The sequence below is a fragment of the Alcanivorax sp. IL2 genome (genome assembly GCF_047495475.1).
In the GTDB taxonomy this organism is placed as follows: Bacteria; Pseudomonadota; Gammaproteobacteria; order Pseudomonadales; family Alcanivoracaceae; genus Alcanivorax.
In genome coordinates this window covers 1,027,491-1,084,075 of the sequence record NZ_CP179932.1, presented here as the reverse complement: position 1 = coordinate 1,084,075, position 56,585 = coordinate 1,027,491, and the positions used below count along the sequence as shown (strand labels likewise).

Annotated in this window: 53 protein-coding genes, 1 tRNA gene and 1 pseudogene (2 of these 55 cut by a window edge); 26 read left to right on the top strand and 29 right to left on the bottom strand. The window is 59.1% G+C overall.

Annotation, left to right across the window (positions count from 1 at the left end; all coding sequences use genetic code 11):
- On the bottom strand, window positions 1–175 hold the 5' portion of the coding sequence (locus ACMG4N_RS05105; protein ID WP_297769581.1) for a DUF2007 domain-containing protein. It extends 146 nt beyond the left edge of the window; 175 of the gene's 321 nt are visible here — the first part of the coding sequence; it begins with the start codon at window positions 173–175; the stop codon falls past the left edge of the window.
- Between the two features lie 19 nt (window positions 176–194).
- Window positions 195–521 (bottom strand): DUF4377 domain-containing protein, encoded by a 327-nt coding sequence (locus tag ACMG4N_RS05100; RefSeq protein ID WP_297769578.1) that lies wholly within the window; start codon window positions 519–521, stop codon window positions 195–197.
- A 197-nt stretch (window positions 522–718) separates the two neighbouring features.
- On the opposite strand from ACMG4N_RS05100, the gene trmL reads away from it, so the two are divergent.
- Window positions 719–1,192: a tRNA (uridine(34)/cytosine(34)/5-carboxymethylaminomethyluridine(34)-2'-O)-methyltransferase TrmL gene (gene trmL / locus ACMG4N_RS05095; protein ID WP_414433030.1), complete on the top strand. Its 474-nt coding sequence runs from the start codon at window positions 719–721 to the stop codon at window positions 1,190–1,192.
- Between the two features lie 150 nt (window positions 1,193–1,342).
- Here the strand turns inward: trmL and secB are convergent, their stop codons facing one another.
- The 3 genes from secB to ACMG4N_RS05080 are packed head-to-tail and all read right to left on the bottom strand — an operon-like array spanning window position 1,343 to window position 2,538.
- Entirely contained in the window at window positions 1,343–1,816 is a 474-nt protein-coding gene (secB, locus tag ACMG4N_RS05090) for a protein-export chaperone SecB (protein WP_035245181.1), read from the bottom strand.
- A gap of 13 nt (window positions 1,817–1,829) precedes the next feature.
- Complete coding sequence (gene grxC, locus ACMG4N_RS05085) at window positions 1,830–2,108, bottom strand: glutaredoxin 3 (protein ID WP_297769572.1); 279 nt, start codon at window positions 2,106–2,108, stop codon at window positions 1,830–1,832.
- Between the two features lie 13 nt (window positions 2,109–2,121).
- The gene (locus tag ACMG4N_RS05080; RefSeq protein ID WP_035245184.1) at window positions 2,122–2,538 is read right to left on the bottom strand and encodes a rhodanese-like domain-containing protein; all 417 of its coding nucleotides are present in this window, start codon (window positions 2,536–2,538) and stop codon (window positions 2,122–2,124) included.
- Window positions 2,539–2,650: 112 nt separating this feature from the next.
- Here ACMG4N_RS05080 and ACMG4N_RS05075 point away from each other — a divergent pair, with 112 nt between their 5' ends.
- From ACMG4N_RS05075 to ACMG4N_RS05065, 3 genes are read left to right on the top strand one after another with little or no spacing between them, the layout of a single operon-like run.
- Window positions 2,651–3,811: a murein hydrolase activator EnvC family protein gene (locus ACMG4N_RS05075; protein WP_414433029.1), complete on the top strand. Its 1,161-nt coding sequence runs from the start codon at window positions 2,651–2,653 to the stop codon at window positions 3,809–3,811.
- 40 nt (window positions 3,812–3,851) lie between these two features.
- Window positions 3,852–5,153 carry a S41 family peptidase gene (locus ACMG4N_RS05070; RefSeq protein ID WP_297769566.1) on the top strand — a complete coding sequence of 434 codons (1,302 nt, stop codon included), beginning with the start codon at window positions 3,852–3,854 and terminating at the stop codon, window positions 5,151–5,153.
- Window positions 5,153–5,917 (top strand): divergent polysaccharide deacetylase family protein, encoded by a 765-nt coding sequence (locus tag ACMG4N_RS05065; RefSeq protein ID WP_297769564.1) that lies wholly within the window; start codon window positions 5,153–5,155, stop codon window positions 5,915–5,917. The genes ACMG4N_RS05070 and ACMG4N_RS05065 overlap by 1 nt, the downstream gene beginning before the upstream one ends.
- Before the next feature lie 6 nt (window positions 5,918–5,923).
- Here ACMG4N_RS05065 and ACMG4N_RS05060 read toward each other — a convergent pair whose 3' ends face one another.
- From ACMG4N_RS05060 to hisB, 5 genes are all read right to left on the bottom strand, one after another.
- Window positions 5,924–6,814 carry a bile acid:sodium symporter family protein gene (locus ACMG4N_RS05060; protein ID WP_297769561.1) on the bottom strand — a complete coding sequence of 297 codons (891 nt, stop codon included), beginning with the start codon at window positions 6,812–6,814 and terminating at the stop codon, window positions 5,924–5,926.
- 208 nt (window positions 6,815–7,022) lie between these two features.
- Window positions 7,023–7,799 (bottom strand): imidazole glycerol phosphate synthase subunit HisF, encoded by a 777-nt coding sequence (gene hisF / locus ACMG4N_RS05055; RefSeq protein ID WP_414433028.1) that lies wholly within the window; start codon window positions 7,797–7,799, stop codon window positions 7,023–7,025.
- Between the two features lie 12 nt (window positions 7,800–7,811).
- Entirely contained in the window at window positions 7,812–8,552 is a 741-nt protein-coding gene (gene hisA / locus ACMG4N_RS05050) for a 1-(5-phosphoribosyl)-5-[(5-phosphoribosylamino)methylideneamino]imidazole-4-carboxamide isomerase (RefSeq protein WP_035245193.1), read from the bottom strand.
- 95 nt (window positions 8,553–8,647) lie between these two features.
- Window positions 8,648–9,289, bottom strand: a complete 642-nt coding sequence (hisH, locus tag ACMG4N_RS05045; RefSeq protein WP_414433027.1) for an imidazole glycerol phosphate synthase subunit HisH — start codon at window positions 9,287–9,289, stop codon at window positions 8,648–8,650.
- 9 nt (window positions 9,290–9,298) lie between these two features.
- Window positions 9,299–9,904 (bottom strand): imidazoleglycerol-phosphate dehydratase HisB, encoded by a 606-nt coding sequence (gene hisB, locus ACMG4N_RS05040; RefSeq protein WP_035245197.1) that lies wholly within the window; start codon window positions 9,902–9,904, stop codon window positions 9,299–9,301.
- 80 nt (window positions 9,905–9,984) lie between these two features.
- Between hisB and ACMG4N_RS05035 the strand changes: the two genes are divergently transcribed.
- Window positions 9,985–10,302 (top strand): acetyl-CoA sensor PanZ family protein, encoded by a 318-nt coding sequence (locus ACMG4N_RS05035; RefSeq protein WP_297769548.1) that lies wholly within the window; start codon window positions 9,985–9,987, stop codon window positions 10,300–10,302.
- A gap of 23 nt (window positions 10,303–10,325) precedes the next feature.
- On the opposite strand, the gene ACMG4N_RS05030 is transcribed toward ACMG4N_RS05035, so the two are convergent.
- Window positions 10,326–12,242 (bottom strand): sensor histidine kinase, encoded by a 1,917-nt coding sequence (locus tag ACMG4N_RS05030; protein ID WP_297769545.1) that lies wholly within the window; start codon window positions 12,240–12,242, stop codon window positions 10,326–10,328.
- A 128-nt stretch (window positions 12,243–12,370) separates the two neighbouring features.
- On the opposite strand from ACMG4N_RS05030, the gene ACMG4N_RS05025 reads away from it, so the two are divergent.
- From ACMG4N_RS05025 to ACMG4N_RS05005, 5 genes are all read left to right on the top strand, one after another.
- Entirely contained in the window at window positions 12,371–14,581 is a 2,211-nt protein-coding gene (locus ACMG4N_RS05025) for an AsmA family protein (protein ID WP_414433026.1), read from the top strand.
- 105 nt (window positions 14,582–14,686) lie between these two features.
- Window positions 14,687–15,766 carry an A/G-specific adenine glycosylase gene (mutY, locus tag ACMG4N_RS05020; protein WP_297769539.1) on the top strand — a complete coding sequence of 360 codons (1,080 nt, stop codon included), beginning with the start codon at window positions 14,687–14,689 and terminating at the stop codon, window positions 15,764–15,766.
- Between the two features lie 34 nt (window positions 15,767–15,800).
- Window positions 15,801–16,085, top strand: coding sequence for an oxidative damage protection protein (locus ACMG4N_RS05015; RefSeq protein WP_035245207.1), 285 nt, complete (start codon window positions 15,801–15,803; stop codon window positions 16,083–16,085).
- Between the two features lie 53 nt (window positions 16,086–16,138).
- Window positions 16,139–16,214 (top strand) — tRNA-Phe (locus ACMG4N_RS05010).
- 125 nt (window positions 16,215–16,339) lie between these two features.
- Window positions 16,340–17,134 (top strand): M48 family metallopeptidase, encoded by a 795-nt coding sequence (locus ACMG4N_RS05005; protein WP_297769534.1) that lies wholly within the window; start codon window positions 16,340–16,342, stop codon window positions 17,132–17,134.
- Window positions 17,135–17,437: 303 nt separating this feature from the next.
- Here the strand turns inward: ACMG4N_RS05005 and ACMG4N_RS05000 are convergent, their stop codons facing one another.
- Complete coding sequence (locus ACMG4N_RS05000; RefSeq protein ID WP_297769532.1) at window positions 17,438–18,967, bottom strand: flavin-containing monooxygenase; 1,530 nt, start codon at window positions 18,965–18,967, stop codon at window positions 17,438–17,440.
- A gap of 123 nt (window positions 18,968–19,090) precedes the next feature.
- Here ACMG4N_RS05000 and ACMG4N_RS04995 point away from each other — a divergent pair, with 123 nt between their 5' ends.
- A complete protein-coding gene (locus ACMG4N_RS04995; RefSeq protein ID WP_297769530.1) occupies window positions 19,091–20,107 on the top strand; it encodes an AraC family transcriptional regulator in 1,017 nt (338 codons plus the stop codon).
- A gap of 154 nt (window positions 20,108–20,261) precedes the next feature.
- Here ACMG4N_RS04995 and hldE read toward each other — a convergent pair whose 3' ends face one another.
- A complete protein-coding gene (gene hldE, locus ACMG4N_RS04990) occupies window positions 20,262–21,683 on the bottom strand; it encodes a bifunctional D-glycero-beta-D-manno-heptose-7-phosphate kinase/D-glycero-beta-D-manno-heptose 1-phosphate adenylyltransferase HldE (RefSeq protein WP_297769527.1) in 1,422 nt (473 codons plus the stop codon).
- A gap of 244 nt (window positions 21,684–21,927) precedes the next feature.
- Here hldE and ACMG4N_RS04985 point away from each other — a divergent pair, with 244 nt between their 5' ends.
- Genes ACMG4N_RS04985 through ACMG4N_RS04970 form a run of 4 tightly spaced genes read left to right on the top strand, consistent with a single transcriptional unit; the run spans window position 21,928 to window position 25,960 of the window.
- Entirely contained in the window at window positions 21,928–23,094 is a 1,167-nt protein-coding gene (locus ACMG4N_RS04985; protein WP_297769524.1) for a hypothetical protein, read from the top strand.
- An 18-nt stretch (window positions 23,095–23,112) separates the two neighbouring features.
- Window positions 23,113–24,027 (top strand): LpxL/LpxP family Kdo(2)-lipid IV(A) lauroyl/palmitoleoyl acyltransferase, encoded by a 915-nt coding sequence (gene lpxL / locus ACMG4N_RS04980; RefSeq protein WP_297769521.1) that lies wholly within the window; start codon window positions 23,113–23,115, stop codon window positions 24,025–24,027.
- Window positions 24,027–25,193 carry an O-antigen ligase family protein gene (locus ACMG4N_RS04975; protein WP_297769517.1) on the top strand — a complete coding sequence of 389 codons (1,167 nt, stop codon included), beginning with the start codon at window positions 24,027–24,029 and terminating at the stop codon, window positions 25,191–25,193. Before lpxL ends, ACMG4N_RS04975 begins: the two co-directional genes overlap by 1 nt.
- Complete coding sequence (locus ACMG4N_RS04970; RefSeq protein ID WP_297769514.1) at window positions 25,193–25,960, top strand: glycosyltransferase family 25 protein; 768 nt, start codon at window positions 25,193–25,195, stop codon at window positions 25,958–25,960. Before ACMG4N_RS04975 ends, ACMG4N_RS04970 begins: the two co-directional genes overlap by 1 nt.
- Here the strand turns inward: ACMG4N_RS04970 and ACMG4N_RS04965 are convergent.
- The 11 genes from ACMG4N_RS04965 to ACMG4N_RS04915 form a co-directional block, all read right to left on the bottom strand.
- Window positions 25,957–26,481, bottom strand: a complete 525-nt coding sequence (locus ACMG4N_RS04965; RefSeq protein ID WP_414433025.1) for an acyltransferase — start codon at window positions 26,479–26,481, stop codon at window positions 25,957–25,959. The two genes, ACMG4N_RS04970 and ACMG4N_RS04965, sit on opposite strands and share 4 nt — an antisense overlap.
- A gap of 2 nt (window positions 26,482–26,483) precedes the next feature.
- On the bottom strand, window positions 26,484–27,260 hold the full coding sequence (locus ACMG4N_RS04960) for a sulfotransferase family protein (protein ID WP_297769512.1): 777 nt from the start codon (window positions 27,258–27,260) through the stop codon (window positions 26,484–26,486).
- A complete protein-coding gene (locus tag ACMG4N_RS04955) occupies window positions 27,257–28,210 on the bottom strand; it encodes a glycosyltransferase (protein WP_297769509.1) in 954 nt (317 codons plus the stop codon). The genes ACMG4N_RS04960 and ACMG4N_RS04955 overlap by 4 nt, the downstream gene beginning before the upstream one ends.
- Window positions 28,207–29,631: a lipopolysaccharide kinase InaA family protein gene (locus ACMG4N_RS04950; protein WP_297769505.1), complete on the bottom strand. Its 1,425-nt coding sequence runs from the start codon at window positions 29,629–29,631 to the stop codon at window positions 28,207–28,209. The genes ACMG4N_RS04955 and ACMG4N_RS04950 overlap by 4 nt, the downstream gene beginning before the upstream one ends.
- Window positions 29,632–29,635: 4 nt before the next feature.
- Complete coding sequence (rfaP, locus tag ACMG4N_RS04945) at window positions 29,636–30,484, bottom strand: lipopolysaccharide core heptose(I) kinase RfaP (protein ID WP_297769502.1); 849 nt, start codon at window positions 30,482–30,484, stop codon at window positions 29,636–29,638.
- Window positions 30,481–31,575: a glycosyltransferase family 4 protein gene (locus ACMG4N_RS04940; protein WP_297769500.1), complete on the bottom strand. Its 1,095-nt coding sequence runs from the start codon at window positions 31,573–31,575 to the stop codon at window positions 30,481–30,483. Before ACMG4N_RS04940 ends, rfaP begins: the two co-directional genes overlap by 4 nt.
- On the bottom strand, window positions 31,572–32,597 hold the full coding sequence (gene waaC, locus ACMG4N_RS04935) for a lipopolysaccharide heptosyltransferase I (protein WP_297769498.1): 1,026 nt from the start codon (window positions 32,595–32,597) through the stop codon (window positions 31,572–31,574). Before waaC ends, ACMG4N_RS04940 begins: the two co-directional genes overlap by 4 nt.
- A gap of 24 nt (window positions 32,598–32,621) precedes the next feature.
- The gene (gene waaF / locus ACMG4N_RS04930; protein ID WP_297769495.1) at window positions 32,622–33,680 is read right to left on the bottom strand and encodes a lipopolysaccharide heptosyltransferase II; all 1,059 of its coding nucleotides are present in this window, start codon (window positions 33,678–33,680) and stop codon (window positions 32,622–32,624) included.
- Between the two features lie 8 nt (window positions 33,681–33,688).
- A complete protein-coding gene (locus ACMG4N_RS04925; RefSeq protein WP_272962728.1) occupies window positions 33,689–34,615 on the bottom strand; it encodes a branched-chain amino acid transaminase in 927 nt (308 codons plus the stop codon).
- 36 nt (window positions 34,616–34,651) lie between these two features.
- Window positions 34,652–37,522, bottom strand: coding sequence for a bifunctional [glutamate--ammonia ligase]-adenylyl-L-tyrosine phosphorylase/[glutamate--ammonia-ligase] adenylyltransferase (glnE, locus tag ACMG4N_RS04920; RefSeq protein WP_297769491.1), 2,871 nt, complete (start codon window positions 37,520–37,522; stop codon window positions 34,652–34,654).
- A gap of 208 nt (window positions 37,523–37,730) precedes the next feature.
- Window positions 37,731–39,467 carry a GspE/PulE family protein gene (locus tag ACMG4N_RS04915; protein ID WP_297770809.1) on the bottom strand — a complete coding sequence of 579 codons (1,737 nt, stop codon included), beginning with the start codon at window positions 39,465–39,467 and terminating at the stop codon, window positions 37,731–37,733.
- A gap of 323 nt (window positions 39,468–39,790) precedes the next feature.
- On the opposite strand from ACMG4N_RS04915, the gene ACMG4N_RS04910 reads away from it, so the two are divergent.
- The 3 genes from ACMG4N_RS04910 to argA all read left to right on the top strand — a co-directional run bounded on the left by ACMG4N_RS04910 (window position 39,791) and on the right by argA (window position 43,218).
- Complete coding sequence (locus ACMG4N_RS04910; RefSeq protein ID WP_272975561.1) at window positions 39,791–40,471, top strand: TIGR00153 family protein; 681 nt, start codon at window positions 39,791–39,793, stop codon at window positions 40,469–40,471.
- 10 nt (window positions 40,472–40,481) lie between these two features.
- Window positions 40,482–41,750, top strand: coding sequence for an inorganic phosphate transporter (locus ACMG4N_RS04905; RefSeq protein ID WP_272975560.1), 1,269 nt, complete (start codon window positions 40,482–40,484; stop codon window positions 41,748–41,750).
- Window positions 41,751–41,898: 148 nt separating this feature from the next.
- Window positions 41,899–43,218 carry an amino-acid N-acetyltransferase gene (argA, locus tag ACMG4N_RS04900; protein WP_297769486.1) on the top strand — a complete coding sequence of 440 codons (1,320 nt, stop codon included), beginning with the start codon at window positions 41,899–41,901 and terminating at the stop codon, window positions 43,216–43,218.
- 128 nt (window positions 43,219–43,346) lie between these two features.
- Here the strand turns inward: argA and ACMG4N_RS04895 are convergent, their stop codons facing one another.
- The 3 genes from ACMG4N_RS04895 to ACMG4N_RS04885 form a co-directional block, all read right to left on the bottom strand.
- Entirely contained in the window at window positions 43,347–43,871 is a 525-nt protein-coding gene (locus ACMG4N_RS04895; RefSeq protein ID WP_414433302.1) for a DUF6988 family protein, read from the bottom strand.
- A gap of 165 nt (window positions 43,872–44,036) precedes the next feature.
- A complete protein-coding gene (locus ACMG4N_RS04890) occupies window positions 44,037–44,411 on the bottom strand; it encodes a hypothetical protein (RefSeq protein ID WP_158672431.1) in 375 nt (124 codons plus the stop codon).
- Between the two features lie 82 nt (window positions 44,412–44,493).
- Complete coding sequence (locus tag ACMG4N_RS04885; protein ID WP_297769476.1) at window positions 44,494–45,855, bottom strand: P-loop NTPase fold protein; 1,362 nt, start codon at window positions 45,853–45,855, stop codon at window positions 44,494–44,496.
- Window positions 45,856–46,369: 514 nt separating this feature from the next.
- On the opposite strand from ACMG4N_RS04885, the gene ilvD reads away from it, so the two are divergent.
- From ilvD to ACMG4N_RS04845, 8 genes and pseudogenes are all read left to right on the top strand, one after another.
- The gene (ilvD, locus tag ACMG4N_RS04880) at window positions 46,370–48,217 is read left to right on the top strand and encodes a dihydroxy-acid dehydratase (RefSeq protein WP_414433024.1); all 1,848 of its coding nucleotides are present in this window, start codon (window positions 46,370–46,372) and stop codon (window positions 48,215–48,217) included.
- 205 nt (window positions 48,218–48,422) lie between these two features.
- Entirely contained in the window at window positions 48,423–49,739 is a 1,317-nt protein-coding gene (locus ACMG4N_RS04875) for a 2-hydroxychromene-2-carboxylate isomerase (RefSeq protein ID WP_414433023.1), read from the top strand.
- 128 nt (window positions 49,740–49,867) lie between these two features.
- Complete coding sequence (locus ACMG4N_RS04870; protein WP_297765209.1) at window positions 49,868–50,254, top strand: MAPEG family protein; 387 nt, start codon at window positions 49,868–49,870, stop codon at window positions 50,252–50,254.
- 126 nt (window positions 50,255–50,380) lie between these two features.
- Window positions 50,381–50,557 (top strand): annotated as a pseudogene (locus ACMG4N_RS04865) (2Fe-2S iron-sulfur cluster-binding protein); the annotation flags it as partial.
- 81 nt (window positions 50,558–50,638) lie between these two features.
- Window positions 50,639–51,376, top strand: coding sequence for an NAD(P)H-flavin reductase (locus ACMG4N_RS04860; RefSeq protein ID WP_414433301.1), 738 nt, complete (start codon window positions 50,639–50,641; stop codon window positions 51,374–51,376).
- 209 nt (window positions 51,377–51,585) lie between these two features.
- The gene (locus ACMG4N_RS04855) at window positions 51,586–52,872 is read left to right on the top strand and encodes a paraquat-inducible protein A (protein ID WP_297765206.1); all 1,287 of its coding nucleotides are present in this window, start codon (window positions 51,586–51,588) and stop codon (window positions 52,870–52,872) included.
- On the top strand, window positions 52,869–54,485 hold the full coding sequence (pqiB, locus tag ACMG4N_RS04850; RefSeq protein ID WP_414433022.1) for an intermembrane transport protein PqiB: 1,617 nt from the start codon (window positions 52,869–52,871) through the stop codon (window positions 54,483–54,485). Before ACMG4N_RS04855 ends, pqiB begins: the two co-directional genes overlap by 4 nt.
- The gene (locus tag ACMG4N_RS04845) at window positions 54,482–55,009 is read left to right on the top strand and encodes a membrane integrity-associated transporter subunit PqiC (protein WP_414433021.1); all 528 of its coding nucleotides are present in this window, start codon (window positions 54,482–54,484) and stop codon (window positions 55,007–55,009) included. The genes pqiB and ACMG4N_RS04845 overlap by 4 nt, the downstream gene beginning before the upstream one ends.
- A 160-nt stretch (window positions 55,010–55,169) precedes the next feature.
- Here ACMG4N_RS04845 and ACMG4N_RS04840 read toward each other — a convergent pair whose 3' ends face one another.
- On the bottom strand, window positions 55,170–56,399 hold the full coding sequence (locus tag ACMG4N_RS04840; RefSeq protein WP_414433020.1) for a heme biosynthesis protein HemY: 1,230 nt from the start codon (window positions 56,397–56,399) through the stop codon (window positions 55,170–55,172).
- A protein-coding gene (locus ACMG4N_RS04835) for a uroporphyrinogen-III C-methyltransferase (protein ID WP_297765195.1) crosses the window boundary here: on the bottom strand, window positions 56,396–56,585 show its 3' end. Its footprint extends 776 nt past the window's final position; only the last 190 of its 966 coding nucleotides appear in the window; its start codon lies off the right edge, out of view; it ends in the stop codon at window positions 56,396–56,398. Before ACMG4N_RS04835 ends, ACMG4N_RS04840 begins: the two co-directional genes overlap by 4 nt.

Here is a 56,585-nt window from a genome sequence, read left to right as displayed (position 1 = left end):
CTCGCGACTCATCGCTTTCCGCCACCCACACTGACGCCAGGCCCGCCGCAGGCAGTTCTCCTACGGCCCCCTGCAGCATGTCACCCTGAACCTGCGCCATGATACCCACCTGCTCCAGCAGGTCCGCCAGCATATGCGCCTCAATACCGTCGCGGGCACGGAAAACACATTTCACAGCAGCGCCCTCTCATTCATCAGGGGTTGACCGCTTCCTTGCTCACCACCTCAAGCAGGGTGTAACGCAAGCTGCTGCCATCCGCTGGCGGTGATGCCACTTCTTCTATTTTCACCCGCAACGTGTAACGGTGACCTGGCTCGAAATCGAAACCGTCAATGTGATTATAGAAAAGCTGGAAGTTGGCCTCGTCATCACTGCGCACCCGCAGACAATCCATAGGCCCCGCACCGATGCAGGCAGAGGTGTAGGGAGCAACATGCAGAATATCGCCGGGCTTGTCTTCTTTTTCACCACAAGCAACCAGTAAAAACAGCGCCGCAAACAGCGTGTGTTTCAGTATCATGGTACCAGCCTTGTTATTTTTCCCTCACAGGTGACAAGCAGTACCATGCGCGGCCCACCAAGGCAAAACATAAGAGCAGTGCTTCGCCGCAACACGAACGGGCGATTACCCTTGTTAAGGTAGAATGACTACACTGCGCAGTCGCAATAAGAGCCCGGCGACAGAATTCGCTGCGCCCAGACTTGAAACAGGTTCCCATGCTCCATATCGCACTGTTCGAACCAGAAATCCCGCCCAATACCGGCAATATCATTCGCCTGGCCGCCAACACCGGAGCTCACCTGCACCTGATCGAGCCGTTGGGCTTTTCCCTGGAAGAAAAGAAACTGCGCCGGGCCGGACTGGACTACAACGAACTGGCCCACCTCACCGTGCATGCGGATTTTTCTGCATTCCTTGAAGCGATGGCGGGCCGGCGCCTGTTTGCCCTGACCACCCGGGCCAGCCAGCCACACAGTGATGCGGTTTTCGCGGACGAGGATGTGTTGCTATTCGGCCCGGAAACCCGCGGCCTGCCCACCGACATTCTCGACAGCCTGCCACCCACACAAAAACTGCGCCTGCCCATGGTGGCGAACAGCCGCAGCCTTAATCTTGCCAATGCAGTGTCGGTGACGCTGTATGAGGCATGGCGACAGCTGGACTACATAGGGGCAGGTAACAGTGAATAGTTAACAGTGAACAGCGTCGCGATACGGTTTTATCTGTTCCTGAACGCAAGAGGCCGCGCCCAAAGGTTGGACGCGGCCTCTTGCGTTAAAGACCGGCAACAGTGCCAGTCCGCGAACTGTTAATTATTCACTATTAACTGCTCACTGAATTTACTGAACCGTCTCACCCTCAGCTTCCGCCTGCGCTTTTGCCTGCTGCTGGCGTTGCTGCTGGTACAGGGCGTCGAAGTTGATCGGCTGCAGTACCATCTGCGGGAAGGAGCCCTTGGCGACCAGGTCCGAGACCACTTCGCGAACGTAGGGGAACAGCAGGTTCGGGCAGTAGGCGCCGAGCAACTGGGCGCGCTCTTCGCCCTCCACACCTTTCACGGTGAAGATACCGGCCTGCTTCACTTCCGCCAGATAGAAGGTTTTCTCTTCCTTCTCGTCCTTGGCCGTCACTGTGACGGTCAGTTCCACTTCAAATTCATCGGTCTCGCCAATGCGGCGGGCGCCGTTATTGAGCTGCACATTGACCTTGGGTTTCCACTCTTCCAGAAACACTTCCGGGGCTCCCGGGCACTCGAAAGACGCATCCTTCAGATAAATACGCTGCAGCTGGAAAACCTGTTGTTGTTCGGCCATCGTTTTTCTCCTGTTACCTTGTTCCCGACTCCCCCGAATTGGCGCCGAGCAGCGAATCCAGCTCCCCTGCGCGCTCCAGAGCATAAAGTTCATCACAACCGCCGATGGGGCGGTCATCAATAAAGATCTGTGGCACCGTACGAGCCCCGCCGCGCTGCATCATCACCGCACGTTGATCAGGCTCTCGGTCCACATCCGTGTCCTGGTAAGAAATGTTTTTGCTGTTCAGCAACTGCTTGGCGCGAACGCAAAAAGGGCACCAACCTGTGGTATAAAGCTCCACCTTGGCCATATTCACCTCCCGCCTAGTCTTTAACCACAGGCAGGGAAGCCCCGCGCCAGGCGTTAAGTCCGCCCTGGATGCGATACAGCTCGTCAAAGCCCTTACCACGCAGCTGACGACCGAGATGTGAGGCCTTGGCGCCCATATCACAAGTCAGAATAATGGGTTTGTCCTTGTATTTTTCCAGTTCTGCAATACGCTCAAGGGCTTGGCTGGCAGGGATATTGATGCTGCCGGCAATATGCCCGGCACGAAACTCATCGCTATCGCGCAGATCAACAATCACCGCATCCTTCTGGTTGACCAGATTGGTGGCCAGCTGAGGACTCAGAGCCTTGCCGCCACGGCGGGACTCAAGCACAAAGAAAACGGCCCACAGCAGAAAAAAGGCGGACACCAGAAGGTAATGGTTACTGGCAAATTCAAGCAATTGGCTCATTGGAACCCCGAATCAGTGGCAATGGCCGACACTGTGCAGATAATTGGACAGCCCCGCGCCGATGGAAAATCGGCGCCAAGTATACACACCCGCAAGGGGGTAAGGTAAAACCATGCGCCCCGGAATACTGCTGCTATTACTTCTGCCCGCCCTGGCCTGGGGCGAGAATACCCCCTCAAAGGCCCAGCTGGAGCAGCTCAAGGACCGCATCAGCGAGCTCAGTGCCGCCCAGAACCGGGAACTGCGCAAGCGCGATTCGGTTCAGGCGGATTTGCGCGAAGCCGAGCTGCGCATCAGCCGCCTGTCCCGGGAGCAACGCAATCTGGAACAACAGGCCGGCGAGGCACGCCGACGATTGGCCAAACTGGAAAAGGAACAGGCTCAACTGGCCCGGGAAAAACAGACCCAGCTCAATTGGCTGGCCAAAACCGTACGCGCCAGTTATCAGGCCGGCCGCCAGGAACGCATCAAACTGCTGCTGAACCAGGAGCAACCGGACCAGATTGCCCGCCTGCTGCGCTACCAGGAATACTACCAGCGTGCTCGCAGTGATCGCTTGCAACAGGTGAATGGTGAGCTTGATGAACTGATGGCTGTCAGCCTGCGCGTGGAGCAGGCACGCCAGGCCCTGCTCGACAAGCGCAGCGACGTACAGCGCCATGCCGATAAATTGCAGGGGGCCCAGAAAAGCCGCCAGCAGACCCTGGCCAGCCTGAACCGCTCCCTGGATGACCGCAGCTCCAGCCTCAACCAGCTCAAGCAAGACCAACAGCAGCTGGAAAAATTGCTGGCAGACATGCAGCGCAGTCTCGACGATATCCCCGCCGACCTGGGAGGCAAACCCTTCGGCAAGCTGGCCGGCAAACTGCCATGGCCTCTGGATGGAAATATCGGCACCAGCTACAACAGTGCCCGCGAAGGGGCGCTACGCTGGCAGGGAGTCATCCTGAATGCGTCTGCCGGCACACCGGTGCGGTCGGTGTACGCCGGCCGCGTCGTGTTTGCCGACTGGCTGCGCGGCTACGGCCTGCTCACCATTGTCGATCACGGCAACGGCTACCTGACCCTGTATGGTTATAACCAGAGCCTGTTGCGGGAAGTGGGCGAGTGGGTATCAGCCGGTGACAGCCTGGCGCTGGCTGGCAATTCCGGCGGCAATCGTGCCAGTGGTCTGTACTTCGAGATACGCCATCGCGGCAAGGCAGTGAACCCCACACGCTGGTGTAATCGCCGTGTTACACTGCCGCCACTGGCCCAAAACACAAATGATTAAAGCGCGCGCATTGATGTCGCGTGCCTGCCGGGGATACTGAATGCCAACGCCAACCTTGTCCTTTCTGCGCACCGCTGTGGTGACGGCACTGCTATCAGCCGTCCCCCTCGCCAGCCTTCATGCCGAAGACCCGGCACTGGATCAACAGGCCCGCCAGCAAGGCGTGCCCGTGGATGAACTGCGTGCCTTTGCCGAAGTCATGGAACGCATCCGCAGCGCCTATATCGATGAGGTTGATGACCGCGAACTGCTGGAATCCGCCATTCGCGGCATGCTCTACGAACTGGACCCCCACTCCAGCTACCTGACCCCGGACCAGTTTGACGACCTGCAAGTCACCACCACCGGTGAGTTCGGCGGCCTGGGCATCGAAGTCACCATGGAAGACGGCTTCGTCAAGGTGGTTACCCCGGTGGACGGCTCCCCGGCCAGCAAGGCCGGCATCCAGGCCGGCGACCTGATCCTGAAAATAGACCAGACCTTTGTGAAAGGGCTGACCCTGAGCGAGGCCGTGGAACTGATGCGCGGCGAGATCGGCTCGGAAATCGAACTGATGGTGCTTAGCGAAGGGGATGAAAAACCCCACCAGGTCACCCTCGAGCGCGACAAGATCCAGCTGCACAGCGTCAAATCCCGCATTCTGGAGCCCGGGCTGGGCTATCTGCGCATTTCCCAATTTCAGAACAATACCGGCAACGATGCCCGCAAGGCCCTGGACAAGCTGGCCAAGGAAGACAGCTTGCGCGGCCTGGTGCTGGACCTGCGCAACAACCCCGGCGGCGTACTGGGTGGCGCCGTGGAAGTGGCCGACCTGTTCATGGACAACGGCCTGATTGTCTATACCCAGGGCCGCGAGAAAAGCAGCCGCAGCGACTTCAATGCCAAACCCGGCGACCGCCTGAATGGCATGCCCATGGTGGTGCTGGTCAATGGCGGCAGCGCGTCCGCCTCGGAAATCGTCGCCGGCGCCCTGCAGGATCAGGGCCGCGCCATCGTGGTGGGCAATCGCACCTTCGGCAAGGGCTCGGTACAGACCGTGCTGCCGCTGAGCAAGGACAAGGCCCTGAAGCTGACCACCGCCCGTTACTACACACCCGATGGTCGCTCCATTCAGGCCGAAGGCATTGAACCGGACATCGCCGTGGACGTGGTCACCAAGCTCGAAGTCCGTGAAGACATGCAGGTACGAGAAGCAGACTTGCCCCGTCACCTGAACAACGAAAACGGAGAAAGTCGCGACGACGGCAAGCGCCTGTCCCTTGCCCAGGAAGATTACGCCCTGGCTCAGGCCCTGTCCGTGCTGAAAGGCGTGGTACTGGCCCGCAATCACGAAAGCCACTGATGCGCCGTCTCGCCATGGGTCTGGTGCTGTTGCTGGCCACAGCCACTGCCACAGCCCAGCCGCGCATTGCCATCATCATTGATGATCTGGGCTATCACCGCCAGAACGGCCAGGCCATTGCCGATCTACCCGCGCCGGTGACCTGCGCGGTGATCCCCTATTCCCCGCACGGGCGCAAACTGGCCGAGCGCGCCAGCCGGGCCGGCAAGGAAGTGCTGGTCCATCTGCCCATGGCCGCCGGTGAGCATATTCGCCTGGATCGCGGCGGACTCCAGCAGGGAATCAGCGAAAACGAACTACTCGATACCGTACGCCAGGCACTCAGCCAGATCCCCCAGGCACGGGGCCTCAACAACCACATGGGTAGTGCACTCACCGAACAGGACGAACCCATGGGCTGGCTGATGGCAGAACTGAAAGCCCATCAACTATTCTTCGTGGATAGCCGCACCAGTGGCCGCTCAGTGGCCCAGCGGGTGGCACGGCAACAGGGGCTGGCCAACGCCGGACGCGATATCTTCCTGGATAACGAGCGTGATCTGGCCAAGATCAATGCCCAGTTCAACAAACTGATCCGCCTGGCCCGCCAGCGCGGCCAGGCGATTGCCATCGGTCACCCTTATCCGGAAACCGTCCATTATCTGCAGCAGGTACTGCCATTGATGGACGATGCCGGCATTCAAGTGGTGCCGGTTTCTTCGCTACTGGACACCCCGGCGCTGGACACTGCCACTACGGGAAATAGCACCCACGCCGGGTCCTGAGTCCGGCTATTCGGAAACCGGCTCTGCCCGGCCCCGGCCGATACCGGTGAGCCTGGCATAGCCGATCATCAGGAAACCGAAGACAAACATCAGCACCCCGTACACCGCAGACGGCACCGACATGGCTTCGGAGTGCAACAGGGTCAGGGTCACCATCAGCCCCAGGGTGCCATTTTTGATACCCAGCTCGATGGCGACGGTAAAGGCCTGGTCCCGGCTCAAGCCGATCAGACGTCCACCCACCAGCCCCAGTACCAGTCCGGCAATGTTCAGAATCACCGCCGACAACCCTGCCTTGCGGAACAGCTCCAGCGCTTCTTCACCCAGCTCTACCATCAGCAACGCAATCACCGCCACTAGCACCAGCAAACCCAGCAAACCTACCGCCTTCTCGCCCTTTTGCGCCCAGTCCTGGCGGAAATGGCGAATCGTCATGCCCACGGCCACCGGCAGCAGAATGATCACAAACAGGGTAATGATGGTGCGCAGCACCGGCAGCTCCAGCACTTTGTCCGCATCCTGAAAGCGCTCCAGCGCCCAACCGGTAAAGGCCGGCAGGGTAACAATGGTGATCAGGCTGGCCAGTACCGTCAGCACAATGGACAGGGCCACATCACCGCGGCCCAGGTAGACGAAAAGATTGGACGTTGTGCCACCGGGACAGGCGGCAATCACGATCAATCCCACCGCCAATGCCGGTGACAACTCCAGCGCCAGGGCCACACCCAGGGCGATGAGAGGTAACAGAAGAATCTGGGCCAGCAGGCCGAAGAAGGTGCCGCGCGGGGCGATGGCGACTTCGCGGAAGTCCTTGGGAGTCAGGGTCATGCCCATCCCCACCATGATCAGAAACAGCGATACCGGCAGGCCGATATCGATTAGCGCATTGGAACCCATTGCCACTCTCCCGAGGTTTTATTCTTGGTAAAGCCTCGAGAGTAAAACAGGATTTCACTGACAGCCAGTACAAAGCGGCTGCCTTGCTACATATGCGACCCCGGTCTGATATACCTGTTGGAGCTTTGCTCGCAAAGCGAAGGGTAAAGGCAACCGAAAGATTCGCGTTGCGAGCAAAGCGCCAACGGGTCGACGGAGTAGCGCGCCGCTAGTCCAGCCGCATCTCAACGCCGGCGGCCTGCATAAACTGCTTGGCCTCCTGCACGGAGTATTCACCGAAGTGGAAAATGGAGGCGGCCAGCACCGCATCGGCACCGCCCTGGACCACGCCGTCTACCAGGTGATGCAGGTTGCCGACCCCGCCGGACGCGATCACCGGCACCGGCACTGCATCGGCAATGGCCCGGGTCAGGGCAATATCAAAGCCGTTCTTGGTGCCATCCCGGTCCATGCTGGTGAGCAGGATTTCACCGGCACCGTAGTCGGTCATCTGCTTTGCCCAGGCTACCGCATCCAGCCCGGTGGGCTTGCGGCCACCATGGGTGAAGATTTCCCAGCGATTGGTCTCACTCTCGGCACTGACTTTCTTGGCATCAATGGCCACCACGATGCACTGGGAGCCAAAACGCTCCGCCGCCTCGCGGACAAATTCCGGATTGTGCACCGCCGCCGAATTGATACCGACCTTGTCAGCACCGGCATTGAGCAGATTACGGATATCTTCCAGAGTCCGTACGCCGCCGCCCACGGTGAGCGGAATAAACACCTGGCTGGCGATCCGCTCCACGATGTGCAGGGTGGTGTCACGCTCCTGATGGCTGGCAGTGATATCCAGAAAGGTAATTTCGTCAGCGCCGGCGTCGTTGTAGCGCTTGGCAATTTCCACCGGGTCACCGGCATCGCGGATGTCCACGAACTGCACGCCCTTTACCACCCGGCCGGCGTCCACATCGAGACACGGAATAATGCGTTTGGCTAAGCCCATAATGCGTCCCCGTCAGGCGCCGATCAGTTCGTCGGACAGTGCCTGGCCTTCGCCGAAGTCCAGGGTGTTCTCGTAGATGGCGCGGCCGGTAATGGCACCACTGATGCCCTGATCCGCCACTGCACACAGGTTACGCACGTCATCCAGATTGGTGATACCACCGGAAGCAATCACCGGGATGGACATGGACTGGGCCAGGCGCACGGTGGCGTCCACATTGACGCCCTGCAGCATGCCGTCACGGCTGATATCGGTATAGACGATGGCGGATACACCATCGTTCTCGAACTGTTTGGCCAGATCGATTACATCCACATCAGTGACATTGGCCCAGCCATCGGTGGCGACCTTGCCATCCTTGGCATCCAGACCAACGATGATGTGGCCGGGGAACTGCTGGCACATTTCCTTGACGAACTGCGGCTCGTTGACCGCCTTGGTGCCGATAATCACCCATTGCACCCCGGCATCCAGATAGGCCTGGATGATTTCCGGGCTGCGAATACCGCCGCCAATCTGGATCGGTAGATCCGGATGCGCCTTGGCAATTGCCTTGACGATATCACCATTCACCGGCTCCCCGGCAAAGGCACCGTTCAGGTCCACCAGGTGCAGACGACGGGCGCCGCGCTCCACCCAGTGGCTGGCCACAGCCACCGGGTCATCGGAAAACACCGTATCGTCTTCCATACGCCCCTGCTTCAGGCGTACACATTTACCGTCTTTCAGGTCGATGGCGGGAATCAAAAGCATGTCAAAATCTCAAAAGCTGGGTTTGCGCTTGCGCGGTGAATGACGACGTTAGTGATGATGTTGCTGTCAGCGATCCACTGAAACACTCAGTGAAATCATGGCTGCCAGCGCAGGAAATTTTCCAGCAGCGTCAGGCCGGCATCTGCGCTCTTCTCAGGGTGAAACTGCACCGCAAAGACATTTTTTCGGGTAGCCGCAGCGGCAAAGGTCAGACCGTAATCACAACGACCCGCCACTTCCTCATCCACCAACCCGGTGACGCAGTAGCTGTGCACGAAGTAGAACCGGGTGTTATCGGCAATGCCTGCCCACATTGGGTGCGCCATACCCTGTCGCACCTGGTTCCAGCCCATGTGCGGCACCTTCAGGCGGCCACCGGTATCATTCTGCAACTCGCCGAAGAAAGTGACCTGACCGTCAAACACGCCCAGGCAATCGACGCCGTTGTTCTCCTCACTACGCGCCATCAGGGCCTGCATGCCCACACAGATGCCCAACACCGGCTTGCCGGCGGCAATCACATCCAGAATGGCCCGGTCCAGGCCGGTGTCGCGCAGTACCGCGATACAGTCACGGATGGCGCCAACACCGGGGAACACCACCCGATCTGCCGCCCGTACCTGATCCGGGTCACCGGTGATGACGATCTGCTGGCCACTGGCTACCTTTTCCAGCGCCTTGCCGGCGGAGTGCAGATTGCCCATGCCGTAATCAATGACGGCTACTACTTCACTCATAAGCTGTGATTACTCGCTTTCGCTCAGGGTGCCCTTGGTGGACGGGGTAATGCCGCTCATGCGCGGGTCCGGCTCCACCGCCATGCGCAGGGCACGACCGAAAGCCTTGAACACAGTCTCTGCCTGATGGTGGGCGTTCTTGCCACGCAGGTTATCGATGTGCAGGGTGATCATGGCGTGGTTCACCAGGCCCTGGAAGAATTCGTAGAACAGGTCCACGTCGAAGCCGCCGATGCTGCCCCGGGTAAAGTCCACGAACATTTCCAGGCCGGGACGGCCAGACAGGTCCAGCACCACGCGGGACAGGGCCTCATCCAGTGGCACATAAGCATGACCGTAACGGCGCACCCCTTTCTTGTCGCCAATCGCCTTGGTAAAAGCCTGGCCCAGGGTAATGCCGATGTCCTCCACCGTGTGGTGGGCATCGATGTGCAAATCCCCCTTGGCCTTTATCTCGATATCCACCAGACCATGGCGGGCCACCTGGTCCAGCATGTGCTCCAGGAACGGCAGGCCGGTATCCAGTTTGCACTGGCCGGTGCCATCCAGATTGATGGAGACCTGGATCTGGGTTTCCAGGGTGTTGCGCTCAACAGTGGCGCTGCGCTTGCTCATCTATATCTCCAGGGGTTACCCAGGGCAGTGGGCCGGTTATTATACGCACCCTGACAGAGCCTAACCAGCGGAGCAATTTCATGCCGATCAGTGCTGAATCCCACCCTTTATCGTCGGAACAGGCCGCCACCTTCGATCAGGTGCTGCGCGATGACCCGCAATACCGGGAAAAACTGGACGCGGCGGTGGCTGCCGGCGGCAAACGCCTGTTTGCCGCCCATTTCAACGGCAAACGGGTGGCAGTGGCGCTGGTAGAAGAAGATCGGTCCGAGCTGGACTGGGTGGTGGTACACCCGGCCACCCGGGGCCGGGGAGTGGGCAAGGACTTCCTGCGTCTGATCGGCCAGCAACTGGGGGCAATCCTGGCCCTGCCCCGCAAATGCGACCCAACACGCTGATCTGTGCCCCCGCGCGGTAACGGTTATGCCCGCGGTGCCTGCATGTCCGAGAGCGGCAGGCGAATATGCAGGGTAAAGCCGCGCCCGGGCCCCGGGCTTTCCGCCCATAGCTGGCCATCCACCTGTTCGATCATCACCCGGGCCATGGCCAGTGACAGACCGAAACCTTCCTCGTGGTGGCGCGAGCCCATCACGAAGAAGGGCTCAAGAATATGCTCAAGCTGCTCCGCCGTGGCGCCCTTGCCCTCATCCCGGATGCGAATCTCCGCGTAACCGCCGGACACATCCACTTCACTGGAAATGTCCACGCTGCCGCCTTCAGCACTGAAACGCAGGGCATTGTCCAGGCCAATGGACAACACTTCCTGCAGCTCCCCTTCACTGGCGTTGACCCGCAGGTTCGGTGATACACGGTTACGCACGGCGATGCCGCTCTGCTCAATCCGCCCGGCTTGCTCACGCAAAATCCCATCCAGCACCCACATGGGCTGACAGTTACCCACCGGTGGCGGCTGATTGCGGTCTGACAAATCGAAATAACGCAGCGAGGTGCTGACGATACCGGTCAGCCGCCGCTGGCCCTTGCGCACCATGGCCCAGACATCCACATCCTGGTCACCCTGTGAATCCTGGCCCAGGGAGTCAGCCGCACCGATCCAGTTAATCGGCGTATTCAGCTCGTGACTGATGTACTGCAGGAACATGGATTTGTCCTGGTTCATCTGCTCGATATCTGCCAGATGCCGCTCCAGATTCTGTTGCGCCTCAAGGGCCAGCTGTTTGCGCTCGGTCTCCAGAAAGCGAATCCGGTCGCCCAGCGCCAGCGACAGCATGACTACCACCCACAGGGCGCCAAAATGCGGCAGATAAGGCACGAACACGCTATAGGGCATCAACCCAAGATTGCCCAGGGCGAACAGGAAGATAGTCAGCAGAAACACCGACCAGGCCAGCACATAGAGCCGCGCAACTCGAAACCCTTGCCGCCAGACCATCCAGCCCAGCCAGCTGAACAGCACGATGGTCATCAGCGCAATGACCGTGGAAAGGTGATAGGTCCAGGGGGGCTCCATGAGCCACTGCAGCAAAAAGGCACCACCAACCATCATCAGATAATGCTTTATCAGACGATCATAGCGGGGGAAACGCTGCGCCAGTTGCAGAAATTGGCGTGAATAAAGGGCCAGAGCCAATGTAATCACATAGGTGCTAAGCCAGAAGTATTCGTTGATCTTGGGCGTTTGTGGCCACAAGTATTGCAACCCAAAGCCGCTGACATTGATGTTGAAAAAAATTATCCCGCCCAGGAACATCACGAAGTGCAGATGCACATTGTCGCGCAGGGACAGGTAGAGCAGCAGGTTGTAGACCAGCATGATCACCAGGGAGCCGTAAAACAGACCCTGCATCAATTGCTCAAGGTATGTGAACTCCACCAGCCCCTTGGCACTGTAGAGCGCCGGCATCATGTTGAGGGCGCCCTTGCCGCGTACCTTGAGGTAATACTCCTTAACCCCGGGATCGTCGGTTTCCAGGCCAAACACAAAGGCCCGGTGCTTCATGGGTCGCTGGTCAAAGTCCCGAGTGTCCCCCACTTCCAAAGCGCGGTAATTGCCATCCCCGTCTGGAGCATAAAGAGTCAGCTCATCAAGGATCGGATGGCGCTCCACCAGAAACCAGCTTCCGTCCACACCGGTGGCATCCACGGCAATGCGCAACCAGAAAGTGCTGCGGGTGAAACCGAAGTTCAGGGCACTGCTTTCGCTGTTGCGAAAACGACTGGCAAACTGGTCACGCACCTGATCCAGAGTCCAGTCGCCTTCCGGATCTTCCAGGATCTGCATGTATTCGCCCAGCAGCACTTTCTCCTTGGCATCAGCCAGTGCCACCGTCCTGCCCTGAGCGGCCGTCGTCAGGCCGCACCACACAAGCAGAAGCATCAACACTGAAAATTGGAACTTTTGCAAAGGTCCTTCCCCTAAACTCACACGATCAATGCTAAGTTATCAGTCAGTCATTTCCGACTGGTATAATCCGGGTCCATCGTCCAACACGCAAGGAGAGCTCCATGGGACGCTTGATAAAAATTTTGCTGATCACAATTTTTGCCATCATTCTGCTATTGGCTATTGCGGTTTTTGTGATCACACAGGTGATTGATCCCAACGAGTTCAAACCGGAAATTGAAAAACAGGCCAGGGAGCAGGCCAATCTGACTCTGGATATCCAGGGTGACCTGGCATGGCAATTCTGGCCATCGCTGGGCGTCAGCCTGGGCCGCACCGAGGCCCGCATCGCGGATGAGGAAGAGCTGTTTGCCGCGCTCGACGCGGCCAGCGTCAGCGTTGCAGTGCTTCCCCTGCTGTACGGCCAGGTCGAGATGGACGGCATCACGCTGGCAGGCCTGGATGTGAACCTGATCGATGGCCCGGATGGCGCCAACTGGGAGCAGATCGGCCCGCAAACTGCAGCGCCAGAAACGCCGGAAGAGGCAACTACCACCGCTGACGAGGAAGGCAGCAGCAGTCTGGATATTCCCCTGACCATTCCCAGCGTGGCCGTCACCGACGGCAAGGTGCGCTATCGCAATACCAGCGACGGCACCGACATCGTGGTAGAGCATTTCAACCTGAACGCCCAGGATGTCAATCTGGATGAAGCGTTCCCGCTGCAAATGTCACTGCGTTATCAGGACCAAAGCGACATGCGCGTGGACCTGAATCTGGATACCACTCTCACCACCGACCTGGATGCCAATCATTTCATCCTCGACCCGATGATCCTGGACGCCAACATCGCTGGCGCCACCACCATGCCAGTGGATGTGCACCTGGAACAGAAGCTCGACGTGAACCTCAACGAAGACACTGTCTCCATCAAGGACCTGCTGCTCACCGCCGCCGGCACCGAAACCCGCGGCAACATCGACATCGCCGCCCTCACTGGCGACATGCAGCTCAGCGGCAAACTGGCAACGGCCTCCTTTGACGCCAACAAGGTACTGGAAGCCATCGGCGAAGCCCCCATCGAGACCACCGACAGCAAGGCGCTCAGCAATATCGCCATGGAAACCACTCTGGCCGGCGAGCCCGGCAGCGTCATGGCCAACCCGCTGAAAATCACGCTGGACAGCAGCACCCTCAGCGGCAGCGCCGGCCTGGCCAGCCTGGAAAGTGGCAAGATCGTCTTTGACCTGGCGCTGGATCAGATCACTCTGGACGGCTATATACCGCCGTCCTCGGATGAGCCGGCCACCGCTGCCGCTGGCGGCGGCAAGGATGGCGGCACGGCCAACCTGTCCACCGCAGAACTGATTCCGGTAGAGAGCCTCCGGCCGCTTGTCATGGATGGCAAGCTGCGCATCGGCAGCCTGAAGTACGACACCATCGACGCGAGCAACCTGAAATTTGCAGTCACTGCCAACAACGGCATCCTGCAGCTTACTGAAGCCAGTGGCGACACCCTCGGCGGCAGCTTCAGCGCCAAAGGGAAGCTGGATGCGTCCGGCAAGACTCCACGCATCACCGCCAGCAACACCGTGACCAGCATGCAGATTCAGCCACTGGTGCAACTGGCACTGGAAGACGATCTGGCCAAGGGCATTTTCGCCATGAACGGCAGCTACAGCGCCAGCGGCAATAGTGAAAAAGCACTGATGGATTCCGCAAAAGGCACTATCGACATGTCACTGGCCGATACCACCGTGCGCGGTCTCAACCTTTACCAGACGCTGGTGGGCGGCGTGAACGATATGCTTGGCCAATTCCAGGGCCTGGCCACAGCCCTGATCCCCAGCCAGGAATCTGGCAAGCTACCCAGCGCCCTGTCCGAAGACACCAAGATCGTGGATCTGACCACCAAGGCGCGCCTGGGCAAGAACGTGGCCTACCTGGACAGCCTGAATGCGATACTTAGCAAAGGGGAGATCACCGGTAACGGCTGGATGAATATCCTCAACCAGGATTTCGACCTGAAGATCGGCATGCAGTCCCCGGAACTGGGCACGTCCAAGTACCTGGAAGGCACCACCTGGCCGCTGCGCTGTGAAGGCAACCTGGGCGGCAGCCCCGCCAAATGGTGTGGCCCGGACAAATCCGGCTTCAAGGACATTGGCAAGCAAGTCGCCGCCAAAGCCGCTCAGCAAAAGATCAAGGACAAGCTGGGCATCGACGGCGAGGGCGACACCGCCGAAGAAGTCATCAAGGATGCCGCCAAGAAAAAAGCCAAGGAAGAAGTGGACAAGCAGCTCAAGGACGGCCTGAAAAAGTTGTTTAACTAACCCCTCGCGCGGCGCGCCTCACGCTACACGCCACGCCGGTTTCGTCACCGGCGCAGGGCGTGAAGCGTGTTGCATGCCAGCGTCTTCACAGGTACAACTCGCCGCATGCGCAGTCCCTCCCCGATCTCCCCCGCCACCGTCAGCGATGCCGTGCTCGCCTGGTACGACCAATACGGTCGCCAAAGCCTGCCCTGGCAGCACCCCCGCACGCCCTATCAGGTGTGGGTTTCGGAAATCATGCTGCAGCAGACCCAGGTCACCACCGTCATTCCCTACTTCCAGCGGTTTATGGAGCGCTTTCCGGATGTACACAGCCTGGCCAGCGCCGCCCAGGATGAAGTGCTGCACCTGTGGACCGGCCTGGGCTACTACGCCCGCGCCCGCAACCTGCACAAGTGCGCGCAAACGCTGGTGGCGGAACATGCGGGTGACTTCCCGCATACCGTGGAGGAGGTCGCCGCCCTGTCCGGCATCGGCCGCTCCACCGCCGGCGCCATTCTCGCCCAGAGCCGAGGTGTCCGTGCCGCCATTCTCGACGGCAACGTGAAACGGGTCCTGGCGCGCCTGCATGCGGTGGAAGGCTGGCCCGGCAAGAAACCGGTGGAAAACCGCCTGTGGGAACTGGCAGAACATTACACCCCCCACCAGCGACTGGCAGACTACACCCAGGCCATGATGGATCTCGGCGCCACCGTCTGCACCAGGGGCACGCCCAACTGCAGCGCCTGTCCGATACAACCCCACTGCCAGGCCCACGCCAATGGCAACCCGCAGGACTATCCCGGACGCAAACCGAAGAAGGCTCTGCCGGTACGCACCACCGTGATGCTGATCCTGCGAGATACACAAGGCCGGGTGTGGCTGGAACCCCGGCCATCCTCGGGTATCTGGGGCGGCCTGTGGTGCTTCCCACAGACAGAAGACGTCGACCTTTTCGACGAGGCGCTGGCCCAGCGAGCACTCAGTGCCAGTGACACACCGCAGCCCCTGCCGGGCTTTCGTCATACCTTCAGCCACTTCCATCTGGATATCACCCCGCTGGAACTCCGGGTACAAACGGTCGGCACACGAGACAGCAACGGCCGCTGGGTGGACCCGGCGGCCCCGGGCGAATTGGGGCTGGCCGCCCCGGTCAAAAAACTGTTGAGCCGGCTCGACCGCCCACAGCAGACGAGCATGTTATAGTCCCGCCATTCCCATTCCGCACCATGGAGACGTTATGAGTCGCACGGTTTTCTGCCGCAAATACCAGAGCGAACTGGAAGGCCTGGACCGCCCCCCCTTCCCCGGCCCCAAGGGGCAGGACATCTTCGACAATGTATCTCGCAAAGCCTGGCAGGAGTGGCTCCACGAGCAGACCATGCTGATCAACGAAAAGCACCTGAACGTGATGGACCCACAGGCAAAAGGGTTTCTGGACGAGCAGCGTGATCGTTTTTTGAACAACGAAAACTACGAAAAAGCCGAGGGTTATGTTCCCCCTGCTCACGATGCGAACAAATAGCCGCTGATCACTTGACGCCTCCGGCCCGAGCCGCTTTAATACGCGCCCTGATTGCCCGGATAGCTCAGTCGGTAGAGCAGGGGATTGAAAATCCCCGTGTCGGTGGTTCGATTCCGCCTCCGGGCACCATCTTGAAAAGCCCCGCTCAAACGAGCGGGGCTTTTTTTATGCTGCACAATCGCCTGCCCGCCCAAGGGCTACACTCCTATCGGCTTCCCCCTTATCCTGACACTGCACTCACCGCAGGACAGCCCATGAAGATACGTCTCTTTCTGCTTGCCACCCTGATACTGGTCAGCGGCTGCGACAAGACCCCTACCGGTCGCGACCAGTTGGCACTGATACCCGAATCGATGATGGCCCAGTTTGGCAGCCAGGCCTTCCTGCAGATGCAGCAACAGGTCCCGGCCAGCGAGAATACGAGCCGTAATGCCCGCGTGCAGTGCATCGCCCGGGAAATTCTGCTGGAAGTAGGCAACCGCTTTCCCGGCACCCCCATGCCGGACACCTGGGAAATCGTGCTGTTTGATGACCCCACGCCCAACGCCTTCGCCCTGCCTGGCGGCAAGATTGGCGTAAATCAGGGCTTGCTGGACGTGGCCGGCAATGATGCCCAACTGGCCGCCGTCATCGGCCACGAGGTGGCTCATGTGCTGGCTCGACACGGTAATGAGCGCCTGACCCAAGAGCTGGGTATCAAGGCGGTATTATTACTGGTGGGGTTATTCAGCGAGGGAGACGGAGACAGCGAGCGGATCATCCAGGCCCTGGGGCTTGGCGCCCATCTGGGCATTGCCCTGCCCTTCAGCCGTGCCCACGAGGAAGAAGCCGATGTGATGGGTCTGGAATTGATGGCCAGTGCCGGCTTCGATCCGCGAGAAAGTACCGAACTGTGGCGCAATATGGCCGCCGCAGGGGACGGACAGCCACTGGAGTTTCTTTCTACCCACCCGAACCACGAATCGCGGATCGAGGCACTGGAAGAACGGATGGAGGTGGCGCTGCCACTGTATCAGCGCACCTCCCCGGCGAATTGCGAGAGCCCGTGAACTTGCCTGACGGCACGCTCCGTGACATCTACAAAGCCGCTGCAGGAACGGAGCGTAGCGGAGTAACGCACGTAGTTCCGTGCGGCCCGAAGGGGAGCGCAGCGAATACCCCTCTTGAGGGACGAATCCGAGCTGAGCGAGGAAGCATGCTTTCATCACTCTAACAGTGCTCGGTACTCCTGATCGCCCTGCGGGCGATGTCCACGCTCACGGGTGGTTCGTCCCTCAAGAGGAACTCCTACAGCGGCTTCGGCATAACCGTGTGACTATCGCCGCCAGCGACGCGCCTGCGGTCAGGTCAGCCTACCCGGCCAATGACGCCTTCGCCGTAGCCGGCACCACCGCCGGCTGCCAATCGTAATCCTTCATGTTAACGCGCCAGGTGCGGGCCATGAACTGGAAGGTGGCGTGGGGCCACAGGGCGGTATTGCGGCCATCGGCCTGTTGGTACCAACTCATGCAGCCGCCGTTCTGCCACACGGTGCCTTTCAGCTCTTCCTGCAACTTGTCGTTGTAGCGATCCTGCACATCCTGCTTCACATCCAGCCAGGCATCACCACGCTCATCCAGTTTACCGATGGCATCCATGATGTAGCGCACCTGGCTCTCGATCATGAAGATGATGGAGTTATGCCCCAGGCCGGTATTCGGCCCCACCAGCTGGAACATGTTCGGGTAACCACTGACGGTGGTGCCCAGGTAAGCCTCAGCGGCGTCCTTCCAGTCATCCTGCAAACGACGGCCCGGCAGGCCGGTGATCTCGAAATCCTTCATATAGATGCGCGGATCGACGATAAAACCGGTACCCAGCACCAGGCAGTCCGCCTGCTGCTCGGTGCCATCGCTGAAAACGATGCTGTTCTCGCGGATTTCCTTCACCCCTTCGGTAACCAGTGACACATTGTCCCGGTTGAAGGTGGGGTAATAGTTGTTGGAAATCAGGATGCGCTTGCAGCCCAGGGTGTAGCTGGGGATCAGCTTGCGCGCGGTGTCCTTGTCCTTAACCTGATAACGGATAAAGGCCTTCAGTGCCGGCTCCGCCAGCTTGGCCAGGCGCGGATTGAAGATCGGCACCACACGGGCCTCGTTGCTCAGATACAAACGCAGGCGATGCAGTTTACGCAGGGCCGGGAAGCGTCGGAACGCCCACTTGCTCAGCCCGGAATAGGCGCGCTCGTCACGGGGAATAATCCACGGCGGGGTGCGCTGGACCACGGTGAGCTGTTCGGCTTCCTTTGCCACGTGGGGCACATACTGAATGGCGCTGGCGCCGGTGCCGATGGACACCACCTTCTTGCCCGCCATGTCGTAATCATGGTCCCACTGGGCAGAGTGGATGATCTTGCCCTTGAAGTTTTCCATGCCCTTGAAGTTAGGGAAAGAAGGCACATGCAGGGGGCCACTGGCCAGCACCCAGTGCTGGCAGATCACCTGGGAGCCATCTGCCAGATCCAGGGTCCACAGAGCGACCTGGTCATCAAAATGGGCACCGGTCACTTCCGCATTGAAGCGGGTGAACTGGCGGATGCCATGCTTTTCGGTAACCTCATTGATGTAGCTGTGGATCTCCTGCTGGCCGCTGTAGCGGTGACTCCAGTCCGGATTGCCCTCAAAGGAAAACGAGTACATGTGCGACTGCACATCACAGGCTGCGCCCGGGTAGCTGTTGTGATTCCAGGTACCGCCCACATCGCCGCCCTTCTCCAGCAGCACAAAATCATCGATGCCAGCTTCTCGCAGCTTGATGGCCATACACAGACCGCCGAAGCCACCACCAACAATGGCCACCTTTACGCGACGGGTTTGCAGATTGATCCGGGCCTGACTTGTCATCGTTATCCTCCATGGACAGCACCGCTGTCATTCGTCATTGCCGTTACTCTAACCATGGCTGGCATCCGTGAATACGTGTTAGCCTGAGCTGAAAATTGATAATTCCGGCCAAGGCGTCTCCCCATGTCCGCTCGTTCGATCCTGGCACTGATCTATACCGTGGAACTCCTGGAAAAGGAGAAAGGACTGGATTGCGCGCCGGCACTGGCCCGCCACGGCCTGGACAAGGCCAGCCTGGACCCCAGCAGCGAGATCGGCCGGGACCGGGAACTGCTGATTTTTTCCGAGCTGCTACCCCAGGTGGATGACCCCATGCTGGGCTTCGAAATGGGCAGCCGCTTCGGCTTTGCCGGCTATGGCCAGCTCACCATGCTGCTGATGACCAGCGAGACTGCGTTTCAGGGCTTCCAGTTCGGCGTGAAATATCAGGCTCTGACCTATCTCTACGGCGAAATCGCCCTGACCCCCGGAGAACACAGCACCGCTCTGGACCTGTACCCCATCTCCCTGCCACCGGAGCTGCGCCGCACCCTGATCGACCGGGATATGGTAGGCACCTTCAAGCTGGTCAATGATATCCAGACCCAGCTCAACCTGGACCTGAAACCCGCGGAAGTCTGGATGCCCTATTCGCGACCGCCGGAGGAACAGGTGCGACGGTTCGAAGACTATTTCGGCTGCCCGATACGCTATGACCAGCCCCACTGCCGGGCGTTGATCCGCAATCAGGATCTGGCCGTGCGAATGCCAGGCTACAACAAGATGGCCCAGGACATGTACCGCGACCAGTGCGATGCCATGCTGGCCCGCCGGGAGATGCCCACCGATAACCTGGCCACCCGGGTGGCCAGCTATCTGCAGCTGTTCGTGCGCAGCTACCCCACCGCCGAGCAGGTGGCCCGGGCCTTCGGCATCCCGGAACGCAGCTTCCGGCGACAGTTAAGCAGCGAGCAAAAGCCCTTTCAGAGCATCATGGATCAGGTGCGCGAAGAGAAAGCGAAACGGTACCTGGCCGATTCAGAGAAAAGCGTGGCCCAGATCGGCGAGCTGTTGGGTTATAGCGAGTCGGCGGCCTTTGTGCGGGCGTTTGAACGATGGACGGGGATGACGCCGGCCAAACACCGTAAAAGCAGTGAATAGTTAACAGTGGACAGTTAATAGCTCGCGAAGCGAGTCTGTCTTTGCTTTCAACGATGAAGCCGCGCCCAAACCATAAGCGCGACTTCTGGCATTTAAAATCAGACAATCCTGGTCCGCGTCGCTGTTAACTGTTAACTATTCACTGTTAACTAAATCACCTGTCTTTCTTGATGCGCTCCACAATCTTCGTCGTAGAGATATCGTCGATAAAATCGAGCACCTTCACTTCACCGCCATAGCCTTGCACAAACTCGTGGCCGACTACCTGATCCACACTGTAGTCGCCGCCTTTCACCAGCACATCCGGCTTGATGGCTTCCAGCAGCGGTTCGGGGGTATCGGTGTCGAAAGGTACCACCCAGTCCACCACCTCAAGGGCAGCAAGCACCGCCATACGGCGCTCCAGGGGATTGATGGGGCGGCCAGGCCCCTTCAGCCGGCGAATGGATTCGTCGCCATTCACTGCCAGCACCAGGCGATCACCCTGGCGTCGGGCGGAATCCAGGTAGCCCACGTGACCGGCATGAATAATGTCGAAACAGCCATTGGTAAAGACGATCCGCTCACCCTGGGCGCGGGCATCTTCGATGGCAATCAGCAACTGATCTTCCGTCATCACCCCCCGGCCCAGGCCACCTTCCTGATGCACCGCCCGACGTAACTCCGGGGCGGATACCACCGCGGTGCCCAGCTTGCCGACCACGATACCAGCGGCGATATTCGCCAACGCTACCGCATCCGCCATGTCGGCACCGGCAGCCAGCGCCACCGCCAACACCGAGATCACCGTATCGCCGGCGCCGGTCACATCGAATACTTCCCGGGCACGGGCAGGCAAGTGCAGCTCCGGCTGGCCATCGCGCAGCAGGGTCATACCTTTTTCGCTGCGGGTCACCAACAAGGCCTGCAGGTCAAGATCACGGATCAGTTGCTGGCCCTTGGCAATCAGGTCCTGCTCATCTTTGACAGGGCCGGCCACCGCTTCGAATTCACTGAGATTGGGCGTCAGCAAGGTGGCACCACGGTAATGACTGAAATCCGTACCTTTAGGATCCACCAGTACCGGCACGCCGGCGTCCCTGGCCAGGGCAATCAGACCGGGGCAATCACGCAACGCCCCCTTGGCATAATCGGACAACACCAGCGCCCCGCAGTGGGCCAGCTGCTCCTTTACCTTGCTGGCGAAGGGCGCCGGGTCCTGGTCGTGGAACGCTTCCTCGAAATCCAGCCGCAGCAACTGTTGCTGACGACTGATGACGCGCAGCTTGGTGATGGTGGGGAGGCCATTAACTTTCTGAAAATGACAGCCCACTTCTGCGGCACCGAGGCGCTCCTCAAGGATGGAGGCTGCCTCATCATCGCCGGTAATGCCTACCAGCTCGGCCCGGGCGCCAAGAGCGGCCATATTCAGGGCCACGTTAGCCGCGCCACCAGGACGATCCTCCAGCTCGGTCACCCGCACCACCGGCACTGGCGCTTCCGGCGAGATTCGCCCGGTGGGGCCATGCCAATAACGGTCGAGCATGACATCACCTGCCACCAGAACGCGGGCCTTGCCAAAAGCGGGAATGTGCATAGGTTCTCCAAAACACAACAGAGCCGGATTTCGTGGCAGTGTAGCATAGCCTGATACTTAGCTAACCTGCTGAAAGTGTTCGGGGAAACACCAAAACGCCAGGGACACAGACAAAACCTGGCAAGCCGTATAGACAGTAGATGCCGCAGACTCTGGGCAGTACACTTTGCCGCCGCTACGCATCCACCGGCCAGACGGGTATCATGTCCGCCAACCGAGAGAATCCAGGGAGCCACAGGACCATATGCCGCCATTACCCCCCAACATCATGCAAGGTCGCTGGCTACGCTGGTGGCTGACCCTGTCTTTTGCAGTGATGTTCAGCGGTACTTTCCTGTTCAATTCCCGCATTGGCTTTCTCAACGTGCTGGACGTGCTGTTCTTTCTGCCGGCACTGACCTTGCTGACCCGGGCCGTGGTGAGCGGTGACTACCGCCTGATGACATCGCCGTTGCTGGTGCCCCTCTATCTGTTTATCGGCTGGGCAGCCTTGAGTTTCATCTGGGCAGAAGAGCCCAACACATCGCGAGCTGTTCGCGGCATGGTGCAGATCATCGTCATGGTTGGCATCTTCCGTTGGCTACACCTGTATTTTCGCAACACCTTCAAGCAGGCCCTGGCCAATGGCGCCCTGTGCTGCATGATCGTTGCCACCATGGTGATGATCAGTTACTACACCACCCAACCGCTTAGCAGCCCCCTGTTCAGCGAGCCGGCCAATCTGATCTTCCACCTGCCGTCCCTGGATCCCAGCGTTGCCCTGATGGCCATGGTAGCTCCCACCTTTATCCTGCTCGCCCAGGGCATGGAAGAAGGGGTTAGTGGCAAGGGCGGGCGGCGCCTGGTCGGTGCTGCTGTGGGTTTTGCCTTTCTCTGCCTGACATCACTGCCACTGGGCCTGATGACGGTAATGCTGGGGCTGAGCTGGCTGGCCAGTCGGCGGCGGCGCTCCTGGTTAGCGGTGATCCCCCTGCTGGCCGGGGTCTATCTGATGCTGGAAGGCCGCAGTGACTTCACCCTGAGCAACTATTTCCTGCATCCGCTGATTGGCAATGGCCTCAATCAGGAGACCCTCAACAGCGTTCTTGCCCAGGACAACAACCGCCTGCTCAGCCTGGCGCATCCACGCAACCTGTTCGTATTACTGATCCACAGCGTGGGTCTGGTCGGCCTGGTACTGTTCCTGGCCAGCTGGATCAGCCCCTTCACTGCTTTATTACAGCGCCAGATCAACTGGCATGAAGACGCGGCCTACTCCATCGCGGTTCTTCCCGGATTGTTCATGGCATTCGCTGCCGGCGCCTATCTGCTGGTGCCGTTTCATGCCAGCTGGCTCAGCGTCTGGTTGCCACTGGCCCTGCTGCTCGCCCGGCTGAGTGAGCGCCCCTCTATCCGCCCTAACAGCCGCTGAACTCGTCTCGAGACTTGCATGGGAAAACGTAATAACCGCCCCACCCGATTGTCTGATCCCAGGCTGTACCCTACCTGGATCGGCGTGGGCCTGTTCTGGCTGATTGGTCAGCTGCCCTGGCGTCTTTTACAGGCCACAGGCAGAGGCGTGGGGCGCCTGGCGTGGCACCTGGCAAAAAAACGGCGCCATATTGCCCAGACCAACATGCGACTTTGCTTCCCGGAGCTGACTCCTGAAGAACAGGACGCGCTGGCCCACCGCTGCGTGATCAGCACCGGCGAGGCGATCCTGGAAATGGCCGGCAGTTACAATAATCACCGCATCGACCTGAATAAAAATCTTACCGTGACCGGCATGGAGCATATCGAGGCTTGCCGGGCCAGGGGCCAGGGCGTATTGCTGCTCGGCATGCATTTCAACACCCTGGATACATGCTCGAGAATGCTGGCCACCCTGGTGGATATCCATGCGGTCTACCGCCCCAATGACAACCCGGTTATCGACCGGCTTATCGACCGGGGGCGCCGTCACTACGTTCGCAGCACCGTAGACCGTACCGATATACGGCAAATGCTGCGCCTGCTGCGCAGCGGCGAAATTGTCTGGTATGCGCCGGACCAGGACTACGGCACCGCCCACGCGGTGTTCGTGCCGTTCTTCGGCATTCCCGCCGCCACCATCACCGCCACCAGCCGCATCGCCAAGATGGGCAAGGCCGCCGTGATCCCGTGTGCGCATTACCGCTTGCCCGGAGGTCGATACGAGATCGAATTCGGCGCGCCACTCGACGGTTTCCCCAGCGGCGATGAAGAAGCCGATACCGCCCGCATCAACCAGACCATTGAGCATTATGTCCGCAAGCACCCGGAACAGTATTTGTGGGTACACAAGCGGTTCAAACATCAGCCCCCTGGCCAAGCCAAGCTTTATTGATGACCGATACGTCTCCGCTATTTCGTTTCTTTTCTCACTGGATCGTGCTCGGTCTTGTGCTGTATCTGGCCGGATTCTATATCGCCCCATCCAGCAAGTTCCAATATCTGACCCTGTATATCGGTCTAATTCTGCCGGCCTTGTATTTCAGCTTTTGGGCGTTCCGGGAACATTATCTCGCAGACGGAAAACTGCTGCTCTGGCTGTTAGCAGCTCTGATCGCCTTCTATCTTCCGTCACTATGGGCAGAGTCCGGCAGCTTGCTGAACACCCTGAGAAAGAACCTGAAGGGAATCCTGTTTGTTCTGTCCCTGGCGGTTGCCATACGCCATCTGGCGATTTATTACCCCGCATACCTGAAAAGACTACCGGACCTATTGTTATGGTGCGGAATGCTGGCATTGGTATTGTTTTTTATCAGTTTTTTGCAGACGGGCCCCCGCCATGGCGGGAATATAGGCATGGGAAACCTTGGCGACAACCCCAACGAAACAGGCCTGGCCTTTGCTATAACTCTATTACTGGCACTGTATCGGTACCAAGATGATCACAATCACTACTGGTGGCTGTTGATTCTTCCGCTGCTGGCAGCCGTCTATCTGGCCTATAGCCGCGCAGCCATGCTCGGGCTCGCTGTGACAATACCCTTTGCGCTACTATGGGGCCTTGGTTTCACTAGGGCCGCTGCTGGTTTCTTACTGGTCTGCCTGGCCGGCAGCGTCATCATGATTGCCTTGATGATTACGGGCTATCTGGATGCCGACAGCCTGCTCAGCCGCAGACCCACGCTTTGGCAGGCTTTTCTGGATAACAGTCCGCACTTCAACTTGTTGTGGGGCGCAGGCCTGACCGACAGCATTACTATCAAGACCGAAGCGTTAGGCCGAAAGCTCGAGCCTCACAGCCTTTTCTTTTCCTTGATCCTGCGCGGAGGGCTGCTAGCACTGGTAATTTTCTGCAGCTTAATAGCTCTAGCCATCACCAGAGCACGGCAACGGAAATTGACCACGGATAACATTTGGCTTCTTGTCCTGTTTTTTGGATTAGTTACACAATTTTTTGAAGGTGTTTATCCACTAAGGCCACCCAACAGTTTCTGGCTATATACATGGCTTCCACTACTAATACTGATTCTGACAACAACACGATTGAGAGCGACGTCATAATGGGTCAAGACAGCTTTCATGTACTCGCGATCGCTCTCCCCACCGAAGTGGAACGCCGCGAGCATCTCGCGAAAATGATGGCCGAATTGGGCATAACGTATTCTTTGGCTGAAACGTCCCCCCCCGTGGCACCGGAAAACTGGCCCGACGTGGGTTATGACCATGACAAATCCCTGAATATGCTGGGACGAGACCTTAGCCCTGCGGAAATTGGCTGCTTCCTGAGCCACCGCAATGCCTGGCGGGTAGCAGCAGCAACGGACAAACCCACCCTGATTCTGGAAGGCGATGCGCTGCTGAACAGTGAATCCATCTCGGTCTGTCGGGCTTTGGCCAACCGAACGGCTGACTGGGAGCTATCTATGCTCTACTACTCCAAGTGCCTGCCTTCGGTGTGGCTACAGCGGAGGCTGACAGAAGACCACCGACTGGTTAAATTCGCCAATCGACGTACCTACTGTCTTGCCGCCTATATGGTAAGCCCAGAGGGCGCGAAAAAATTGCTCACGCTCAGTGAACATTTCTACCTGCCAGCTGATGATTTTGTCTGTGGTGGCTGGGTACGCAAAGATCTGGACATGTATGCAGTCACACCCAAGGCCGCAAGCCTATGTGTGCATGCGCACCAATCCACCCTTGAAGAAGGGCGGCAAAAACGGAAACAGCGGCAACACAAGAAAAAAGACAACAGTCGCTGGCTACGGCGAATAGAGCTTTTTTTCCGGGAGCTGGGTCAGCGATACCGACCACCACGCAAAAGTCTCTAACCTGACAACGGCACAGAAAGATCCCGGATAACCTTCGCCGGCACTCCGCCCACCAAGGTATAAGGCGCAACAAATTGCGTCACTACTGCACCCGCTGCCACAACTGCACCTTCGCCAATTTCAACCCCTGCGGTCACAATAGCGCCAGCGCCTACCCAGACATCATCACCAACAACAATAGGCGCCCCAGTAGTTCCACGCCGCCCTTTCTCATTGAGATAAAGACTGTGCTGCGCCCCTTCAAAGCAGACCCTGGGGCCGATACGGCATCGCTCGCCCAGAGTGATCGGCGCCTTTGGACAGGCAAACCGCACTTCCGTATTGATAAAACACCCCTTGCCGATATGCACCTTAGCGGCACCGCCAATCGGGCGCAGCACCACAGGCCCATAGACCGTGGAGCGACCCTGCATATCAAAGCCGGCAGCCTTGAGAAACAACCAGCGCCACTTGTCACTGAAACGCAGCCGCGGCAAATGGTTCGCCAGTCCCAGGAAAAAAAACTCACGAAGAGTTTGCATGGTTAAAGCCCCCTGTCACGGAAATAGCGGCGGCGCTTGCCGACAAAACGCAGCTTCTGCTCAAGATGCTTCCAGAACTCGGAAGAGTCGGAATAACGACAAGGAAAGTTTTCTGCTGCCACCCCGTCCAGCTGCGCCTGCCAGTCATTACTGCTCTCGTAACCATGGGTGATCAGATCCTGCGCCAGCTGCGGGTATCGCAGCAGCTGCTGTTTCAGGCGTGGCAGATGCTCTCGCCAGCCAGCAATGCGCGACAGGTCCACCTGGCGGAGCCCACCGAGGGCGTTTTGAGCATCTTGTCCAGCCTTGGCCACTTCATGAAAGCGATCGAAATCATGGCTTCTACGTAAAAAAGGAAAGATATCTTCCATACGCTGCTGAACCCCTGTGGGGTCACTGACCAGATCCTCGTACCTCAGCACCATAACCCGGGGGTGCGCCTGAATATCGGTGATGGCTTTTTCTGCCCGCTTCCATACCGGATAGTTGCAGAAATACATGCCTGGCCAGGCCTTGTGCATACTGCAGATCACCGAGCGGGGATCACGCATCATGGCAATCACATAAAGATTCGGATCACGATCAAGCAGCGGCGCCATCCACAGGGCATCATTGGGCTTTTTGGAAAGCCGCAGCCCGCTTTTCTGCGGCGGCACCTTGAAGATGGTTTCTTCATGTTCAGAGTGACCTTCATGGGGATAGCAGGCCACCAGCATTTCCGCCATCAAGGTAGTGCCACTGCGTGGACACCCCACTACATGCAGATGTGTCGCGCTCATTTACCGGCTCCCAGCAATCGTATCCTGTCCTTCCAACTCACTGCCGGAGCACTCATGATCTCCGCGTCCAGCAAACCGGGGAAGGTGGCAGCACGGCAGGCCCAGGTATGCTGTTCGCTCACGATCTCCTGTCCGGCTCGGGCAATAGCCCCGGCCTTTTCAGGGTTATCCTGAAGCCATTGCAACCTTTCATGTAATTCCGCTTCACTGTCGTACAGAACCACATTCTCGTTTTCCAAGAAACCCAACTCCTGCTGCTCCAGGACCGGTTGCCGCCAGGCCAGCAATACACAGCCCGCCGCCATGGCTTCGAAATTCTTGATCATATATTCATTGAAGCCGATGTCTGCGCTGACAAACACCCGGATCTCATTGAGCAACCGATTATAGGGCTCGCCCGGGTCTGCTCGCAGAAGCTGCACCTTGCCCAGCTTTTCCTGCCTCAACAAAAAGCGCTTACGGCGCTTGTAGACCTTGTTCTTCACCCGGCCAACAAACGCAGATTCGATGGTACGGTCCAACCCCAGGTCAGTAATGGTTGTGCCGTCATAGCCCTTGGGAAGAAAACAGGCGTCGATGCCTTCCTCGCGCAGCTGTCCCGCCAGGCTGGCACCGGACACGATGATCCTTGCCTTTTCCAGGTCACGAAGCACCGCCGGGTAACGGCGATACCACTCGCTGGTGGGGACATTGTTCTGGCATACATCGTGATCGAATATCACCAGACCCGGCGCCCGTTTGAGACACTGATAACGCTTACCCAGACGGCGCAGGTTAGTATCGGCGATTACGCGATCATAGCCGCTGAAATCCGCACCATTGAAATAGGCTTCCAGGCCATGTTCCCGGGTCACTTCCACATGATCGAAATCAAAGTGCTGCTTCGCCGCTTCCCACAGAGGGCGCGTGACCATCAGCTTGCCATCGGTGGACACAACCAGGGTTTTCATAGCCAGCTCTCAATCGATTTGATGCGCGCCTCGTAAAACGCATTGAATTCCTGCCTGGCTTGCGGAGCCAAGGCTTCACGGGGACGCCAACTTTCAAAAAGGCGCTCGCGCTGATCTGCCAGGTCCTGCTCCAGCCCCCTGCCGGGCTCCCGGCTCATGCCATCCAGATCCAGGACTTGGAGCTGGCCATCCTGAAACAGAAAATTGGTATATTTGCTGTCGCCATGGCTGAACGCCATCAACCGCATTACCGCGAAAAAATCAGCCATCTGGCTCAGCGCCTGATCGCGCAAGGCGCCGCCTTCTTCGCAGATTTCCGGCAGCATACGACCATCCACATTCCTGCATACCAGATATTCACGGTCCGTCAGCCCTGACTGCTTGTTGGATAAATAGCAAACTGTCTCAGGAGTGGGAACCTGAACAAGTCCCAGATAGGCCGCATTGAGCCAGGAATTTTTCGCCCGACTCTTGAACTGGCGGGCCAGTTTCTTCCAGGTACTTTTCACGTTATAGCGCTTGATCACCAGGCTTTCGCCCTGAACCTGAAGTCGTCCGACAGTGGCGCTGTTGCCATCCTTGAGTCTTTCACTGTCTTCAAGCAAGACATCCAGCCCACGATGGAGCAAGACATCAATCAGTGGCCTGTCGTCACGTCGTCCCATACCGATGTAGCCATTACCATTGAGCTCAACAAATTCGGTACAGTTTCGCAGGGACTTTTTGACTAGTTTCCGTAAACGTATCTGCCGCGTTTTTTTCAGGGATTGCGCTAATTGCTGAGACGAAAAAGACTCTCCATAAGCGCTGACGACCTGCTGCGCCGAAGGCAAAGACAAGGGCGGAAACTGGGCGAGCAGCAGAGCCAGATTGGCAAGAGCCTTGCTCTTTTCCACGGGAGCATCGACCACGCCCACATCACCCGCATCAATTACATGCCAATTCCCGTCAGAAAAAATAAAATTGTCCAGATGAATATCATTCTGTATCACGCCCTGGCGATGCATTTTGCTGGTCAGCGCCACCAGTTCCTGCACCAGCCCGGGAATGTTTTCAGCAGACATTTTCTGCATGCGAACCTTGGCGGACACCTCACCCAAATGCTCCAGCACCAACAAGGCCGCCTCCCCGGGATAGTCGCGCAGTAATACCCGGGGAGCCGGCACCTGTTTCTCTGCCAGCGCCGCCAGTCGCTGCTGTTCGACCTGCACTTCACGACGGGAACGAGGATGCGAAGAAAACAGTTTGATAATCACCGGCTGCCCATCCAGAAGACCGGAATAGACAGCCCTACGTTCAGGCATGAAGCGCAGTAGAGCCTGCATCTCCAGCACCTGCCCGTCCACGCTCAGCGTCACCGGCAGAACGGTTTCGCGGCTGGCCAGCAAGGCCTGGGTGATGTCCTGTGACGACTCCGCCATCAGATCAGATATCCTTTCCCGGGTGTTCGTTGAACTGCAGCGGCAGCTCGGGCTCCACTTCAAAATAACGGCGATAGATTTTTTCCGCCTCGCGGCGGGCTCCTGACCAGGTGCGTCCCTCTGCCAGCGCCTGCCGCAGCGGCATGCCGCTATAGGTACGAATAAACCGCAACAGATCGCGACGGGTCATGCCGAACCGGGCGGTGGAAAAATACAGGCCACCGAGGTCCTTGATACGCCAGCGACGAGGCACCTGGCCACGCACCTGGGAGCGATGCAGGTCGATCAGATACAAGGGGCCATCCGCGTTGTTCGACGCCGCATCACTGTCGCGCATCAGAAAATGGGCGAGATAGAAATCCCGGTGGTTGATGCCCGCACCGTGCATGGTGCGGGCAATAGTGGCCACCCGCTCGATCAGTGCCCGTTTGAAAATCGCCGGCATGGCCTGTGGGTCTTTTACCCAACGCTCACCCAGATCTTCCAGGCTCAGGGTCCCCACCAGATCATCGGTAATGATGAAGGATTCCACCGACGCCGGGTTACTGCCCCGCGAGCCATAGGCGGCAATTGTCATGGTATCCAGGCCGGCGCCACGCACTGCATCGATGGCAGTCACCTCGTCCATGGCACCCAGCACCGGTAACTTGCCCTGGGTTAGATTCTTGAAAATTTCCTTCCAGCCGATGCCACCGTGGTACTTGAGAAAATAGCTGCGCCCGTTGCCGGTAAAGCGCAGGGTGCGACGCCCCTCCCGGGCCCGGAAAATTTCCCCATCCTGTTCGGCGGCCTGATCGAAAGGGTCGCGGTCGCCCCACAGGGCGACGATGTCATCGCGCAGAAAAAGTTTCACGGCGTCCAGCCCTCCACATGATCCACCACCGTCTGGGCCAGACAATAGAGGGCCGGGTTACGGCCATACTCCACCCCATTTTCCTGCCAGGGCCCAGGCAACTGGCTGACCATTTTCTGCAGGGTATCGGCCAGCGCCTGTTGACTGAACGGGGACGCAATGACTTCCCCGGAGCCGGCCTCGCGGACATAGCGGGCATAGCCACAGGTGTCCGTGGTCAGCACCGGCAATCCTGCCACCGTAGCCTCCAGCAGCACCATGCCGGCGGACTCCCGATAGGCCGGGTGCAGCAGCAGGTCTGCGGCCTGCATCAGGGCCGTGACATCATCCCGCGGACCCAGCACCAGAATGCGACGGCGCAGGGCTTCGGGCAGACCGGACAGATAAGGCTCCGCCTGATCGTTGCCCACGATCATCAACTTCACGGTTTCTGGCAGAGTGGCGAAGGCCTTCAACGCCCGGTCCAGCCCCTTGACCTTGAAGCCAGAGCCAAGAAACAGCAGCAGGGTATCCTGCTCATCGATACCCAGGCTGGCACGGGTTTGTTGCCGCAAGGCTTTGTGGTCATCAGGCCGTTGACGGTCCCTCTCGATCCCCGGCGGCAGCAAAGCATAACGGTTTTCCGCCAGCGGATAATGGCCTAGGTACTGGTCACGCTGGTCGTCGTTGAGGAACAGGATCAGGGGGCCATTGGCCGCCGTCACCGCCTGCTCCAGTTTCAGGTAGGTAGCATAACGGGGCAGCCAGCGAACCGGCTTCGGCTTGCTGTTTACGTGCTCGGCAAAACAGCTGTCGGCGGCGAAGTACACATCCAGTCCGGCCAGGCGATTGAACCCTACCACCCGGTCGAATTCTCCCGTCTCCCGGGCGGCCAGCACCCCCTTGGCAAAGGAACGCATGCGGCCATGATTGCTGCCGCCGGAAACAGCAACGCGCTGAACCGTAACCCCATCAATGGTGTCCCCCTGCCAGTCACTGACCAGGGCTACCACCTCATGGCCACGCCTCACCGCTTCGCGGGCGATACGGGCGAAATCCCGCTGCAGACCGCCATAGGGGAAGTAGTGATAGAGCGCCATGGCCAGCTTCATGCGGTACGTCTCCGCAGTTCCCGCCACACCTGTTTCGGTTTCAGGCTGCTGAAACAGGGCGGCTCCACACCCTTGCCCAGTTCTCCGCGATAGGTGCATTTTTCCTGCACGCAGGGTGCGCAGGGAAAATCTGCAGCCAGGGAGTGCGCTTGAATGCCACGCACCCCGGTCAATACCGGATCGGTAGGACCATAGAGCGCTACGCCAGGCAAGCCGGCGGCAGCGGCCAGGTGAGCCAGGCCGGTATCAACGGCAATGAACGCATCCCAACTGAGCAGTTTGTCGGTGAGCGCATCCAGCCCCATTTTCGGTAAAACCCGGGCGCCATCCAGCCCTTCGCTCAGGCGCTGGGCACGGGATTGTTCTGCATCGTTACCCCAGGGCAAAAAAACCGTATGGCCCTCACTGGTGGCTAGCTCGAGCAGCTGACGCCAGAAGGCTTCCGGATAATGTTTGGTCGGCCAGGTGGTGCCATGGCAAAACACCAGTTGTGCCGGGCGGCTCAACGGTGTGGGCACATGGCTGCGCGGCAGGCCGTAATCCGGGGCACCATCGGGCAGGTCGTAGGACAGCGCCAGCGCAAACAATTGACGCACCCGGTCGATGGCATGCTGCCCCTTCGCCACCGGCAGAGGATAATCAAGAGCTCTGGCAGACAAGCCTTCCCGGGCGGACTGCTTGTCCAGCCCGAATTTTTTTCCGCGTGCCAAACGGGTCACGAAGGCGCTCTTGATCAGACCCTGGGCATCGATCACCGCATCATAAGACGTTGCCTGAACCGCGGACTTGAATTCGGCCCATTCACCGGAACGGCGGGCCTTGAGAGGATGCTTACGCCAGCGGCGCAAGGCACAAGGAAAAACCTGATGGACCGCCGGGTGGCGACGGGCCAGGTCGGCAAAAGCCTCTTCCACCACCCAGTCCACCTGCAGTCCGGGAATGGCCGACAGCGCATCGGTCAGCGCCGGCAGGGTGTGGATCACATCCCCCATGGAGGAGGTTTTGATCAGCAGGACACGCATATCAGAACCCGCTCGCCGTCAACGTCAGGCATCCGCGCTTTCCAGCTGCTGCAGGGCGTCGATCACCTGCGAGGGGGGCAGCTGGCGCAGACAGTTCAAATGCCCCAGCGGGCATTCCCGTTCGAAACAGGGGCTGCATTCCAGCCCCAGCCGCACCACAGCCACTCTATCGCCCAACGGCGGGGTAAAACCCGGCGAGGTGGAGCCGTACACCGCTACCAACGGACGCTTGAGCGCGGCGGCGATATGCATCAGCCCGGAATCGTTGCTGACCACCGCGGTGGTAGCCGACAGCAGGTCCACTGCCTGCTCCAGGGACGTATTCCCCGCCAGTACCACGGCATGCTCATCCGCACTGTTTTCCAGCATTTCAACAATGGTATCGGCCACGGGCTGATCCTTGCCGGAGCCGAAGATCCATACCTGGCCACCGTGCTCGATCCAGTGCTGTGCTACCGCCGCATAATGATGCTCCGGCCAGCGTTTGGACGGGCCGAATTCGGCACCGGGACACAGGCCCAGCACCGGCCGTTGCGTATCAAGGCCATGTATCGCGATAGCGTCTTGAAGCGAGTCTTCACTGACTTCCAGATGCGGCGCAGTAATGGTATCCAGTTTCGGTGCCGGCGCCTCCGGTGGCAGTGCCAGCGCTACAAAACGCTGCACCATCAACGGATGGCCTTCCTTGTCCAGCTTGCGCACGTCGTTAAGCAGGCCGTAACGCATTTCCCCACGCCAGCCAATGCGCCGCGGGATCTTCGCCGACCAGGGCACCAATGCGGATTTGAGGGAATTGGGTAGCACATAACTGTGCTGATACTGACCACGCAGGGATTTGCCCAGCGCATGCCGCTCACCCAGCTTCAGATCGCCGTGGTCAAAAGGCAGCGAGAGCGCTTCGCGCACTTCCGGCATGCGCGACAGCAACGGCCGACACCAGGCAGGCGCCAGCACGTCGATGGCACAATCGGGGTATTGGCGACGCAGTTCGGAAAACAGGGTCTGGGCCATGACCATGTCGCCGACCCAGGATGGGCCGACGACAAGGATGGCGGAGGGCGAGTCGGACAAGATTGCCGGCATACGCCTGCTCAGCTCACGTAAGTGAGCCAGTCTCCGTAGTTGTCATCCAGTTTGCCGCGCACCAGGTCGAAATACACCGCCTGCAATTGCTCGGTGATTGGGCCGCGCTTGCCTTCACCGATGATGCGGCCATCCAGTTCGCGGATCGGCATCACTTCAGCGGCTGTGCCGGTGAAGAAAGCTTCGTCGGCGATATACAGCTCATCGCGGGTAATGCGTTTTTCGCGCACCGGATAACCGCGTTCTTCAGCCAGCTGAATGATGGTTTTACGGGTAATGCCGTCCAGACAGGACGTCAGTTCCGGGGTGTAAAGCACGCCGTCACGAACCAGGAATACGTTTTCGCCGGAGCCTTCTGCCACATAGCCTTCGTTGTCCAGCAGCAGCGCCTCATCGGCACCGCCGGACAGGGCTTCATTGAGGGCCAACATGGAATTCATGTAATTGCCGTTGGCCTTCGCCTTGCACATGGTGATGTTCACGTGGTGACGGGTGTAGCTGGAGGTGCGCACCTTGATGCCCAGCTCCAGGGCTTCCGGAGACATGTAGGACGGCCATTCCCAGGCTGCCACCATGACATGCACTTTCAGATTGTGGGCGCGCAGGCCCATCCCTTCGCTGCCATAAAAGGCCATCGGGCGCAGGTAAGCGTGAGGTAAATTGTTTTCCCGAATAGACGACAGGTGCGCCTCGTTGATCTGCTCTTTGCTAAAGGGCAGTTTCATGTTGAGGATATGCGCACTGTTAAAAAAGCGGTCGGTGTGATCCTGCAGACGAAAAATCGCCGGCCCCTTTGCCGTCTCATAGGCGCGCACGCCTTCGAATACGCCCATGCCATAATGCAGAGTGTGCGTCAGCACGTGAACCTTGGCGTCCTGCCAGGGAACCAGTTCGCCATCCAACCAGATAAAACCGTCTCTTACAGCCATCGACATGGCAGTGATACTCCCAGAGCTAAGGACCTGCAGGTGTCAGCCCTGCAGGTCGAACCAGTGCTTCCAGATCGCTCGCACGCCTTCACGCAAATCGCGGAATTGAGTGTCGTCGACAATGGATTTCTCTTTGCGCAACGAGGCGCGATGAGCCGCGGATCGGTAAGCGAGGTACGCTTCCCGCAGCAGGCCGGCATCCTGTGCCGACATAATATCCAGTGCAGCCAGTGTTTCGAGCAGCCGCACATTATCGGTGAAGCGGGTCAGTTCACCGTGGGAGGAGGCCCATCTCAGAACCCCGTATTGCACCATAAATTCGATATCAACGATACCACCCGGGTCCTGCTTGAGATGGAAGCGGTCCTCCCCTTTCTCCCCCAGGTGGTCGACCATCTTGTCGCGCATGGCCAGGACATCTTCGCGCAGCTTGTCCAGGGGGCGCTCGGCGCACAGCACCTGGTGACGGATCGCATCAAAGCGTGCCCGGGCCTGGTTGCAACCAGCCACCACGCGGGCCCGCACCAGGGCCTGGTGCTCCCAGGTCCAGGCATCATTAAGCTGATATTTCTCGAAGGAATCCATGGAACTCACCAGCAGGCCGGCACTGCCGGAGGGGCGCAAGCGGGTGTCCACTTCGTAGAGTTGGCCACTCATGGTACGAGTGGAAAGGATGTGGATGATGCGCTGCCCCAGGCGGGCATAGAATTGCTCGTTGGACACCGGCTTGTCGCCATCGGTCACACCACCGCTGGCCGCATCATGGAGGAACACCAGATCCAGATCGGAGTTGTGGCCAAGCTCGATACCGCCCAGCTTGCCGTAGCCTGCTACCACGAAATCCGGGCTGCAGGGCTGACCATCGGTCCGCGAGGGACGACCGTGTCGCTCCACCAGCGGCTCCCAGGCCAGCATCACCACCTGATTGAGAATGCTTTCCGCCAGCCAGGTGAGGTAGTCGCTGACCTTCATCAGTGGCAGCACCTCGGTCACTTCCGAGGCTGCCACCCGCAGCAAGTGCGCTTGCTTGAAGTTACGCAGCACCTCCATCTGCTGTTCCAGATCATCCTCGGCCACGCGCAGCAATTGCTGACGCAGCTCGTCGTCCAGCTCTGCCCGCTCCGGCGGCGAATAGAGAGTTCGCACATCCAGCAATTCGTCCAGCAGCACCGGATGCAGGGTGAGACGCTCGGCAATCCAGGGGCTGGCGCCAGACAGCTTCACCAGCTGGGTCAGGGCACTGGGGTTTTCCACCAGCAGGGCAATGTAGGCACTACGGCGCAACACGGCTTCCACAAAGGCCAGCAGCCGCACCACGGTGGTTTCGCCATGGCCCTGATAGCCCAGCGCCTCCAACAGCAAGGGCATCAGGCGGTCCAGCCGCTCGCGGCCGATCGCCTGCATGTTCTGCACCGAGCGACCTTCGCGGAAATCATTCAGATGGGCGTAGACCTTTTCGCCCTCCTGCACGCCGATGGCTGCCAGCTGAGCCGCAGCCTGATCTTCATCCAGTTCGCCCAGCCACAGATCCAGCAGCTCCTGATCGGCGCCCTGGGCGGCATCGGTTTCCTGTTCCGGGTCGGCAATCACTTGGCTGAAATGATGACGCACGCTTTCCCGGAAACGACGTAACTTGCGCTCGAAGGCGGCGCGGGCAGAAAAGCCCATGGCAAAGGTCAGACGCTGCCAGCCCAGCTCGTCGTCCGGCAGACGCTGGGTCTGCTTATCGCCCACCCCCTGCAGTCGGTGCTCCACGTCCCGCAGGAACAGATAGGCTTCGGTCAGCTCATCCGCCACATCCTCGGGCAGCAATTCCAGCTCCACCAGTTGCGGCAGCACCTTGATCAGATTCGGTTCCCGCAAGGCCGGCAGCTGGCCACCACGGATCAACTGAAACGCCTGAACAATGAACTCCACTTCACGGATGCCGCCAGCACCCAGCTTCACATCCGCCTGCATGCCCTTGCGGTTCACTTCCCGCTCAATCAGGGATTTCATCTCACGCAGGGAGTGGAAGGCGCCGTAGTCGATATACCGGCGATAGACGAACGGATTGAGCCGCTTGATCAGGCGCTTGCCGGCCTGCAGATCGCCACCCACCGGGCGCATCTTGATCAGTGCATAGCGTTCCCACTCGCGCCCCTGGGTTTCGTAGTAGCCTTCCATGGCATCGAAACCGATGGCCAGCACGCCGCTCTTGCCCCAGGGGCGCAGGCGCATGTCCACCCGGAATACGAAGCCATCAGCGGTGGGCTGATCCAGCGCCTTGATCAGCTGCTGACCCAGGCGCACGAAAAACTGGTGGTGGCTAAGGCTGCGTCGCTCACCCTCGATCTCGCCTTCATGCTCATAGGCAAAAATCAGATCAATGTCCGAGGACAGGTTCAGCTCCCGCGCCCCCAGCTTGCCCATGGCCAGCACCACCAACTTTACCGGCTTGCCATCCGGCCCCACCGGGGTGCCGCTTTTCTCGCAGGCCCAGCCATGCAGCACGGCCAGCGCTTCCTGAATCAGGGTGTCTGCCAGCAGCGACAGATCCGCCACAGTACTGTGATAATCCCCAATCCCGGCCAGATCCCGCCAGATGATGCGCACCATGTGTCGGTGGCGCAGACGGCGCAGGGCGCGCTTGAGCTCATCCTCGTTGTGGCAGGCGGCCAACTGCTCCTGCACGGTCTCACGGAGCGAACTTTCCACCAGGGCGCCACTTGGATCACTATCCTCAAGCCACTGGCCCAAGCCTGGATCACGCTGAAACTGCTGCGCCACATAGTCAGAGCCCGCCCACACACGGGGCAGGTCATCAAGCAGGGCGTCGGGGATACGATGACCGGATTCCACAAAGTGTTGCCAGTGCTGGCTGACCAGCACCGATAGTTCATCCGGCAGAGCGTGATATTGGGGTTCTTTCATGGGCGGCTATTGTTATACGGCGGGCTGCAAGCTACAAGCATCAAGCTGCAACGCGGGGAAAGAGGAGCGATATACAGGCCAACTTTGCTGCCTCGCGCTGATGGCAACGGAGTCAGCCCCCATGGAACAAACGCGGAGCCCGACCCGCACCGGTGGCACCGCCATCTCCCCGCGCCTTGTAGCTTGCAGCTTGAAGCTTGTAGCTAATTCACCCCAGCAAAATATCCTGGGACGGTGTCACCCGCATCACCTCTTCAATGGTGGTCAGCCCCTTGGCCACTTTCATGGCACCACTGATGCGCAGGGGCTTCATGCCATTCTTCAGAGACTGGCGGGTGAGCGTCTCCAGTTCGGCGCCCCGGGAAATCTGCTGTTTCAGGCCGGTATTCAGCGGCATGGCTTCATAGACCCCCATGCGGCCAAGGTAACCAGTATCCCGACACTCCAGGCAACCCACCGGCCGATAGATGGTTTCCGGCGGCTTCATCTTGAAAGGCCGCACCAGTTCCTCCCAGGCCTGCACATCGGTCTCCGTGGCTTGCTTGCAGTGGGGACAGAGAGTGCGAATAAGCCGCTGGGCCATGACCCCGAGTACCGTGGCGCTGATCATGTAGGGCGGCACCCCCAGATCTACCAACCGGGTAATGGACGACGGCGCATCGTTGGTATGCAACGTGGACAACACCAGGTGACCGGTAAGCGCCGCCTGAATCGCCATATCCGCCGTGGCCAGGTCGCGGATCTCGCCGATCATGATGATATCCGGGTCCTGGCGCAGCATGGCCTTGACCCCCTGAGCGAAACTCACGTCGATATTGGCCTGCACCTGCATCTGGTTGAAGCTGGGCTCCACCATTTCGATGGGATCTTCAATGGTGCAGACATTCACTTCGCTGGTAGCCAACTGCTTGAGAGTGGAATACAGGGTGGTGGTCTTGCCTGAACCGGTGGGCCCGGTGACAAAGATGATCCCATGGGGGTGGGACGTCATGCGCTGCCAGGCCTCGTAATCCTCGGTAGTAAAACCCATCTGCTCGAAACTGCGCACCAGCACATCCGGGTCGAACACCCGCATCACCATCTTCTCCCCGAAGGCGGTGGGCAGGGTAGAGATACGCAGCTCGATCTCATCCCCCTCCGGCGACTTGGTCTTCAAACGGCCATCCTGGGGTTTACGCTTTTCCGCCACATTCAGGCGGCTGAGAATTTTCAACCGGCTGGTCACCGCCGCCATGATCGCCGCTGGCAGTTCGTAGACATCGTGCAGCACGCCATCAATACGAAAGCGCATCTTGCCGGTTTCCCGGCGTGGCTCTAGGTGGATATCGCTGGCCCGCTGGGAGAATGCGTACTGCAGAATCCAGTCCACGATATTGACGATGTGCTGATCGTCCGCATCGTGGTGGCCCTTACCTACTTCCAGCAACTGCTCGAAGTTGGTAATGCCGGACATTTCCTGGCCGGTGTTGCCGGAGGCCCCGGCGATGGAACGGCTCAGGTTATAGAACTCAACCCGGTAGCGGCGCAGCTGCTCCGGATTGGCCAGCACCACCTCCAGCTCCCGATCGCGCAGCACCTGCTTGAGGTGGGCCTGCCAGTCACGCACGAAGGGCTGATCACAGGCTACCACCACCTTGTCGCGCAGCACCTCCACCGCCACGATGCCGTGGCGCTCGGCAAAGGCGTAGCTCATCACATTGGTAACCTGGTCCACATGCACCTTGAGTGGGTCAATATGGCAGACCGGAATACCCGCCTTTTCTCCCAGCCAATGGGTAAGGAAGTCCACATCCAGCAGCTGGTGAGTATTGGTCTGATCAGTCAGCCGATACTTGGCCAGCACCTGAATCGGATGCCAATTCAGCTCCTTCTTTTCCCGCGGCGTGGTGGAAATGACATTAAAATCCTCCTGACTGACACGCCCCTCTTCCAGCAACTCGCGCATCAGCCAGCGCACATCAATCAGCAGACCATCCAGTTTGGCGGGATTGGCGGTAGCGTTCACTCAAGACTCTCCGATTTCACTAACGGGCCGTCATGCGGCCTCATTATTTTGTCCTAGTACTGTAACCCTAACATTGAACCCCTGACAGCCCCGGCGGCTTTGACTATACTCGCGACCAGTTTCATGACACATCTGTGACAGATGCACGGTCGTGCCATGACCCGAGCCCTCTCCCTCTGGGCGACCGCCCGGGAAAGTGGGACACTGATTCCACCTGAAGCCTCAGCTTCAGGTTTTACTCTGACTCTGGATCCGAGGCGCCTATGTCCTTTGGAAGCTCCATTGCCGGCCTCTTTGGCCGCTCCCCCATCAAGCCCCTGCAGCAACACTACGACACCGTTCACGATTGTGCCCGCACCCTGGCAGATTTCTTCGCCGCCGTTACCGACGGTGACTGGGACAAGGCACGCGCTGCCCGCAAGCGCATCGCCGAGCTGGAAAACCAGGCCGACGAACTGAAAAAAGAGTTCCGCCTGAACCTGCCCAAAAGTCTGTTTCTGCCAATGCCCCGCACCGATCTACTCGATTTGATCAGCGTGCAGGACAAGGTGGCCAACAAGGCCAAGGACATCTCCGGGCTGATGCTGGGCCGGCAGATGAGCATCCCGCCGGTACTGGCCGAGGTAATGCGCGACTATGTGCAGGGCGCCATCGACACCTCTGCTCAGGCCCAGAAAGCCATCAACGAACTGGATGAGCTGATCGAGACCGGCTTCAGCGGCCGTGAAATCCAGATCGTGGAAGAGCTCATCGAAGAGCTGGACCGGCTGGAACGCAATAACGACGAGCAGCAAATCACCATCCGCTCCACCCTGTTCAAGCTGGAAAGCGAACTGCCCCCGGTGGATGTCATTTTTCTCTACAAGATCATCGAATGGGTAGGCGATCTCGCCGATCGCGCCCAGAAAGTGGGCGGCCGCCTGCAGATGTTGGTCGCACGCTAGGAGCTATCGTATGGAGTGGATGATTGAACACAGCTACCTGATGCTGTTGCTGGCCGGCGCTTTCGGCTTTCTGATGGCCTGGGGCGTGGGCGCCAACGACGTGGCCAACGCCATGGGCACCTCGGTTGGCTCCGGCGCCCTGACGGTCAAGCAAGCCGTGATGATTGCCATCGTCTTTGAGTTCTGTGGTGCCTATCTGGCTGGTGGCGAAGTCACTGCCACCGTGCGCAAGGGCATCGTCGATGCCGGCGTCTTTGCCGAGTTCCCCCACTATCTGGTGTACGGGATGATGTCCGCCCTGCTGGCCGCCGGGATTTGGCTGATCGTGGCCTCCTGGTTCGGCTGGCCGGTCTCCACTACCCACTCCATCGTCGGCGCCATTGTCGGCTTTGCTGCTGTGGGCGTGGGCATGGATGCGGTCAACTGGGGCAAAGTGGGCAACATCGTCGCCAGTTGGGTGACCTCTCCCTTACTGGCAGGCTTTATTTCCTTTGCCCTGATCAAGAGCGTGCAGAAACTGGTACTCAACCAGGACGACCCCTTCCAGCGAGCCAAGCGGGTGGTGCCCTTCTACATGTTCCTGGTGGGCTTCGCGATTAGCGCCGTCACCCTGCTGAAAGGCCTCAAGCATATCGGCCTGGAAATCAGCTATGGCGCCAGTCTTGGCTGGTCCGCCGTTGGCGGCCTGATAGTCGCCGTGATCGGCGCCGCTATTCTCAGCCGTATCCAGCCCAACCCGGAAGCCGACAAGGATTTCCGCTTTCACTCCGTGGAGCGCATCTTTGCCGTACTGATGATCTTCACCGCCTGTGCCATGGCCTTCGCTCACGGCTCCAATGATGTGGCCAACGCGGTGGGGCCGCTAGCCGCCATCAACAGTGTCATCGTCAACGAAGGCGTAATCGGCGGGGAAGCCGCCATGCCAGGCTGGATTCTGCTGGTCGGCGCCATGGGCATCGTCTTCGGCCTCGCCATTCTCGGCGCTCGGGTGATGGCCACGGTGGGCAAGAACATCACCGAGCTGACCCCCAGCCGCGGCTTCGCCGCCGAGCTGGGCGCTGCCGGCACGGTGATCCTGGCCTCCGGCACTGGCCTGCCCATCTCCACCACCCACACCCTGGTGGGGGCGATCCTGGGTGTCGGCATGGCCCGCGGCATCGGCTCACTGAACCTGCGGGTGGTCAGCACCATCTTTACCTCCTGGGTGGTGACCCTGCCGGCCGGGGCCCTGCTGTCCATTCTGTTCTTCTACTTCTTCAAGGGCCTGTTCGGGGCGTAGCAGAAGCCAGACGCAGGACGCTTGATGCCTGACGCTAACGCCGCCCTTCGGGGCGGCGTTTTTGTTTCTGTTCAGCGTTCAGCATCTGGCATCAAGCGTGATCCGCTGGCTATACTGGCCTGTCAGCCACCAACCGCCGAGACATGCCGTGCCCAGCACCACCCCCGACAATCAGGTCCACTGGTTCCGCAATTCGTCCCCGTACATTAACGCCCATCGGGGGCGCACCTTTGTGGTCATGCTTTCCGGCGAACTGCTGGACGGCCCGCGCCTGCCTACCCTGATTCACGACCTGGCCCTGCTCAACAGCCTGGGGATCAAGCTGGTACTGGTCCACGGCGCCCGCCCGCAGATCAGCGCGCGGCTGGCGGAATCCGGCATCGAATCCACCTTCGAACAACACATGCGCATCACTGACAGCGCCGCCCTCAACGGTGTCATGGCGGCGGTGGGTGCCCTGCGCCTGAAACTGGAAGGGCTGTTCTCCATGGGGCTGGCCAACTCCCCCATGTACAACGCCGGTATCCGCCTGATCAGCGGTAATTTCGTGGTCGCCAAGCCGGTAGGGGTACGCAACGGTTTTGACTACCAGCACACCGGCGAAGTGCGGCGCATCGAAGTGGACGCCATCCGCCAGCAACTGAGCAATGGCAATGTGGTGCTGCTGTCACCCCTGGGCTGCTCGCCCACCGGTGAACTGTTCAACGTGAATGCGGAAGAAGTCGCCTCCACCGCCGCCATCGCCCTGGGCGCAGACAAGCTCATCCTGATGGGTGATGACCTGCGCCTGGCCGACCCGGAAGGCAACCTGGTCCGCGAACTCAGCCCCCAGCAGGCAGGCAAATTGCTTGCCGGTGACCAGTACCAAGACAACGGCGTGGATCGACAGCTCACCGCCGCCTGCCACGCGGCCAGCAACGGCGTCGGCCGGGCCCACCTGATCGATGCCAACGACGACGGCGCCCTGCTCAAGGAACTGTTCACCCGCGACGGCTGCGGCACCCTGGTCACCCGGGAAACCTACGAGACACTGCGTGGCGCCCGCATCGACGACGTGGGCGGCATCCTGGAACTGATCGAACCCCTGGAAGCGGACGGCACCCTGGTGCGCCGTTCCCGGGAACTGCTGGAAAACGAAATCCAGCGCTTCGCCATCATCGAACGCGACGGCATGGTAGTCGCCTGCGCCGCCCTCTACCCCTTCCCGGACGACAAGACCGGCGAACTGGCCTGCGTGGCCGTCCACCCCGGCTATCGCAAGGGCGAACGCGGCGCCCAGCTACTGGGCTATCTGGAACGGAGGGCAAAGGAACAGGGGCTAACCAGCCTGTTCGTGCTCACCACCCTGACCGCTCACTGGTTTCAGCAGCAGGGGTTTGAGCTGGCTGGCGTGGAAGCGCTGCCGGGGGCCCGGAAGTCGCTGTATAACTGGCAGCGGAATTCGAAGGTGTTTGTGAAGGGGCTTTGACCAACGCCGCCCAGCCAGCTACACAGCCACCGCACGGTTGGCGTTGGAGCCATGCTCGCATGGCGAAGGGCTTGCAAGGAATGAACGCTTGGCTCAGTTGCGCCGCAGGCGTCAACTGGAACCACTTATTATAAAACAACTGCGCCCTTAGCTTGGAAACAGTCTGAGTATTCATCGAATGATTTATACACTTCTTTGGTTAGCTGATGTTGACCAGTAAGTATTGATCCGAACACAGCAACCAATCCATTTACACCATTTGATGCTTTAAGTGCCTGCTCTAGTATTTGGGTGGGATAGCCTTTGCTGTGGCGGTCAATCGCATGAAGGCCTCCATGCACATAAGAACTCAATGGCTTCCAAGAATATTCTTTAAACTCTAGGATTGGATCAATAGCATTTTTGGGCGCTTTCCTTTCAAGATGACTAATCATTTCACTCAGCATCGGGAGATTGTTCGCTCTTTTTTGGCTATCTTCGCTCAGTTCGGCCGTCAGCTTTCTCAATGCTGTTTCTGGAGCTGCATAGAATATCCACATGCCCCGCACCAAGCACTCAAATTGGAGGCGGAGCAGACTTATAGCTGAAGTAAAATTCCTTGAAACCAATAGAATTTTGAAGCTCTCTGCATGTTCCAGAGAGACACTGCACATGATTTTGCTGACTCTTATTCTGTCAGAGTTATCGTAAAGGGGGTGCCTTAGGATATGCACTACATAATCTTCAAATTCTGAAGATCTCACGAGCAACTTGTCTATGATAAATTCCCTTAAGTTAATAACGCCCGCCATCATGCGCTTGTCGCATGCATGGCATTGTTAGGCTGGCCCCCTACCATGAAAAGCAACATATAGCTTCTTTAATACATCAGGAAAAGCCAGCCAGTAATTTTTTGCCTTCACTTTATCCACTCCCCAGAAGAGGTTCTCGACAAAGGAAGCATCAATACACTTCTTCTCTTCTTCAGTTCCAAGCATGAACTCCCTGCGAAAGAATTCAAAAACAGGAAGGTATTGTTCTACAGGGGCAGCCCTACTCATTTCCAGATTTATGGCTTTCGCTAGACTTTCGAACCAACTGAATGCCATTTCAGGATCAACCGAATCCCACTCCTGGATATGCTTGCGATCAGCTAATCGTGTTACTTCTGGGAATTCAGCCCTGAAATTACTGTAAAGATTATCTAGTGGCATATATCAGCCTAACGCCCGCATTTGCGGCTGGTTTGTAGCGCAGCGTAAAACCAGTCCGACAACATGCGCTTGTTATACATTTCTATGAAACAGTAAACATGCTTAACTTTTGGATAAATATAGGAATTAATCGATTTCGTTCTACACTGTACTCCCACAATGATTGGCCGAAGCCTCTTATTCGATCATTCTCATCAAGCTGTTCAAACTGCTCATCCGTTATAAGCGAGAACTTAAGCCACATTGCTAAAAACTGTAACCTTCTCAAATTTCTACCTTCTTGATCATGCTCGGATAGCCCAGTCTTTTCGCAAAGCTCTTCGTAGGTCATTTTTTGATGCAAAAGAGCCTCATAAACGGATGGATCAACTACCTTTATAACGGCCAGAAACGAAATTATAGGAACAAGCCTAAGCTGATTCCTTGATGAAGATGCGTAAAAAACAGCCAGATTTGTGTAGACCCGCTCAAGCTGGCGCAATGACAAATTAAAGTGCGTGGCGAGCACGTCCAGGGAATCCACTAGATTGCGGTCATCTCCCCACGTTTCTATTTGATGTAAGCCGAATAGCCTTTTATTGTACTGATTGATGTCGCTATCGTGACGGTCACCAGTTTTCTTGGGGATCGTGGTTTCTATGTTAATAAATTTTTGAAGATAGGTGTGCGCATCTATATTTTCCCCGTATATACACTTAACGGCCTCTTCAAGCTGCTTTCTATGCATTACCAGAATAAATACAACATTCTTAACAGAAAATAGATGCTTAATTTTTTCAATGAGCTCTACGGCATAAGTGGGTTTACATCGATCGAGCTCATCGATAATTATTACTAGAGGCTTGTTGCCTTCTGGACTAAGAAGGCTCGGCATTTCCGATAGCAAGGCTTTAAATGACTGAAGCAGCTCTACATCTTGCTTGTGTGATGCTAGCCTTTCGCCGACGTAGTCTCCTACGACTGTAGACAACCCTTTAGCCACATCGGATTGAATATCTTTTAATTCGTCTATGTCACTATCCTTTATTGCACCCAGCGTGGCCGCTTTAATTCCAACTTTAGCAGTCCAGGATAATAATTGAACTCCAACATGTTTTGCCTTTTCCCGGAATTCTTTTGACTTTTGAGCATCCGGGTTTACAGAATTCAGTTCAATATATGTTGTAATAGCGCTAGCAACGGCAATAAATGCATCATCTATATAGTCATTTGCAAAAGCATCAATATATATACTAGGAACGTCGGCTTGGTTAAGCATGCCTTTCCACATTTTTACAAACGTAGTCTTTCCTTCACCCCACTTTCCATCGAGAGAGATAACAAGCTCATCGCTTGACTGGCAAACTAAATTCAATAGAGATTTACCAAAATTACTTCGGCCAAGGACATCTTGCTCGAATGCCTCATCTTCTCCGACAGTAATCGGGGGGGTGACGATGTTCATCTGTGCTCCTTCACGTATAACAGCGTATTCAATTGCACTTGCGATATATCACTTTGCAATATATCCCCGATCCGATTTTTCCCTGAATCCACCCACAACCCCAAGGCAACCAATGACTTACCCGAAATCCGGGAACCAATCTCATCAGACTTTTCTTGCACTTGCGTGTTGAACAGGATTTTTTACCCGGACTTTTCTTGCAGTGCCGATCCTGAAAATTCACTTTATCTCAGCCACTTACAAAATTCTGTAAGCCATATCCTACATATTCAACTTGCGTGCTGGTGAAAAACGGCCCTGGCGCTCTGCAGGTTAGCGTCTGGGCTATTTCGCCATGCGAGCATGGCTCCAACGGTGGGAGGGGGATGGGATGATTGCGTCAAGCGGGGCGGGCGCTGCTCCAGGGGGAGCGCCTCTCCCCGCTTCTTCGCCTTGCGAGCTAGGCTCCAACAGTGTGTGACAGTGGGTTACAATGCCCGGCTTATGTCCCGCTACTGACCATTACGAGGTTCCCATGCCGCAGTATCGCTCCCGTACCACCACCCATGGCCGCAACATGGCCGGCGCCCGTGCCCTGTGGCGCGCGACGGGCATGAAGGACGGGGACTTCGGTAAACCGATTATTGCTATCGCCAATTCCTTTACCCAGTTCGTGCCAGGGCACGTGCACCTGAAGGACATGGGCCAGCTGGTGGCCGGTGAAGTGGAGAAGGCCGGCGGCATCGCCAAGGAATTCAATACCATTGCGGTAGACGACGGCATCGCCATGGGCCATGACGGCATGCTCTATTCCCTGCCCAGCCGCGACATCATTGCCGATTCCGTGGAGTACATGGTCAACGCCCACTGCGCCGACGCCATTGTCTGCATCTCCAACTGCGACAAGATCACCCCCGGTATGCTGATGGCCGCCATGCGCCTGAATATTCCGGTGATCTTCGTGTCCGGCGGCCCCATGGAAGCGGGCAAGACCAAGCTGGCCGAGGGCAAGCTGGATCTGGTGGACGCCATGGTGATGGCCGCCGATGACAGCGTGGACGAGGAGACCCTCAACGAAGTGGAGCGCTCCGCCTGCCCCACCTGCGGTTCCTGCTCCGGCATGTTCACCGCCAACTCCATGAACTGCCTGACTGAAGCGCTGGGCCTGTCCCTGCCCGGCAACGGCTCACTGCTCGCCACCCACGCGGACCGCCGCGAACTGTTCCTGGAAGCCGGCCGTCGCATCGTGGATGTGGCCAAGCTGTACTACGAACAGGATGTGGAAGCGGTACTGCCGCGTAACATTGCCTCGGTGAAGGCCTTCGAAAACGCCATGAGCCTGGATATCGCAATGGGCGGCTCCACCAACACTGTGCTGCACCTGCTGGCCGCCGCCTTGGAAGGCGAGATCGATTTCACCATGGAAGACATCGACCGGCTCAGCCGCAAGGTGCCCTGCCTGTCGAAAGTGGCCCCGGCCACCCAGAAGTATCATATGGAAGACGTACACCGCGCCGGTGGTGTCATGGGCATTCTCGGCGAACTGGACCGGGCCGGCCTGCTGCACCGGGATATTCCCATGGTGCACTCCGCCAGCGTGGCGGAAGCGCTGGAGCACTACGACATCATGCGCACCAGCGACGAAGGCGTGAAAAAGATGTTCACCGCCGGCCCGGCGGGCATCCCTACCCAGACTGCCTTCAGCCAGGATACCCGCTGGGACAGCCTGGATGATGACCGGGAAAACGGCTGTATCCGCAACTACGAGAACGCCTACAGCAAGGACGGCGGCCTGGCGGTGTTGTATGGCAACATCGCCGAGCGCGGCTGCATCGTGAAAACCGCCGGGGTGGATGACTCCATCCTCACCTTCACCGGCCGCGCCCGGGTATTCGAATCCCAGGATTCCGCCGTGCGCGCCATTCTTGGCGACCAGATTGTGGCCGGCGACGTGGTGGTGATCCGTTACGAGGGCCCGAAAGGCGGCCCGGGTATGCAGGAAATGCTCTACCCCACCAGCTACCTGAAATCCAAGGGGCTGGGCAAACAGTGCGCCCTGCTTACCGATGGTCGTTTCTCCGGCGGCACCTCCGGCCTGTCCATCGGTCACGCCTCCCCGGAAGCGGCGGAAGGCGGCGCCATTGCGCTGGTGGAAGAAGGCGACACCATCGCTATCGACATTCCCAACCGCACCATCAACCTGGACATTTCCGATGAGGAACTGGCCCATCGCCGCAGCAAGATGGAAGCCCGCGGCAAACTGGCCTACAAGCCCATGGAAATGCGTCCACGCCGGGTGTCCACCGCCCTGAAGGCCTATGCGGCCCTGACCACCAGCGCCGACCGCGGCGCCGTGCGGGACCTCAGCCAGCTCAACAAGTAACCGACACGGGCGGCCTTCGGGCCGCCTTTTTCGTTAGCCTCGCTTCCCATCTGCCCCACACGGTTCCATGACCGCTGCCGCACCCCGGTAGACAAGGTGTTGCCACAAGGCGCTTTCTGAACAAGTATCGTAGGAACCCTGACCGGCGCCGACGCGTTACCCTCTCGGCGGTCCCGGCTTGTGCCCAACGAGGAGCACTCTGTTAATGAGTCTGACACAGCGTTTGATGCCACTGGTGGCCAAACTGATCACCAGCGAAAGCCTGCAACAATGGCGGCGGGGCTTTCGCGAATGGCGCCGCAAGCTGCAACGGCGCCCTCATCAGGCAGTCTTCTACTTCCGCATTGACGATCCCTATTCGGTGCTGATGGCCCAGGTGTTGCCCCGCTTTGCCCGGCACTTCGGCATCACTATCACCCCCCGGGTGATGCTGTACCTGGATCAGCAGATGTACCCGGCAGCGGACATGCTCGAAGAGCTGGCCCCCCGCGATGCCATCCAGCTTGCCCGCGTTCACGATCTGGATTTCCCCAAGACCTGGCAACTACCCCCCCGGGAAGTGAGCCTGGCGGCCACCCGCTGCCTGCTCAAACACGAGGGCGACGAGCGCTTCTGGAGCCTGGCCGCCGCCCTGGCCGATGCCCTGTGGCGCAACGACCACGACAAGCTGGAAGACCTGCTCACCGAGCACGGCCAGATGGCCGCCGACCGGGCACAGCTGTCCCTGGAAGCCCGTCGCGACCAGTTCCTCAAGGACGGCCACTACCTCACCGGCACCTTGCAGTACGAGGGTGAGTGGTACTGGAGCATCGAGCGGCTGGACCACCTGGCCCATCGTCTCAATGACCTGGGGCTTGGCAGCGCGGACTGGCCGCTGCCCTACGGCCGCGCCAAACGCGCCCGATTGAAAGACGTGCCGGAAGACCTGAAAGGCAAACCGCTGGTGCTGTTTTTCTCCTTCCGCAGCCCCTATTCCTATCTGGCCCTGGCCCGCACCTACGCCATGGCCGACCACTATGGTCTGAACCTGAAAATCCGCCCGGTACTGCCCATGGTGATGCGCGGGCTCTCGGTGCCCAAGGCCAAGCGTTTCTACATTCTCAAGGATGCCGCCCGGGAAGCCCGCCTGCACAAGGTGCCGTTCGGCAAGGTGTGCGATCCGGTGGGTGCCGGGGTGGAACGCTGTATGGCCATCTGGCCTTTTGCCGAGAAGGAAGGTCGTCTGCGCGAATGGTTGCGCGCCGCCGCCACCGGCATCTGGAGCCAGGGCATCAATGCCGCCACCGACAATGGCCTGAAATTCCTGGTGGAAAATGCCGGCCTGGACTGGAACCGGGCCCGCCGCTGGCTGGATGACGACAGCTGGCGCGACCGCGCCGAAGACAACCGCAACGCCATGATGGCCGCCGGCAGCTGGGGCGTCCCCAGCTTCCTGACCGAAAACACCATGGTCTGGGGGCAGGATCGTTTTGCGGTGATTGAGGCATGCCTGCTAGCCTCACAGGCCGATGACAAAGACTGAGATAACCTAATTTTCATTCCCGTAGGAGCGGCGCTTGAGCCGCGAAGCCGTTTCCGAAAAGATCTCTGGGGCGCTTCGCGGCTCAAGCGCCGCTCCTACGGCATATAAAAAACCACGGAGAGAACATCATGACGCTTGCCTATTGGTGCGTGCTTGCCGCCATTTTCCTGCCCTACCTGAATACCGCCATCGCCAAATTTCAGGGCGGTTTCGGGCCGAAGCAGAACCATAACCCCCGCGAATTCCTGGAAACCCTGGAAGGCAGCCGCAAGCGTGCTCACTGGGCCCAGCAAAACGGCTTCGAAGTCACCCCCGCCTTTGCCGCGGCCGTGATCATTGCCCACCTGGCCCAGACCGCTCCTCAACCCACCATCGACGGCATCGCCCTGGCCTTCGTGGTCAGCCGGGTGATGTTCACCGTCTGCTATATCGCCGACTGGGCCAGCGCCCGCACCCTGGTATGGGCCTTCGGCATGGGCTGTATCGTGGCGCTGTTTGTGGGCGTTGGGGCATAACGAACAGGCAATTGATGATTGAGAATGGATAATTGATAACGTAAACCCCATGAAGCCACCTGCAGTGCCAACTGGAAGTGGCTTTCGTTATCAATTCTCAATTTTCCATTATCAATTCATCCAACCGTGCCACAGACCTACACCCTATCCGTCACCGGCAAAGGCTCCTTCCCCTGCCGGATTGACCAGACAATCGTCGAGGCCGGCCAGCAGGCTGGCTTCGGCTTTCCGGTGGCTTGCCGTAACGGTGTCTGTGAGCGCTGCATGGGAACGCTTCAACGCGGACACGTTCAGCAAAGAAACCACACCATTCATGCGGGCGATGCCGATAGCACCCAGGTGTTATACTGCATCGCTCAGCCACTCAGCGACTGTGAGATAGATGTGTCCGAGGTGACCGCTCCCGGCGAACTGCCGAGCCATGAAGTGCATTGCCAGATTCAACAGATTGAAGCGCTCAATCACGATGTCAGCCGGGTCTGGTTGCAGCTGCCCGCCGGCAAGCGCGTGCAGTGGCATGCCGGGCAATACATGATGCTCAACCTGAACGGCGAGGGCTTCCCCTTTTCCATCGCCAACCATTGCGATGGCCGCAGCCTGGAGCTGCACATCCGCCATGGCGACGACAATAGTGCCGCCCAGGACATCATGGCTTACCTGGAATCAGCCAGCACCGTCAGCGCCACCCTGCCCGCCGGCATGCGCTTTATCGACAGTGCCCCGGAGCAGCCGGTGTGGTTTATCTGTGGCTCCACCGGCTTTGCCCCGGTGAAAGCCATGGTCGAGCGCCTGATCGCCCTGGACTTCGACCACCCGGTCCGCCTGTTCTGGGGTGCCCGCACCCCGGAAGATCTCTACCTGCCGACACTCCCCGCCCAGTGGAAGATGGCACTGAAAGACTTCGATTTCACCACCGCCCTGTCCGACATCCGTCATCCGGACCACGCCGAAGGCCTGGTGCACGAAGCGGCGCTGGCAGCACTGAACGAACCGGAGCTGCCCCTGTTCTACCTGGGCGGCTCCCCGCCCATGGCATGGGCGGTGTTCGATGCGCTGGTGGAAGAAGGCGTCCCCGCCGGCAATATTCACTGCGACGTGTTCGATTACGCGCCCAGGGATTAGCCGCAAGCTTCAATCTACAAGCTGCAACGCGGGGTTGGGCTCGTGCTAATCGGCAAGGCCTGGGCCTCGCGGAGCAAGCCTGTTCGGTCATGCCGCATCGAGTACCCGCTACAAATCGCGGCCCCAAACGCGCCCGGACTAGCAACAACCGGGCCCGCGTTGTAGCTTGTAGCTTGCCGCTTGTAGCTAATTCCCAAGGAAAGGATGCGATGGCGCAGGATTCTCCGCCCACAGCGCATAGCCAGACATTGCTTCTGCCTTGCCACGAATGCGACCTGGTCTGCGACGTAGACCTTGGCCAGCATAGTGGCTGGCTGCAATGCCCCCGCTGCCGGCACCCATTGATGCGCCAGGCGCAGAGTGATCAGCTGACCCCCGCGCTGGCCTTTACCGCGCTGATTCTGCTCGGCCTGTCGCTGCTCTTTCCTTACATCGGTTTCGAAAAAAATGGCATCGAGCGAGCCATGACAGTGACCGATGCTGCCTGGGAACTGGCGGTCTATCACCACCCATCACTGGCCGTTATCGTCATTGCCACCATCATAGTGATCCCGGCTCTCTATCTGCTGTCGATTTGCTGGGTACACCTGAGCCTGTCCGCTACCCGCCATCTTCCCGGCAGCCTGTTGCTGGCCCGCTGGCTACCCCGCATGCAGCCCTGGATGATGGCAGACGTGTTTGCCATCGCCGCGCTGGTTAGCCTGGTGAAGATCGTCGCCATGGCCCATATCCAGCTACTCTCCGCCTTCTGGACCTTTTCCGGCTACGCCCTGTTGCTGCTGATTACCGTCACCCGCATGAATACCGTCAGCCTGTGGCAACGGCTGCTGGGTAATCTGCAGCAACCCGCCGCCGCCCGCAGCGGACTGACCGCACGTACCCAGGGCCTGATCGGCTGCCAGCGCTGCGGGCAACTGCAAGCCCGAGGCACTCCCCGTTGCCACCGCTGCCACAGCAGCCTGCATGATCGCCATCCGCTGACCCTGCAACGGGTCTGGGCACTGCTGATCACCGCCATCCTGTGCTGCTTCCCGGCCCACCTGTTTCCCATCATGACCACCACCAGCCTGGGGCAGAACGAGCCGTCCACCATCATTGCCGGGGTCATGCTGTTCATGCGCCACGGCGACTGGCCCATCGCCCTGATCATTTTTACCGCCAGCGTGCTGGTACCGTTCGGGAAAATTCTGGCGCTGGGCTGGCTGTGTATTGCCAGCCGCCGGCGTGACACCCTGGACATGAAAAACCAGATGGCGCTCTACCGGGTCACCGAATGGGTGGGGCGCTGGTCCATGATCGATGTGTTTGTGGTGGCCATCATTGTCGCCCTGTTCCAGATGGGCAATATTCTTACCGTGACCCCCGGCGTGGGTGGTGTGGCCTTCTCCGCTGTGGTGATATTTACCATGCTGGCCGCCCACCAGTTTGATCCGCGCCTGATCTGGGACCAGCAGCAGAATCTGGCCCGCAACACACAACCGGAGCATCAGCCTTGAGTGACACCCAAGCCGAACCCCGCCGCACCCGGCTTTCCGCCGTCTGGCTGATTCCTCTGGCCGCGGCCCTGATCGGCCTGTGGTTGGTGTTCAGTTATCTCTCCAGCCAGGGGCCGGTGATCACCCTGAAACTGGCGGATGCGGAAGGCATCAACGCCGGCAAGACGCCGGTGAAAACCCGCAATGTGCAGGTCGGCCTGGTAGAAAGCGTGAGGCTCTCGGATGACATGAGCCACACCCTGCTGACCGTACAGATGCAATCAGATACCGACCGCATGCTGGCCGAAGACACCCGCTTCTGGGTGGTCAAACCCCGTATCAGCCGGGAAGGCGTGAGCGGACTGAACACGGTGCTGTCCGGGTCCTACCTCGAGCTGATGCCCGGCGAAAGCGGCAAGAAGGGAAAACGTTTCCAGGTGCAGGACACCCCGCCGCCGGAGAAAACTGGCGCCGGCCTGTTCCTGAAACTGGTCAGCGAAGCGGGAACCAATGTGGACGTGGGCGACCCGGTGAACTTTCGCAGCCTGAAAGTGGGCCGAGTCGTGGAAACCCGCTTCAACGCTGCCGACAAACGCTTCCATCACCGCATCTTTATCCAGAAGCCCTACGATGTGCTGGTCTCGGACAGCAGCCGCTTCTGGCAGATCAACGGCCTGGGCTTTCAACTCGATGCCCGTGGCTTCCAGGCTCAGATCCACTCCCTGGAAGCTCTGATCGGCGGCGGCATCACCTTTGCCGTGCCCGATGGCAACATGCGCGCCGGCGATCCGGTAAAAGACGAGCGGGAGTTCACCCTGCACAACGATGAAGAAAGCGCACGGCGGGCCCTCTACACCGACACCCTGGATTATGTATTGCTGGTGGAGAGCAGTGTGCGGGGCCTGAAAACCGGCGCCCCGGTGGAGTATCGTGGCATCCGTGTGGGCACCGTGGAACAGGTGGCCTGGGGCTTCGCCCAATCTGGCCCGGGCACTATCAGCAGCGCTCCCATTCCGGTGCTGATCCGCCTGGAACCCCAGCGCATCACTCACCAGAGCCGGGAAGATACACAGCGCTGGCGGCAGGAAATCGATCGCATGATTGATGATGGTCTGCGCGCCAGCCTGAAACCGGGCAACCTGCTCACCGGCTCCCTGTTCGTGGACCTGGATTTCCATGCCGACACGCCCGCCGGCAGCAGTGGCGAACGCTATGCGGATGTGGCCGTTTTCCCCACCGTCGACAGCGGCGGCATCAGCAAGATCGAGGACAAGATTCAGCAGCTGCTGGATACCCTCAACAACCTGCCCCTGGAATCCATTGCCGGCAACCTGAACCGCAATCTGGACAACCTGGCCGGCACCACCCAACGGCTTGAAGCCCTGCTGGCCGACCCGGCACTCAATGCCCTGCCAGAACGGCTTACCGGCACCCTGGGCGCCCTGGAAGGCACCCTGCAAGGCTGGCAGACCGGCGGTGACGGCTATCAGCAACTGCAAGGCACCCTGCAGAAACTGGATCGCTTGCTCAACGACGCTGAACCACTGCTGGACACCCTCAATCGGCAACCCAATGCACTGATCTTCCAGCGCCAGCCGGCCCCCGATCCGCAACCCAGAGGCTCACGCCAATGAAATCCTTCTTCATTTCCGGCCTGCTGATTACCCTGATGGCGTGGCTGAGCGCCTGCAGCCAGACGCCACCGGCACCCGCGCCGGACTACCTGCTACCCGGCGCCAGCCACAGCGGCCATAGCCCATTACAGATTCGCGTAACCCTGGCCAGCTATCTGGACCAGGGCGGCATCGTGCTGCAACTGAGCGATACCGAACTGCACGTGGCCCGTCAGCATCGCTGGGCGGAACCACTGGGCTCGCAATTGCAGCGGGCACTGGCAGCCACCCTGGCAAGCCAGACCACACTGCCGGAACAGGGGAAACTGGATCTGCAACTGAGCCGCTTTCAGGGCGTGCAGAGCGATGAGGGTGACATGGCCATGATCAGCGGCACCTGGCAGTTCACCTCGGAAGAACAAAACCGGCAGGGACACATTGACTGGCAGGGGCCCATCAACGGCGAGGGGTACGCAGCTCTGGTTGAAGCCCTGGATCGCGGCTGGCAGGAAAGCACACAGACCATCACCCAGGCGCTGAAATAAACGCCGGGCCGCAAACGGGTATCACACGTTGATGTCCCGGGCGTCATCGGCAAAGAGAAGGATTGTGGATTACGCCGTAGGCTAATCCACCCTACAAAACAAAAAGGCCGCGCCGGGATTCCCGGGCGCGGCCTTTTGGTTTTCGTTTGCCAATACCGTTCTACAACGATTTCTCCGGCATCGGCAAGGCGGGCAACTGCCCTTCCAGTTGCTGCAGGCGCCGCTCAAAGGCCTTCTGCGCCTTGCTGGTATCTCCCAGCGCCTGATACAAGCGTGACAACTCTGCCAGGGCTGTCGCGCTCTGGCTGGAGTTCGCGGCGGCCTCGAAGAAACCCTGTGCCTTACCCCACAGGCGGGCCTTGAGAGCCACCCGGCCCGAGGTAATCAGTACCGCCGCATTACCTGGTCGCTCTGCCAGCCAACCTTCCAGCACCTGTAGCAGATCATCCGGAGACATATCGTCGATAGCTTCCAGTACCGGCGGCAGCCGATCGTCCCACTGTTGAGCCAACTGCTCACGGACCAGATTCAAGGCCCCCTTACCACCACCCAGCTGGGCCAGGAAACCGGTATAGCGGGCCACCATGGCAGGATCACTCTTCAGCTGAACCGGCACATCCTTCCACAGCTTGCGTAGCTCCTCGCGGCGGCTGTCCGCATCATTGAAGCCGGGCTTGCGCGCGGTTTCCTGCAGCAGGGCCAACCAGGCGCGGCGTTCACGACGGGATTCCTTACCCTCGCCGAAGGCGCGCTTGAGGCGCGGCATCAAGGCGCACAGGGCCGGCCAGTCCTTCTGGCTTTCCAGCACTTGCGCATAGGTACGCAGGATGCGCTTGTTACGTGGCGCCAGGTCCGCCAACACCTTGAGCTCCTGGCGGGCCTGCTCCGGATAGCCATCATCCAGAGCGAAGCGGGCCTTCATGAGCCCGGCCACCAATTGGCCACGGCGGTCGCTGCTGGCATTTTCCAGATAGCGCTGGCTGGCCTCCACATTCTCCTGTTCCTGGGCCGCTTCCGCGGCCAGCAGCCAGGCCAGCAGGGGCCAGTCGCCGTCTTCACCGGCGGCAACCAGCAGCCGCTCGGCCTTTTCCTGTTCGCCATCCACCAGTTGCAGAAGACCACTGCGCAGGCGCCGGGCCGCCACCGCCTTTTTCCAGCGACGGGTAGCGCGCACCGGCTCCAGCACATTCCAGGCAGCATTGCCGAGCAGGGTAAGCACAACAATAGCCACCACCGCCAGCAGTGCCGCCAGCACCACAAAGCCCAGAGTGGTATCCAGGGAGAAATCATCGCGGATCACCAGCACGTAACCGGAATCCGCCGCCATCCAGCGCCCCAGTGCCAATGCGGCAACCAGGGCGATGACGATCAGCAGGGCGACTTTTTTCATGCACCGCCCTCCTTGCGTTTCAACTCTTCAATGGCAGCCAGACCCGCGCCAATATCCGGCAGGGCCTGGGCCACACTGCTGCCACCCAGCTCTTTCAGCGCCTTGCGCATTTGCGCGGCCCGCGGCTCATCCTCACGGAACCACTGCGCCAGCGTCGTGCTCGCATTATCCAGCGCCTGCTGGTAG

Excerpts from the sequence above, each read along its gene's own strand:
- ACMG4N_RS05100 (WP_297769578.1), bottom strand. The coding sequence starts at position 521 with ATGATACTGAAACACACGCTGTTTGCGGCGCTGTTTTTACTGGTTGCT.
- trmL (WP_414433030.1), top strand. The coding sequence starts at position 719 with ATGCTCCATATCGCACTGTTCGAACCAGAAATCCCGCCCAATACCGGC.
- secB (WP_035245181.1), bottom strand. The coding sequence starts at position 1,816 with ATGGCCGAACAACAACAGGTTTTCCAGCTGCAGCGTATTTATCTGAAG.
- grxC (WP_297769572.1), bottom strand. The coding sequence starts at position 2,108 with ATGGCCAAGGTGGAGCTTTATACCACAGGTTGGTGCCCTTTTTGCGTT.
- ACMG4N_RS05080 (WP_035245184.1), bottom strand. The coding sequence starts at position 2,538 with ATGAGCCAATTGCTTGAATTTGCCAGTAACCATTACCTTCTGGTGTCC.
- ACMG4N_RS05075 (WP_414433029.1), top strand. The coding sequence starts at position 2,651 with ATGCGCCCCGGAATACTGCTGCTATTACTTCTGCCCGCCCTGGCCTGG.
- ACMG4N_RS05070 (WP_297769566.1), top strand. The coding sequence starts at position 3,852 with ATGCCAACGCCAACCTTGTCCTTTCTGCGCACCGCTGTGGTGACGGCA.
- ACMG4N_RS05065 (WP_297769564.1), top strand. The coding sequence starts at position 5,153 with ATGCGCCGTCTCGCCATGGGTCTGGTGCTGTTGCTGGCCACAGCCACT.
- ACMG4N_RS05060 (WP_297769561.1), bottom strand. The coding sequence starts at position 6,814 with ATGGGTTCCAATGCGCTAATCGATATCGGCCTGCCGGTATCGCTGTTT.
- hisF (WP_414433028.1), bottom strand. The coding sequence starts at position 7,799 with ATGGGCTTAGCCAAACGCATTATTCCGTGTCTCGATGTGGACGCCGGC.
- hisA (WP_035245193.1), bottom strand. The coding sequence starts at position 8,552 with ATGCTTTTGATTCCCGCCATCGACCTGAAAGACGGTAAATGTGTACGC.
- hisH (WP_414433027.1), bottom strand. The coding sequence starts at position 9,289 with ATGAGTGAAGTAGTAGCCGTCATTGATTACGGCATGGGCAATCTGCAC.
- hisB (WP_035245197.1), bottom strand. The coding sequence starts at position 9,904 with ATGAGCAAGCGCAGCGCCACTGTTGAGCGCAACACCCTGGAAACCCAG.
- ACMG4N_RS05035 (WP_297769548.1), top strand. The coding sequence starts at position 9,985 with ATGCCGATCAGTGCTGAATCCCACCCTTTATCGTCGGAACAGGCCGCC.
- ACMG4N_RS05030 (WP_297769545.1), bottom strand. The coding sequence starts at position 12,242 with ATGCTTCTGCTTGTGTGGTGCGGCCTGACGACGGCCGCTCAGGGCAGG.
- ACMG4N_RS05025 (WP_414433026.1), top strand. The coding sequence starts at position 12,371 with ATGGGACGCTTGATAAAAATTTTGCTGATCACAATTTTTGCCATCATT.
- mutY (WP_297769539.1), top strand. The coding sequence starts at position 14,687 with ATGCGCAGTCCCTCCCCGATCTCCCCCGCCACCGTCAGCGATGCCGTG.
- ACMG4N_RS05015 (WP_035245207.1), top strand. The coding sequence starts at position 15,801 with ATGAGTCGCACGGTTTTCTGCCGCAAATACCAGAGCGAACTGGAAGGC.
- ACMG4N_RS05005 (WP_297769534.1), top strand. The coding sequence starts at position 16,340 with ATGAAGATACGTCTCTTTCTGCTTGCCACCCTGATACTGGTCAGCGGC.
- ACMG4N_RS05000 (WP_297769532.1), bottom strand. The coding sequence starts at position 18,967 with ATGACAAGTCAGGCCCGGATCAATCTGCAAACCCGTCGCGTAAAGGTG.
- ACMG4N_RS04995 (WP_297769530.1), top strand. The coding sequence starts at position 19,091 with ATGTCCGCTCGTTCGATCCTGGCACTGATCTATACCGTGGAACTCCTG.
- hldE (WP_297769527.1), bottom strand. The coding sequence starts at position 21,683 with ATGCACATTCCCGCTTTTGGCAAGGCCCGCGTTCTGGTGGCAGGTGAT.
- ACMG4N_RS04985 (WP_297769524.1), top strand. The coding sequence starts at position 21,928 with ATGCCGCCATTACCCCCCAACATCATGCAAGGTCGCTGGCTACGCTGG.
- lpxL (WP_297769521.1), top strand. The coding sequence starts at position 23,113 with ATGGGAAAACGTAATAACCGCCCCACCCGATTGTCTGATCCCAGGCTG.
- ACMG4N_RS04975 (WP_297769517.1), top strand. The coding sequence starts at position 24,027 with ATGACCGATACGTCTCCGCTATTTCGTTTCTTTTCTCACTGGATCGTG.
- ACMG4N_RS04970 (WP_297769514.1), top strand. The coding sequence starts at position 25,193 with ATGGGTCAAGACAGCTTTCATGTACTCGCGATCGCTCTCCCCACCGAA.
- ACMG4N_RS04965 (WP_414433025.1), bottom strand. The coding sequence starts at position 26,481 with ATGCAAACTCTTCGTGAGTTTTTTTTCCTGGGACTGGCGAACCATTTG.
- ACMG4N_RS04960 (WP_297769512.1), bottom strand. The coding sequence starts at position 27,260 with ATGAGCGCGACACATCTGCATGTAGTGGGGTGTCCACGCAGTGGCACT.
- ACMG4N_RS04955 (WP_297769509.1), bottom strand. The coding sequence starts at position 28,210 with ATGAAAACCCTGGTTGTGTCCACCGATGGCAAGCTGATGGTCACGCGC.
- ACMG4N_RS04950 (WP_297769505.1), bottom strand. The coding sequence starts at position 29,631 with ATGGCGGAGTCGTCACAGGACATCACCCAGGCCTTGCTGGCCAGCCGC.
- ACMG4N_RS04940 (WP_297769500.1), bottom strand. The coding sequence starts at position 31,575 with ATGAAGCTGGCCATGGCGCTCTATCACTACTTCCCCTATGGCGGTCTG.
- waaC (WP_297769498.1), bottom strand. The coding sequence starts at position 32,597 with ATGCGTGTCCTGCTGATCAAAACCTCCTCCATGGGGGATGTGATCCAC.
- waaF (WP_297769495.1), bottom strand. The coding sequence starts at position 33,680 with ATGCCGGCAATCTTGTCCGACTCGCCCTCCGCCATCCTTGTCGTCGGC.
- ACMG4N_RS04925 (WP_272962728.1), bottom strand. The coding sequence starts at position 34,615 with ATGTCGATGGCTGTAAGAGACGGTTTTATCTGGTTGGATGGCGAACTG.
- glnE (WP_297769491.1), bottom strand. The coding sequence starts at position 37,522 with ATGAAAGAACCCCAATATCACGCTCTGCCGGATGAACTATCGGTGCTG.
- ACMG4N_RS04915 (WP_297770809.1), bottom strand. The coding sequence starts at position 39,467 with ATGCGCGAGTTGCTGGAAGAGGGGCGTGTCAGTCAGGAGGATTTTAAT.
- ACMG4N_RS04910 (WP_272975561.1), top strand. The coding sequence starts at position 39,791 with ATGTCCTTTGGAAGCTCCATTGCCGGCCTCTTTGGCCGCTCCCCCATC.
- ACMG4N_RS04905 (WP_272975560.1), top strand. The coding sequence starts at position 40,482 with ATGGAGTGGATGATTGAACACAGCTACCTGATGCTGTTGCTGGCCGGC.
- ACMG4N_RS04895 (WP_414433302.1), bottom strand. The coding sequence starts at position 43,871 with ATGTGCAGTGTCTCTCTGGAACATGCAGAGAGCTTCAAAATTCTATTG.
- ACMG4N_RS04890 (WP_158672431.1), bottom strand. The coding sequence starts at position 44,411 with ATGCCACTAGATAATCTTTACAGTAATTTCAGGGCTGAATTCCCAGAA.
- ACMG4N_RS04885 (WP_297769476.1), bottom strand. The coding sequence starts at position 45,855 with ATGAACATCGTCACCCCCCCGATTACTGTCGGAGAAGATGAGGCATTC.
- ilvD (WP_414433024.1), top strand. The coding sequence starts at position 46,370 with ATGCCGCAGTATCGCTCCCGTACCACCACCCATGGCCGCAACATGGCC.
- ACMG4N_RS04875 (WP_414433023.1), top strand. The coding sequence starts at position 48,423 with ATGAGTCTGACACAGCGTTTGATGCCACTGGTGGCCAAACTGATCACC.
- ACMG4N_RS04870 (WP_297765209.1), top strand. The coding sequence starts at position 49,868 with ATGACGCTTGCCTATTGGTGCGTGCTTGCCGCCATTTTCCTGCCCTAC.
- ACMG4N_RS04855 (WP_297765206.1), top strand. The coding sequence starts at position 51,586 with ATGGCGCAGGATTCTCCGCCCACAGCGCATAGCCAGACATTGCTTCTG.
- ACMG4N_RS04845 (WP_414433021.1), top strand. The coding sequence starts at position 54,482 with ATGAAATCCTTCTTCATTTCCGGCCTGCTGATTACCCTGATGGCGTGG.
- ACMG4N_RS04840 (WP_414433020.1), bottom strand. The coding sequence starts at position 56,399 with ATGAAAAAAGTCGCCCTGCTGATCGTCATCGCCCTGGTTGCCGCATTG.